Here is a 55893-nt window from a genome sequence, read left to right as displayed (position 1 = left end):
TCGGCTTCGGCGAGCAGCGCGGGGCCGTCGACGGTGTCGCCGGGGCGGAGGTCCTCGCGGCGGTGGAGAGGGGTGTCGTGGGGTGTGCCGCCGCTGTGCATCCGGACGGTGGCCCGGGGCGTGAGGGGGCCCGTCCGCTCGCCGGTGTCGACGAGGACGGGGCCGTGCGGGCCTGCGCTGCCGACGGCCTCCACGGAGACCGCCTCGACGACGAGCGGCTTGTCCATGGTGAACGCGTACCGAGTCCGGTGGAGGGCTGTGAACGCGGTTTTCATCGAAGCGGCGGGGGCGAGGTCGAGGGGGAGGCTCGCGTCCGTCCCCGCGTACCGCAGGAGCACGCGCGCATGGGTGGTGATCGCCGCGTCCGGCAGGCCGTCGGCGCGCAGGTCCTCACGGGTCCGCTCGGCGAGTTCGGCGCAGAGGGCCGTCACGCGCGCGTGGGTGTCGGGGGCGTCGAGCTCGGCCTCGACGGACCGCTCCCGCATGGCGGTGGCGTCGGCGAGCCCGATGCCGTACGCGGAGAGCACGCCGGCCAGTGGGGGTACGAGGACGGTGTCGATGCCCAGGGCGTCGGCGACGGCGCAGGCGTGCTGGCCGCCGGCGCCGCCGAAGCTGGTGAGGGCGTACCGGGTGACGTCGTGGCCGCGCTGGACGGAGATCTTCTTGACGGCGTTGGCCATGTTGAGGACGGCGATCTCCAGGAAGCCCGCGGCGACCTCCTCCGGGGTCCGGTCGCCGCCGGTCTCCGCGGCGAGGGCCGTGAACCGCTCGCGTACGACCTCGGCGTCCAGGGGCCGGTCGCCGGTCTCGCCGAACACGGCGGGGAAGTGGGCGGGCTGGACGCGGCCGAGCATGACGTTGGCGTCGGTGACGGTGAGCGGGCCGTCGCGGCGGTAGCAGGCGGGGCCGGGGACGGCGCCCGCAGAGTCGGGGCCCACGCGGTAGCGGCGGCCGTCGTAGTGGAGGACGGAGCCGCCGCCCGCCGCGACGGTGTGGATGCTCATCATGGGGGCCCGCATCCGCACCCCGGCGACCTGTGTACCGAGTTCACGCTCGAAGGCGCCCGCGTAGTGCGACACGTCCGTGGACGTGCCGCCCATGTCGAAGCCGATGACCCGCTCGTGTCCCGCCTGTGCCGAGGTGCGGGCCATGCCGACGACGCCGCCGGCCGGTCCGGACAGGACGGCGTCCTTGCCGCGGAAGTGGGCGGCCTCGCGCAGTCCGCCGTTGGACTGCATGAACATGAGGCGGATTCCGGCGAGTTCGCGGGCGACCTCGTCGACGTACCGGCGCAGGATCGGCGAGAGGTAGGCGTCGACGACGGTGGTGTCGCCGCGGGGGATCAGCTTGATGAGCGGGCTGACCTCGTGCGAGCAGCTGATCTGGGTGAAGCCGGCGGTCCTGGCGGCCTCGGCGATCCGGGTCTCGTGGGCAGGGTGGCGGTAGCCGTGCAGCAGGACGACGGCGACGGAGCGGAACCCGTCCTGGTAGGCGGCGGCGAGCGCCTCGGCGACGGCGGTGCCGTCCAGGGGGCGGACGACGTGGCCGTGGGCGTCGACGCGCTCCGGAACCTCGGCCACGCGCGCGTACACCGCCTCGGGCAGCACGATGTGCCGGTCGAAGAGCCGGGGCCTGTTCTGGTAGGCGATGCGGAGGGCGTCGCGGAACCCCTCGGTGACGAGGAGGAGGGTCGGTTCGCCGCGCCGCTCCAGGAGGGCGTTGGTGGCGACGGTGGTGCCCATCTTGACGACGGCGATCCGGTCGGCGGGGACGGGCTCGCCGGGGCCGAGGCCGAGGAGCGCGCGGATCCCGGCGACGGCGGCGTCCTGGTGGCGCGTGGGGTCGTGGTGACGTGTGGGGTCGTGGTCGTGGTCACGTGCGGGGTCGAGGTCACGTGCGGGGGCGTGGTCGCGTGTGGGGTCGTGGTCGCGTGTGGGGTCGTGCGAGAGCAGTTTGCGGGTGACGAGCCGCCCGTCGGGCCGCCGTCCGACGACGTCGGTGAAGGTGCCGCCCCGGTCGATCCAGAACTCCCAGCGCCCGTTCATCTCCCCATTGTGGCCGTGAGTGCGGCGGCGAGGGCGGCGTCCGCGCGCGCGTCCAGGGGTTCGGTGCCGGTGCCGTCGGCCCAGTGGCGGAGTTCGGCGCCGGCGAGCAGGAGCAGCTGTGGGAGCAGGTCGCGGCTGCGCCGCAGCACCCAGCCGGTTCCGGCGGTCGCGAGCCAGAGCAGGGCCTCCGCCCGGGTCGGCGGCGGCCCTGCGGGCTCCCGCGCGGGCGGTGCGCCGTGGGCGAGCCCCCGGGCGGCGAGGAGCCGGTGGAAGCCCGCGGCGACGGCCCGGTGGCCGCGTTCGCCCGGGTGGAGCCGGTCGGCGCTCCAGAGGGCGCGGTCCTCGGTCCAGGTGTCGTCGACGAGGTGCAGGTGGACCGTGTCGTACCGGTCGGACAGGGCGTGCACGACCGCGTTGACGGTGCGCTGGCGGCGCGCCAGCGGGCGGGCCAGGGGCGGCGGCAGGCCGAGCATCCGCCCGGGGTCGGGCAGGCACGCGGTGAGCAGGACGGCTCCGGCGGCGTCGAGGTCCGCGAGGACGCGGTCGAGGTGCTGGGCGAGGAGCGCGATGTCGAAGGTGCGGCGCAGCGTGTCGTTGACCCCGACCACCACGGAGGCGAGGTGCGGCCGGAAGGCGAGGGCCCGGCGCCGCTGGTCCTCGTCGACGTCCCGGCTGAGGGCGCCGCCGACGGCGAGATTCAGGAGCTGCGTCTTCCGTCCCTCGGCCGCGAGTCCGTCGGCGAGCAGGGGCGCCCAGCCGCGCCAGGCCCCGTCCACCCGGTCGCCGACGCCCTCGCTGAACGAGTCGCCGAGCACGGCGAAGCGGACGGGGCCGGCGGTGGCTCCGGACCCGGGAGGCACCGCCGTCCGGGACCCGAGGGACGACTCGACGGTCATCGGCGTGCCTCCTCGGTGCGGGACGGTACGGCCCGCGGCGGCAGCGAGGGCCAGGAGACGGCGGGCGGTGCGGGCGCCGGTACGGGAGACGGGGCGGACGCCGGTACGGAAGCCGGGGCGGACGCCGGTACGGAAGCCGGCGGCGCGTCGTGGGCGTGGAGGAACGCGGCCACCGACCGGTCCCAGGTGAATCGCTCCGCACGCGCGCGTGCGGCCGCGCGGCGGGCGGCCTCGGGAACGGCCAGCACCCCTCGTACCGCCTCCGCGAAGGCCTGCGGGGTGTCGGCGGCCACGGCCCCCGCGAGCCCGACGACCTCCGGGAGGGCGGAGGAGGCGCTGACGACGACCGGAGTACCGCAGGCGAGGGCCTCCAGGGCGGAGAGGCCGAACGTCTCCGCGGGCCCCGGGGCCAGGCACACGTCCGCCGCGGCCTGGAGATCCGCGAGGGCCTCCCGGTCGGCGACGTGCCCGAGGAACCGCACAGGAAGGCGTCGCTCGCGAGCCCGCCGCTCCAGGGCGCCCCGGAGGGGCCCGTCGCCCGCGACGACCAGCGCCGCCCGGAGCCCGGCGCCCCGGAGCTCCGCGAGGGCGTCCAGGGCCGTGCCGGGCCGCTTCTCGACGGAGAGCCGCGAGCACAGGGCCAGGAGCACCCGTTCCCCGTCCGCGTACCGGGCGCGCAGCACGGTGCTGCGGCGGCCGGGCCGGCAGCGTTCCAGGTCCACGCCGAGCGGAGCCCGTACGACGTTGCGCGCCCCGATCCGCAGGAACTCGCGCTCCGCCCACTCCGTGGTGCAGACGATCCGGGCGAAGGCCCAGGCCGTGCGGCGGTTGAGCCGGTCCGCCGCGCGGGCCGCGAGCGCCGGCGGAACGCCCCAGGTGCGCAGCACCCCGTCCGCCGTCTCGTGGGAGACCATCGCCGACGGCACCCGGGCGCGGCGCGCCCACTCCCCCGTCCACCGCAGGGTCGTACGGTCCGAGACCTCGATCCGGTCGGGGGAGAGTTCGTCGAGGAGGCGGCCGACCCGGCGCCGGTCGGCGAGGACCCGGTAGCCGCCGGTGCCGGGCAGGACGGGCCCCGGGAGGGTGATGACCCGGCCCTGCTCGGTGTGGTGGTCGCTCGCGACGTCGCCGGGGACGAGGAGGACGGGTTCGTGCCCGGCAGCGAGGTAGCCGCGGCCGAGCTGGTCGAGCGCGGTGCGCAGGCCGCCGGAGGTGGCGGTCACGAAGTTGGCGAGCCGCACGATCCGGAGCCCGCCGCCCGGCCCACTGCTCGGGCCGCCGCCCGGCCCTCCGCCCGGCCCTCCGCCCGGCGCGGTGCGCGCGCCGTTCATGCCGCCACCGCCGTCCGCTCGCGCAGGACCTCCTGATAGTGGCCGATCAGCTCGTCGCCGAGCGCCTCCCAGGTGCGGCCCTCGACGGCGGCCCGGCCGGCGAGGCCGTAGGCGGCGCGCACGTCCGGGGCGGCCGCGAGCGAGGTGACGGCCTCCCGCAGCGCGTCCGGGTCGCCCGGCGGTACGAGGAGCCCCGTACGCCCGTGGTCGACCAGGTCCAGGGGCCCGCCGGCGGCCGGGGCGATCACCGGGACGCCGCTCGCCATGGCCTCCTGGACGGTCTGGCAGAACGTCTCGTACGGGCCGGTGTGGACGAAGACGTCGAGCGAGGCGAAGATCCGGGCCAGGTCGTCGCCGGTACGGCGGCCCAGGAACCGGGCGTCCGGCAGGGCGCCGCGCAGCCCGGGCCCGCTGGGCCCGTCGCCGACGACGACGGTCCGCACGCCCGGTACGCCGCGGATCCCGGCGAGCAGGTCCACGCGCTTCTCCGGCGCGAGACGGCCGACGTAGCCGACGAGGACTTCGCCGCCGGGAGCGAGTTCGCGGCGCAGGCCGGCGTCGCGCAGGTCGGGGCGGAAGCGGACGGTGTCCACGCCGCGCCCCCACAGCCGGATGCGGCGGATGCCCTGGGCCTCCAGGTCGCGTACGGCGGCGGACGACGGGGCGAGGGTGCGGTCGGCGGCGCCGTGGACGGCGCGCAGCCGGCGCCAGGCGGCGCCCTCGCCGGTGCCCACGTACGTACGGGCGTATCCGGCGAGGTCGGTCTGGTAGACGGCGACGGCGGGGATGCCGAGCCGGGCGGCGGCCGTCATTCCGCGCACCCCGAGGACGAAGGGTCCCGCGAGGTGGACGAGGTCGGCGCCGTGCGCGGCGATGGCGGCGGCGACGCGGCGGCTGGGCAGCGCGACCCGGACCTGGGGATAGCCGGGCAGGGGCAGCGAGGGCACCCGGACGACGGCGCAGGGTGCGTCGGCGTCCGCCGCCGGGTCGGCGACGGCGGGGGCGATGACGAGCGGAACGTGGCCCCGTCGGACGAGGTGGCGCGCGGTCTGAAGGGCGCAGTGCGCCACACCGTTGACATCGGGAGGGAAGGATTCTGTGACGATGACGACACGCATACGGGTGTTGTCGTCCCGCTTGGCGTGTACCCGCCGACGTCGATCTGGACGGCGGGGGAACGTCCCATGAGCGTTTCGCCGTGAGCTCCGGCGGGCTCGCCGGGCGTCCGGTCACCGGACGCCCGGGGCGGGGCCACGATCGGCGGGATCTCCGCCGCAGGCCGCGCCGCCCCGGGGTCCGGGAGTCGGTCGGAACGGGCCTTCAGACCTGGGGAGGGGTCAGATCTGGGGCCGGGTCAGACCTGGAGATCCGGTCCTATCCGGTTGCGCACCGCGGTCTGGACCTCGGCTTCCTCGGCCGGGTCGGCGGCGAGGCGGCGGAGCCGCTCGGCGACCCGTACGTCGCCGGTCTCGGCGTGCTGGGCGGCCACCTCGCGGGTGGTCTCCTCGCAGTCCCAGAGGCACTCGACGGCGAAGCCGGTCGCGAAGGTGGGGTCGGTGGCGGCGAGCGAGCGGGCCACTCGTCCGCGCAGCTGGGAGGAGGACGTCTCGCGGTAGACGTGGCGGAGCACGGGTGCGGCGCAGGCGATGTCGAGGCGGCCCGCCCCGTCGACGAGGACGGCGAGTTCGGGAGCGTCGGGTCCGGCGGAGCGGATGGTCCCGCGCAGCGCCCCGAGGACGAGTCCGGCGTCCTGCGCGGTGCCGCGGCAGGCGAGGACCTCGGCGGCGGCGGTGCCGAGCTCGTCGGTGCGCCGGACCCACGCGCGGGCACGGGCGACCGCGTCCTCGCCGCACATGCGCCGGTAGGCGGCGACGGCCGCCTCGGCGACAGTGCGGGATCCGCCGTCGACGGCGGCCTCCACCAGGTCGAGGACGGCGGGGTCCCGCGATGCGGCGAGGTGGTGGAGCGCGGCTCCGCGCGCCCCCGTCGAGCCGTCGCGGGCGGCGGCGAGGATTTCGGGACGGTCCTCGGGACCGGCGACGGCGGCGAGGCAGCGGGCGGCGGGGCCGTAGAGCACGGCACCTCGCTCGTACCCCGCCTGCGCCCAGTCGAGGACGGCGCGCACGCTCCAGCCGGGGCGGGGACCCGCGGGGCGCATCTGGCGCTGCCAGCGGTCGAAGGACCCCTGTTCCTGCGCGGCCCTGACGCGGGCGCCCACGGCGTCCCGCTGGTCCTCGGCCCACAGCCGCCAGGGCCGGGGCTCGAAGGCGTCGCGCACGACGGTCGCCAGTTCGGCGTCGCCCGCCGGGTCGGCCGGGAAGCGGGCGAGCACGGGGAGGGCGAGCCCGCGGAGCCCGGCGTCGTCGTCGCGCAGGGCCAGCTCGTCCAGGGCCCAGGCCCAGTTCGAGCCGGTCGCCGCGTAGCTCCGGAGCAGGAGCAGGGCGTCCTGGCGTCCGTAGGAGGCGAGGTGCCCCAGGACGGCGAGCGCGAGCCCGGTCCTGGACTCCTCGGGGTCGAGGTGGTCCTCGGCACCGAAGAGGTGCGCCTCGATCTCGTCGAGACCGCCGTGGAGGTCCAGGTAGAGACGGGCGTAGTAAAGGGAGCGGTTCTCGACCTGCCAGTCGTGGCGGGGGTCGGCGAGAACGCAGTGGTTGAGGGCCGCGAGGGCCTCGGCCCGTGGCGCGGCGAGCGCGTGCAGGGTGCCGTCGCCGCGGCCCCTCTGCAGCAGGCCGAGCAGGGTGCCGCTCGGCGCTATGACTGGATCGAACATGGAAGACGCCTCACATCAAGCTGTCGACACGACCGGGGGAGACCGGGAAAACCCGGGTCAGGCGGTACATCTCTGTACACCTAGGCCGTGCGGCAACATGTCGGGCCGCTCGTCGTCCTTCGCTTGCCAGTGACCATCTTCCTCTACCTCTCGTCGGTGGCCCGGTCTGCCGGGCTCGACGTCATGATGACCCACCCATTTCGCCACCGCGACCACATTTACGACGCTGCTCTCACCTGGGGTTCAGTACCCGTTCACCGGGCTCCGAAGAGCTCCAGGAGGTCGGCCTTGCCGAACATGCGGGCGGTGTCGACGGCGGACGGAGTCCCGGACTCCGGATTTGCGCCGCCGGCGAGCAGGGCGCGGATGACGGCGTCCTCGCCCTTGAAGACGGCGCCCGCGAGCGGGGTCTGGCCGCGGTCGTTGGCGCGGTCCGCGTCGGCACCGCGCTCCAGGAGGGCCGAGACCGCGGCGGCGTGGCCGTGGTAGGCGGCGAGCATGACGAGGGAGTCGCCCTTGTCGTTGGTGAGGTTCGCCGGGACGCCCGCGTCGACGTAGGCGGCCAGGGCGGCGACGTCCCCCGTGCGCGCGAGGTCGAAGACCTTGGACGCCAGCTCGATGACCTCGGGGTCCGGAGTCTCGCTCATCGGGTGGAACCGCCTCTCTCCTGCAGTGTTGACCTGCGCACGGCAAGCGCGGCCGTACGAGTGAATCGACAGGGTACTGCCCGTCGGGCGACATGACCGCGCCCGACTGAGGCGAAGATCACCGCGATCCACCCTCGACTCGCCTCTAGCTCACCGCCGGGTTTTCGCCACCCGGCGAGGCATCCGCGTTGCGCCGGTCAAGTGAAATCAGGCGAATTTCACTCTCATGCACCTTTAGTCACATAGATACTTGCTGTGAACCTGGAAGGACTCATGGTGACTGTCCCCTCAACCAGGAGAACACCAAATGATCCTGTCCATCTCAGGCGTGGTCCTGCTCGGCATCATCTGCTTCCTGTTCTTCAAGAAGGACGGGATGAAGGCCTCCCACGCCCTCGTCAGCGCGCTGTTCGGCTTCTACCTCGCGGGCACCGCCATCGCCCCGAGCATCACGGCGGGCGGGCAGAGCCTCGCCGGTCTCCTGGGCGGAATCAAGTTCTGACGCCCCGAGGGGGCGCCCCGCCCCCGCCCCCTCAATCAGGGGGTGTCTTGTCGATCAGGCCGGGCTCGCGGTGTCCGGCACCGCGCCTCGCCGCGTTGTCGCCACTCGCCGTGGCTCCCTCCTCCGCCGTGCGACGCACGGCACCAGACACCGCTCCCTGATCCGGCCTGATCGACAAGACACCCCCTAGCCCCTTCCACGAAACCAGGAGTACGACGTGGCCCGGCGACCACTCCCCCGCATTCTGAGCAGCGGCAGCGCGCAGATCGCTCGTAGCCGAGAGATCGCGCGCACGGCCGCCGACAGCGCCACCGACGTGCTCCAGCCGCTGATCACGGTCTCCCGTGGTCTGCGGAAGCTGGCCGCGACCGCGCGCGCCAAGTGGGTCGCGACCCCCAAGGAACGGCGCGGTCCCACGCTGCTCCTGGTCGCGGCCTGCGTCCTGGTCGTCGCCCTCGTGCCGTACGGGCCGCTGCTCGCGCTCGTCACGCTCATGGGCGCCGCCGCGTGGAAGGGGCGCGAACGCCCGGTCGTCAAGACCGGGCCCGACGACGCGGAGATCGCCCGGCTCAAGGGCCTGTACGAGGCCCTCGTGCCGTACTTCTCCGTCCCCGACGACCCCTCCCCGCTCTTCGCCCACGGCGGCGACTGGAGCGGCGCCTTCGCGGAGTACGCCTTCGACGAGGACGGGCGGCCGACCCGGCTGAGGATCGCGTACCCCCCGTACTTCACCGACGGCGAGCCGGCCGCACGCGCCCGCGTCGAGCAGCTGCTGCACGCCAAGTCCGGCCGCGGCCGCGAGTACCACTTCGACTGGGACCAGGAGGGCAACCGGCTCGTCATGAGCGTGCTGCCCGCCCTGCCCACCACCATCGCCGCCCAGCGTTTCGTCACGGTGCCGGGCGAGACCGTGCTCGGCTTCACCGACGGGGACGCCGTCCAGCGGACCGTGCCCGTGGTCGCGGCGGACGGCACGGAGGACGCCCCGGCCGTGGTCTGGCGCACCGGCCCCCGCTCCACCGAGCCGCACCTGCTGGCCGTGGGCCAGCCCGGCAGCGGCACCACCTCCCTGCTGCGCTCGATCGCCCTCCAGGCCCTCCCGCACGGGGACGTGCTGATCGTCGAGGGCGGCGGCACCGGCGAGTACGCCTGCCTGACCGGCCGCGACGGGGTCCTCGCCGTCGAGTGCGGCCTCTCCGGCGCCCTGGCCAGCCTGGAATGGGCGGCGCACGAGACGGAGCGTCGGCTCATCGCCGCCAACCGCGCCCGCCAGGCGGGGCACCCCGCGCCGGAGGACACCCGGCGGCCGCTGTGGATCCTCCTCGACCGGCCGGGCGTCCTCGGTCACCTGGCCGCCGCCGACGGGCGCCCCGACCCGCAGGAGCTGCTCCAGGTGCCGCTGCGGCACGGGCGCGCGGCGCAGGTCACGGTGGTGGTGGCCGAGCAGTTCGACAGCACGGACACGCTGAGCGAGACGGTACGGAGCCACACCCGGGCGCGGATCGTGCTCGGCCCGGCCTCCCCCGAGCAGATCGAGTCCGTCCTCGGCGTCGCACCGCACACCACGCCGACGCCCCAGGTGCCGCCGGGCCGTGGCTACGCCCGGCTCGGTACGGGCCCGGTCCTGCGGCTCCAGGTGCCGGCGACGCCCGACCCGTACGACGACGCCACGAGCGAGGCGCACTGTCAGGCGGTCCTCGCGCTCCTTCCGGAACGCCGCGCGGCGGCGGACCCGGTGGCTGTCGCATCGGTGGGATACGAGACCGTGGCGGCGGAGACGGTGGCAGTCGGGACAGTGGCCCCCGAGACGGTGCCGGTCGCGGCGGTGACGGCGGTCGAGACGGTGCCGGTCGCGGCGGTGACGGCGGTCGAGACGGTCCCGGCCTCGGCCCCCGACCCGGCCCCCGCGCCCCGCCACGAGCCCGGCCCGGTCCCCGCCCTGCCGCTCCATCAGCCCGACGCCGCCCCGGTCGCCCCCGTCGCCCCCGTCGCCCCCGTCGCCCGCTACGAGGCCGAACCCGCCGCGCGCCTCGCGCCGGACCCGGGCCCGGCGCCCCGCCACGCTCCGGTCGCGGCCGAGGGCTGAGCACGCCCACGGACATGCCGAGAGGCCGGTACGGACCCGCGTCCGTACCGGCCTCTCGGCGCGCTCCCCACCTCGTACGCTCCCTACGCGTTACGCCACGAACGAGCGGGGCGGTTCCACTCCCCCGCCCGCGCCCGACTCCACCAGCCGCGCCGCGGCGGCCAGCCGGGCGGCGGCCTCGTCGGCGACCGGGCCACCGACCGTGAAGGGCAGCCGGATGAAGCCCTCGAAGGCGCCGTCCACGCCGAACCGCGGGCCCGAGGGGACCCGGACGCCGACGCGTTCGCCCGCCTCGGCGAGCCGGGAGCCGGAGAGCCCGCCGGTGCGGACCCAGAGGGTCAGCCCGCCGCGCGGCACCGAGAACTCCCACTCCGGCAGCTCCCTGCGGACCGCAGCGACGATCGCGTCCCGGTTCACGCGCGCCTGTGCGCGCCGGAGGCTCACGGCCTCCTCCCAGCCGCCGGTCCCCATCAGCCAGTTCACACCGAGCTGTTCCAGCACGGGGGTGCCGAGGTCCGCGTACGCGCGCGCGGCCACGAGGGAGCGGATGACGTCCGGGGCTGCCCGGACCCAGCCGATCCGCATGCCCGCCCAGAAGGCCTTGCTGGCCGAGCCGACCGTCAGGACCGTCGAGCCGGCCGGGTCGAAGGCGCAGACCGGCCGGGGCATCTCCAGGTCGTCGTCGAGGTGCAGCTCGGTCATCGTCTCGTCGACGACGAGGACCGTGCCGGCCGAGCGGGCCGCGTCCACGAGCTGGCGCCGCTGGTCCTCGTCGGCCAGCGCGCCGGTCGGGTTGTGGAAGTCGGCGACGACGTACGCGAGGCGGGGCGCCGCGTCCCGCAGCACCTGCCGCCAGCGGCCCATGTCCCAGCTGCCGAGCCCCTCGGACATGGCGACGGGGACGAGCCGGGCACCGGCCTCCCGCATGAGCTGGAGGATGTTGGCGTACGAGGGCGACTCGACGGCGATGCGCTCGCCGCGCCCCGCGAAGAGGTGGCAGATGGCGTCGATGGCGCCCATGGCCCCGGTCGTCACCATGATCTGCTCGGGCATGGTGGGGATGCCGCGCGCCGTGTAGCGGTCGGCGAGCGTCTGGCGCAGCGCGGGCAGCCCGGCCGGGTAGTCGCCGTGCGTGTGGGCGTAGGGCGGCAGCTCCTCCAGGGCGCCCTGGACGCCCCGGGTGAGCCAGGGCTCGGGTGCGGGCAGGGCCGCGCAGCCGAGGTCGATCAAGGAGCCGAGGGCCTCCGGGGGCAGCGGTTCGAGGCCGCGCGCGGGCAGCGGGTTCCCGGCCGGCACGGCCGTCCAGCTGCCGGCCCCGCGGCGCGACTCCAGGAAGCCCTCGGAGCGCAGCGCCTCGTAGGCGGCGGCCACCGTCGTCCGGCTGACGGTCAGGGCGACGGCGAGCTCCCGCTCGGCGGGCAGGCGGGCGGCGACGGGGACGCGGCCCTCCAGGACGAGGAGGCGGATGCCGTCGGCGAGGGCCCGGTAGGCGGGCGGCTTGCGGGCGCCGGGTCCCGCTGGCCGGGACTGCTGCGCCTGGAGCTGCCGGGCGAGCTGTGCCGGCCCCACCGCCGAAGTCCACTGAGCCATCGAAATCAGTCCACCTTCATCGAATTGGCCATGGTTGGCGCCCAATATCCCGCCACAGAGTGTCATGAGCCAGTCCACTACCACCACCCTAGGGGGAAGTCCCTTGTCCATCGCCTCCGGCCTCCACGGCCGGCACCTCACCCGTCGGCTCGCCCAGCTGTACGTCGGTCTGACGCTGTACGGGGTGAGCTCGGCGCTCCTGGTGCGCAGCGGGCTCGGCCTGGAGCCCTGGGGCGTCCTCCACCAGGGTCTCGCCGAGAAGACCGGGCTGACCATCGGCGTGGTGTCGATCATCGTCGGGGCGGCCGTGCTGCTCCTGTGGATCCCGATCCGGCAGAAGCCGGGCCTGGGCACCGTCTCCAACGTCTTCGCGATCGGCATCGCGATGGACGGCACGCTCGCGCTCGTCCCCGACGTCCACGGACTGGCCGGACAGGTGCCGCTCCTCGCGCTCGGCATCGTCCTGAACGGGGTCGCCACCGGCCTGTACATCGCGGCGCGGTTCGGCCCCGGCCCGCGCGACGGGCTGATGACCGGGCTGCACCGGCTCACCGGCCGGTCGATCCGGCTCGTGCGGACGGCGATCGAGGTGGCCGTCGTCGCGACCGGCTTCGCGCTCGGCGGTTCGGTCGGCGTCGGAACGGTCCTGTACGCCCTGGCGATCGGGCCGCTCGCCCAGTACTTCCTGCGCTGGTTCGCCGTCCCCGAGACGGAGTCCGTCGGGCCGGAAGCCTCATCGGAAGAGGAGTCCGGCCGCCCGGCGGTCGCCCCCGGGACACCGGGACACGCCATACTGCGCCCGTGACTCGCGTACGCCACCCCTATCTCGACCACCCCTCCCCCCTCGCGTTCGCCCACCGCGGCGGCACGGCGAACGGCCTGGAGAACACCGCGGCCGCCTTCCGCCGGGCCGCCGCGGCGGGCTACCGCTACTTCGAGACCGATGTGCACACCACGGCCGACGGGGCTCTCGTCGCCTTCCACGACGCGACCCTCGACCGGGTCACGGACGCCTCGGGCCGGATCCGCGACCTGCCGTGGGCGGCGGTCCGCGAGGCCCGCGTGGCGGGCGAGGAACCGCTGGCGCTCTTCGCCGACCTCCTGGAGGAGTTCCCGGAGGCCCGCTGGAACGTGGACCTCAAGACCGAGTCGGCGCTGCACCCGCTGGTGAACCTCATCCGCAGGAAGCGCGCCTGGGACCGGGTCTGCGTGGGCTCCTTCACCGAGGCGCGGGTGGCGCGGGCCCAGCAGATGGCCGGGCCCAGGCTGGCCACCTCGTACGGGGTGCGCGGGGTGATCGGGCTACGGATGCGCTCGTTCGGCATCCCGGCGGCGGTACGGGCCGGGGCGATCGCCGCACAGGTCCCGGAGCGCCAGGCCGGCATCCCCGTGGTCGACCGCCGTTTCGTACGGGAGGCGCACGCGCGCGGGCTCCAGGTCCACGTCTGGACGGTGAACGATCCGGACCGGATGAACTCTCTCCTCGACCTGGGCGTGGATGGCATCATGACCGATCATCTGGAGACGCTGCGCTCGGTCCTTACCGAGCGGGGGGTGTGGGTCTGAGCGCGCGTCGAGCCGACGCGGGAGCGGATCACGGGGACGAGCGAGGGGGCGCGGCGTTGACCGCAGACACCACGGAACCGGAGGAGTACGCCACCGGTCCCGCCGAACGGCGGCGCGAGCAGCACGGCTGGTACTTCTACGACTTCGCGTGCTCGGTGTACTCGACGAGCGTGCTGACCGTGTTCCTCGGCCCCTACCTGACCTCGGTGGCGCGGGCGGCGTCCGACGCCGAGGGCTTCGTGCACCCGCTCGGCATACCCGTGCGGGCCGGCTCGCTCTTCGCGTACGCCGTGTCCGCCTCGATCGTGGTCGCGGTCCTGGTGATGCCGCTGGTGGGCGCGGTGGCGGACCGTACGGGCCGGAAGAAGCCGCTGCTCGCGGCGGCGGCGTACCTGGGGGCCGCGGCCACGGCGGGGATGTTCTTCCTGGCCGGCGAGCGCTACCTCCTGGGCGCGTTCCTGCTGATCGTGGCGAACGCCTCGCTCGCGGTTTCGATGGTGCTCTACAACGCCTATCTGCCGCAGATCGCGGAGCCGGACGAGCGGGACAAGGTCTCGTCGCGCGGCTGGGCCTTCGGCTACACGTCCGGCGCGCTGGTCCTCGTGGGGAACCTGGTCCTGTACTCGGGCCACGACTCGTTCGGCCTCACCGAGGGCGAGGCGATCCGGATCTGTCTCGCCTCGGCCGGTGTGTGGTGGGGCGCCTTCACCCTCGTACCGCTGCGGCGGCTGCGCGACCGGCACGTCCGCGCGGACGGGGACGAGCGGGCGGGCGCGGTCGGCAGCGGCTGGCAGCAGCTGCGGGCGACCCTCAAGGACATGCGCCGGTACCCGCTGACGCTCTCCTTCCTGCTCGCCTATCTGGTCTACAACGACGGCGTGCAGACGGTGATCTCGCAGGCATCCGTGTACGGCTCGGAGGAGCTGGGCCTGGATCAGACGACCCTGATCACGGCGGTGCTGCTGGTCCAGGTGCTCGCGGTGGCGGGCGCCCTGGGGATGGGGCGACTCGCCCGGTCGTACGGTGCCAAGCGGACGATTCTCGGCTCGCTCGCGGTCTGGACGCTGATCCTGGCGGCGGGCTACTACCTGCCGGCCGACGCACCCGTGTTCTTCTACTGCCTGGCGGCCGCGATCGGCCTGGTCCTGGGCGGCAGCCAGGCCCTGTCGCGCTCGCTGTTCTCGCATCTGGTGCCGCGCGGCAAGGAGGCGGAGTACTTCTCGGCGTACGAGATGAGCGATCGTGGACTGAGCTGGCTGGGTCCACTTGTGTTCGGTCTCGCGTATCAGCTGACCGGAAGCTATCGGGATGCCATCATCTCTCTCGTGATCTTCTTCGCTGTCGGGTTCGCCCTGCTCGCCAGGGTCCCGGTGCGGCGAGCGGTGGAGGAGGCGGGCAACCCGCTGCCGGAGCGAATTTAGACAGCGAATTTAGACGCGGAAGTGAAAGCCCGATAGTGTACGCCTTTGGCCTGCCAGGCGGACCGTTACTGCGTGCTGCTTTGGTGAAGACAGTGAGTTACATCTGATGTCAGATGTGACAAAACGGGCACTGGTGGGTACAACAAGGGGCGGCACGACGGGCGACGCATGACCCGGCACGGGAATCTTTACCGCCGACCGGACGTTGACCGGATAACGACGACAGCGACACCTGTCCTGTGGGCGACAAGCCCGGGAGGCACGATTCATGAGTGAGCGAGCTCTTCGCGGCACGCGCCTCGTGGTGACGAGCTACGAGACCGACCGCGGCATCGATCTGGCCCCGCGCCAGGCCGTGGAGTACGCATGCGAGAAGGGCCATCGTTTTGAGATGCCCTTCTCGGTGGAAGCGGAAATTCCGCCGGAGTGGGAGTGCAAGGTCTGCGGAATCCAGGCACTCCTGGTGGACGGGGACGGACCTGAGGAGAAGAAGGGCAAGCCTGCGCGTACGCACTGGGACATGCTCATGGAGCGCCGCACCCGCGAGGAGCTGGAGGAGGTCCTTGCCGAAAGGCTGGCCGTCCTGCGCTCCGGCGCCATGAACATCGCCGTGCATCCGCGCGACAGCCGCAAGTCCGCGTAGCGGACAGAGCGGACGAACAACGCCGAGGGGCCCGGTACACGCAGTGTGTACCGGGCCCCTCGGCGTTTCCGCATGCCCGTGAACCGGACGAGTCCGGCGCGGCGGAACTCCGCGCACCCCGGAGGGATACGCGGAGCGAGTACGGCGTCGGTCAGGGCATCAGGGGCGAGCGGGGCTCATCGGGCCGACGGGGGCCCTGGTTCGCGTCCTCGCGGACGACCTCGCCCTGGACGACCTTTCCGTCCGGGCGACGCATGCGCGCCTGCTGGAAGGCGTCCTGGAGGCTGCCGGGAGGCGCGGCGGTCATACGGCGCTCGACGGCCTTCTCCGCGTACCGCCCGAGGAACGAGCGGACCTGCGGGATCAGCAGCAGGAGTCCGGCCGCGTCCGAGACGAGGCCGGGGATCATCAGGAGCAGGCCGCCGAGCATCAGGAAGCCGTTGCGGCCCTCCGCACCGGTCTTCCCGGCCACCGAGGGCACCTCGCCCGTCTGGGCGGCCGCCTGTGCCTGCTGGAAGGTCGTGGTGAGGTTCCGGAAGGCGCGCCGGCCCGCCCGCTTCATGACGGTGGCGCCGAGTACGGCGCCACCGACGAGCAGGGCGAGCACGGTCAGCGCGCCCGTCGCGTTCGCCACCACCGTGAGCAGCCAGATCTCCAGGACCAGCCAGACGGCGATGCCGAGCGGAAGGAACGTGCGCGCGCGAGAGCGCTTGGGGGCGAGAGGAGGCGTTGCGCCGGTCGTCATGGTCACCAGTGTGCCTGGCACTCCGCCGGAACGTCGTAAAGGAGGAATCAGTACGCGCGACGGGGAAAACCCCGCCTCGGAGGTGTCAGGAGGACTTGCGGCCGAGCTTCCGGCCGACCTTCTCCGCCCGCGCCGTCAGGCCCCAGCCGGTGACCCGCCACAGCGCTTCGACGACGATGTTCCGGCTCATCTTGGAGTCGCCGATCTCGCGCTCCACGAAGGTGATCGGGACCTCGACGACATGGAAGCCGGCGGCGACCGCGCGACGGGCCAGGTCGACCTGGAAGCAGTAGCCCGCGGAGGCAACGTCCTCCAGGCCCAGGCCCTCCAGGGTCTCCTTGCGGAAGGCCCGGTAGCCGCCGGTGACGTCCCGGATCGGCACGTCGAGCATCACGCGGGAGTAGAGGCTGCCGCCCCGGGAGATGAACTCACGGGACTTCGGCCAGTTCACGATCCGACCGCCGGGCACCCAGCGGGAGCCGAGGACCAGGTCCGCGCCCTTGAGCGCGGTGAGCAGCCGCGGCAGCTCCTCGGGCTGGTGCGAGCCGTCCGCGTCCATCTCGACGAGGACGCCGTATCCGTGCTCGATGCCCCAGCGGAAGCCGGCGAGGTAGGCGGCGCCGAGCCCCTCCTTGCCCTTCCGGTGCAGGACGTGGACGTGATCGTCCTCGGAGGCGATCTCGTCCGCGAACTTGCCCGTGCCGTCGGGGCTGTTGTCGTCGGCGACGAGAACGTGCGCCTCGGGTACGGCCTCCCGCACCCGCGCGACGATCGGCTTGATGTTCTCCGCCTCGTTGTAGGTCGGAATGATCACCAAGGCCTTGCCGAGCGGGCCGTAACGCCTCTGGCCACCGTCGTTCACTACTGCCCCTTCGGATACAAACGCAGGACCCCACCATAGCGAGGTCCCCGGAGTGCTCCGGCGCGGTGGTCGTGCGGTGACGGGACATATGGGGGCGGTTGCCGTGCGGTGCGGGGCCCGTCGTCCTTCGGTCCGACCTGGGATCCGCTGGCTGCGGGTCGACCGAGAGCCGTTGTCTACTGAACGTCCGGGCCCCACCCGGGTCGCACCTTCCGCCGGAGAAACCTTCCCTCGCGGCCGAGGCGCGGGCGGCGGTCGGCGACTGCGGGGCGGTTTCAAACGGTCGGACGTCCTGTGGTGGACGCGGAGAACCTACCCGCCCCCGACCGTCGACTGTCAATACCCGCTTGACCTGCGGAGACTCCCTGAAAGGCCAGGCCGGAGGGGAAGATCCGCAGGTCGGGGACAAGCGTGCGGAGCGGTGCTCCAGGGTCGGAAATATCCCTACATCACTCGTTCGGCCGTACGAACACCGTCTGTCCGTACACCACCGTACGCAGGCAGACGGGGAGCTCCGCGCCGGGCGACAGATCGGGCAGACCCGGCGTACCGGAGCGGGGGTCGGTGGACCAGCGGGCCACCCGGTCGTCGGGTGCCTGGACGAGAAGTTCGCCCGTGCGCCAGACCGCGTAGTCGGCGGGGGCGCCGGGGACGAGCGTCCCTGCGTCGTCCCGGCCCACGGCCCGCCAGCCGCCCCGGGTGTGGGCGGTGAAGGCGGCCCGGACGGAGATCCGGTGCTCGGGGGTGCGGTGGAAGGCGGCGGCCCGGACGGTGCCCCACGGGTCGAGCGGGGTGACCGGGCTGTCGGATCCGAAGGCCAGCGGCACACCGGCGCGGAGCAGTGCCGCGTACGGGTTGAGGGTCCTGGCCCGCTCGACGCCGAGCCGGTCGGCGTACATGCCGTCCTCGCCGCCCCAGAGCGCGTCGAAGGCGGGCTGGACCGAGGCGGTGAGGCCCAGCTCGGCGAAGGCGGCGACGGTCTCGGGGGTGAGCATCTCGGCGTGCTCGACGCGGTGCCGGGCGGCCCGGATCCGGGCGAGGCCGAGCTTCTCGGCGGCGGCGCGGACGCCCTCGACGACGGGGGTGACGGCGGCGTCCCCGATGGCGTGGAAGCCGGCCTGGAGCCCGGCCTCGGTGCAGGCCACGACATGGGCGGCGACGGCGGGCGCGTCCAGATGGGCGGCCCCCGTGTGGGTGCCGTCCGGGTGGTCCGCGTACGGCTCGTGGAGGCAGGCGGTGTGCGAGCCGAGGGAGCCGTCGGCGAACAGGTCGCCGGCCGCCCCGAGGGCGCCCAGCGCCCGCACCCGCTCGATGTCGAGGTCCGCCCAGTAGCCGACGACCCGGGGCCCGGCCTCGGCGCGGGCCAGGTCAAGGAGGCCGGTGAAGTCCTCCTCCGACGAGATCTGGGGGCCGCCGCACTCGTGCAGGGTGCCGATGCCGAGGGAGGCGGCGTGGCTCCGGGCGGCCCGCTGCGCTTCCGTGCGCTGCGCCGGCGAGACGGCGGCGAAGGCGGCGGCGCGTACGGCGTGATGCGCGTCACCGGTGAGCGGCCGCTGCCCGTCGTGGAAGCCGTCCAGGTCGCGGACGCCGGGGACGAGGTCGAGGAGGGCGGTCGTGACGACGGCCGAGTGCACGTCGATCCGGGTCAGGTAGAGCGGGCGGCCGCCGGTGAGCCCGTCGAGCTCGGCGCGGGTGAGCGGGCGGCGCTCGGGCCAGCGCGAGGCGTCCCAGCCGTGGCCGATGAGGATGCGGTCCGCGGGGCGGGCCGCGGCGTGGGCCCGGATCAGCTCCGCCGCCTCGGCGAGCGAGGCGGCGGAGGCCAGGTCGAGGCCGGTGAGGGCGAAGCCGGTGGCCGTGGTGTGCACGTGCGCGTCGACGAACGCCGGGGTGACGAGCGCGCCCTCCAGGTCGACCACCTCGTCCACGCCGGAGGCGAAGGCGTCGGCCGCGCCCTCCGAGCCCACCCACGCGACGTGCCCGCGCTCCACCACCATGGCGGTGGCGAAGGGATCGGCGGGGCTGTGGACTTCCCCGCCGCGCAGCAGCACGGTGCGGTGCTCGGCGGCGGAGGCGGCGGACGCCGTAGACATGGGCTCACTCATGTGACCAAGGCTATGACCTGCCGGGACCCGGTTTGTCCGGCAGGTCCCCGAAGGCCGTCGGACGCGCGGTCAGATGCGCGGCGGCCGGGCCTCGTACGGGGTGGACAGGACGACGGTCGTCCGGCTGGAGACCCCGGCCTGCGAGCGGATGCGGCTGAGCAGGTGTTCCAGCTCCAGCGGCGTGGCGACCCTGACCTTGAGGATGTAGTTCTCGTCGCCGGCGACGCTGTGGCAGGCCTCGATCTCCGGGATGTCGGCGAGCCGGTCGGGGGTGTCGTCGGGGGCGCTCGGGTCGAAGGGTTTGACCGAGATGAAGGCGGTGAGCGGCAGCCCCACGGCCTCCGGGTCGACGACGGCGGCATAGCCGCGGATGACTCCGCGCTGCTCGAGACGGCGGACGCGCTGATGCACTGCCGAGGTGGACAGGCCGGTGGCCTTGCCCAGGTCGGTGTAGCTCATGCGCCCGTCCTTGACGAGCAACTCGACGATCTGACGATCCAGCTCCTCCATGCGGTGACCCTAGTGCGCCGCGAGCGCCCCAGGACAACCGGGGGCGGCCCGTATAGGGCGCTATGGGCGGTCACGGGGCACCTGCGACAGGCATGTGACGAACGCCACAGGTTTGCACCCGGGCCGGGATCCCGGCTCACGGTTATGCGGAGTTCCGTATGGGAAGTGCTTGCTGTGGTCGAGGCCGTCACAGACCCGGCCGACGCACCCGAGGGGGAGATTCTCCATGCAGGATCCTGTTGAATCCGTCGACACGTTCGACGAGCTCGACGCGTACGACACCTTTGAGATGTTCCGGGTCATCTGCCCGGAGTGCGTGCAGCCGATCGCGCTGCTCGCCGACGAGGACGTGCTGCCCGAGCACGCCCTCTGCCCCACGCCGTGGAACCCCTTCGTCCTGACGGTCTGCCCGGGGACGGGACTCGCGGCGTCCGCGGCCCGCCCGGCGGACGACAGCCTGGAGGTCCAGGAGCAGGACACCGCGCTGCTCCTGACGCTCCCCCAGGGACTCGACTGGCGGACGCAGCCCTTCTCGCACGTCGGCGGTCCGGGCTCGCGTCCGCTGCGGGTGCCCCAGATGCGGCGCGCCGCCTAGGCCCTGTCCGGCGGTGCCCGGTCAGGGCACCGGTCTCACCAGTAGCTTCCCCGTACCATCGCCGCGAGCGTGGCGTGGTGCAGGATGAGGGCGTCCGGGTCGCCGGGCACCTCGACCTCTCCGAAGTACGCCTGCCGGTACGCGATCCTGAGCATCACGATCGCGTGCCGCAGCGCCGCGTAGAGGGTGTGGAACTCCATGTCGCGCGGGGTGTGCCCGGTCAGTTCCGCGTACCGCCGCTCGATCGCGTCGCGGCGCAGGAAGTCGGGCAGGCCGGGCTGGCCGAAGGAGACCGTCAGGTCCTGGAAGAAGCGGTGGAGGTAGACCGTCCAGCCGAGGTCGACCTCGCGCGGGACGCAGGACGCCATCTCCCAGTCGAGGACGGCGGCGGGCGTGAACCCGTCGTAGACGATGTTCCCGATCCGGGCGTCACCCCAGCCGAGCACGGCCGGCCCCTCGTCGGCCGGCCAGTGCGCCTCCAGCCAGTCGAAGGCGGACTCGATGAGCGGTGAGGGGGCCAGTCCCTCCACCACCCAGGCGTAGTAGGCGCGTTGGGCGTCGACGTGGCGGCGCAGGGGCGTACCCGCGCCGTCCGGCAGCAGGAACTCGGCGTCCTTCGCGGGGAACTGGTCGTGCAGCCGGGCCAGGACGGAGACGGACTCCTCCTCCAGGAGGGCCCGATCGGCGTCGGTGGCGGCGTGCAGCCAGTTCCCCTCGTACGTATAGGGCATGACGTCCGGTGGCACCCGGCCCTCGGCGCGGGCCATCACGAAGAAGGGGGCGCCGAGCGGCCCCGGGTCCTCCTCCAGCCAGAGCACGCGCGGTACGGGCACGTCGGTGTGCTCGCCGACCAGGCGCATCACGCGGTGCTGCCGCGCCATGTCGTAGACGGGGAACACGGTGTACGCGGCGGGGTCGGCGGCCAGCCGCAGGGCGCAGCCGCGCACGGGGGCGTCGGGGTGGTCCAGGTCGAAGAGCAGGGTCTCGCTGGACATGCCGTTGGAGCCGGGCACGGCGAGGCCGGTGACACGGGCTCCGGGCAGGTGCCGGTCCAGCCAGGCGGTGAGCCGCCGGCCGAGCTCCTCGGGGTCGCGCGTACTGGTACGGGGACGGGGTGCGGTGGCCATGCGAGCCTCCTCTTTCTTGGGGCTCGGTTCACCTCCGGGGCGCTCAGGCCGGGCTCACGGTTCCGTCCGTGCTCGGCCCTCGGCCGCCGCGCGCTCGGAACCGTTCCCCCGTCGCGCCCCGGTCGGCTCACTCGCCGGCCCCGGGGGTGGACGTACTCCAGGACTAGGCGGCGAAGCCGCTGGGGTCGTGGCGGCCGAAGGAGCCGTGTTCGAAGATGCCGTAGCCGGTGTGGCCGTCGAGGGTGAAGCGGGCGGCGTGGTCGGTGACGCCGTAGGCGGCCATGGGGTGCGCGGACGGGTCGGACAGGTCGTAGACGCGCCGGTCGGTCCAGCCGCGGCCCTGCCAGGTGCCGTGCTGCCAGTCGGTGGCGGGCGGGTATCCGGCGCCGACGGCCAGGGGCGAGGAGGCGAGGATCTCGACGCCGATCTCCAGCGGCTTCCCGGCCGGGTCGGCGAGGTGGACGACGGCCCGCTCGGGGTGGCGGGTGCCCGGGCGGTACGTGATGTCGGTGCGGGGCCAGCCGAGTTGGGTGTCACGGTGCCCGTTCCGGACGAGCAGGGCTTCGCTGAGGGTGCGGTAGCCGTCGGCGTCCTCCTGGGCGATGACCATGAGGAAGCGGTCCTCGAAGCGCATCGGGATCCAGAGCCAGTGGAAGCCCTCGGGGCGGAACTCGGCGGCGCGGCCGGGTTCTTCGCCGGGTATCGGGCGGACACCCCAGCTGCGGTCGCGGGTGCCGGTCCACTCCCCCGCGGTGACCGTGAACTCCTCGCCGCCCGCCCTGATCGTGCCCGCGCAGTGCCCGGCCTGGACGAAGCGACGGCCTTCGAGGGTGAGGCGGCCGCCGTGGCGCTGGGTGTGGTGGGGCTCCCAGACGGTGGGGAAGTCACCGGTCCAGGTGAGGTCGAAGGAAAGCCCGTCAGGGTCGTCGGGGGCGGCCTCGCAACGCAGGGAGAGCCGCTTGAGGGGTTCGTCGACCGTGATGGCGAGCGGTCCGACGGAGAGGTTCGTGCGGTCGTCGCCGAGGGCGTCGGAGGCGCGGACGGCGTGCAGTCGGTCGCCTGTGCGCAGGGTCGCGTAGGCGTCGATGACACCGGTGTTCGGGTAGACGCCGAGGCCGGCGATGAGCAGGGCCCGCCCCTGGTGGTCGAAGACGTGGAAGATGCAGCGGTCGTAGGCGTTGCGGTCGCTGCTGACGTGGTGCTTCATCGAGAGCGGGGCCTGGTGCACGGGGTATTCGTCGAGCGCGACGGGCCGGTCGTCGACGTGCCGCTTCACCGACATGGCTGACCTCCTGATCGGCGGGTGGTTCCGCGTCGGCGGGTGCTTCCGCGATGGAAGCTGACGGTACGTCAGGTAAATACCGGGGGGCCAGAGTCGCGCACCGGGTACCGGGCGAACTGCCGCTCGAATCCGTGCGGGGGTGACCCCGGCAGTCGGTGCGCGTTGGTTCGGGCATGACCACGCTGTACACGACTCCCAGCAGTTACGGTCGGCACCGGCAAGCCGAACCGCACGGTGAAGAATCGGTTCCTCGGAAGGCGCCGGTGCCGCCGCAGGCGCCCCCTCCGGTGCCCCTCCCCACCCCCGTTCCGGTCCAGATCGCCCCGGACCCGCCCATCTACCAGGACGTCCTCAACCTCTGGGCCAGCCAGGGCCGCACCCTCCCTGGCCACCGCGACCAGGAGTGGAACCGGCTCGCCGCGGGCCCCGTCTGGGCGGACCGCACCGTACGCGTCAGCGGGACTCTGGTCCGACAAGGTGACGCGCGATGACCACCCGCTGGATCTGATTGGTCCCCTCGACGATCTGCAGCATCTTCGCCTCGCGGAGATACCGCTCCACCGGGAAGTCCGCGGTGTAGCCGTACCCACCGAGCACCTGCACCGCGTCCGTCGTGACCCGCATGGCGGCGTCCGTGCAGAAGAGCTTCGCCATCGCCGCCGACCGCCCGAACTCCCGGCCCTCGTCCCGGAGCCGTGCCGCCTCCAGGTAGAGCGCCCGGCCCGCCTCCACCAGGGTCGCCATGTCGGCGAGCAGGAAGCGGAGCCCCTGGAAGTCGGCGATCGGCCGCCCGAACTGCCGGCGCTCGCGCGCGTACGCGACGGCCTCGTCCAGCGCCGCCCGGCCGAGCCCGACCGCGCAGGCCGCGATGCCGAGCCGGCCCGAGTCCAGGGCGGCGAGGGCGATAGGGAAGCCCTGCCCCTCGGCGCCGAGGCGCCGTGCGTCGGGGACCCGTACGCCGTCGAAGTGCAGCTGGGCGGTGGGCGAGCCCTTCATGCCCATCTTCCGCTCGGGCGGGGCCGCACTCAGCCCCCGGGCGTCCCCCGGCACCAGGAAGGCCGTGATGCCGCGCGCCCCCGGACCGCCGGTGCGGGCCATGACCGTGCAGAAGTCCGCGATCCCGCCGTGGGTGATCCAGGCCTTGGTGCCGTCGACGACCCAGTGGTCGCCGTCCCGGACCGCCCGGGTCCGCATCGCCGCCGCGTCCGAGCCGGCGGAGGGTTCGGAGAGGCAGTACGCGCCGAGGAGGCCGCCGCCCAGCATCGAGGGCAGGTGCTCGGCCCGCTGCTCCTCGGTGCCGAAGCCGGCGAGGGCGTGGCAGGAGAGCGTGTGGACGCTGACGCCGAGGCCCACGGTGAGCCGGGCCGCGGCGAGCTCCTCCAGGACCTGGAGGTAGACCTCGTACGGCTGCCCTCCCCCGCCGTACGCCGGGTCGTAGGGGAGCCCGAGCAGTCCCGACCGGGAGAGCAGCGCGAACAGCTCACGGGGGAACACCCCGGCCGCCTCCTCCTCCGCGGCGCGCGGGGCGATCTCCCGCCGGGCGATGTCGCCGACCAGGGCGAGCAGCTCCCGGGCCTCGTCGGTGGGCAGCCGGCGTTCCACGCCGTCCGCGGGGCTTTCGGACATGGCCGGGTGCTCCTCCCTGCGGGGCGGCGCGAGCGGGCGCGCACGGGGTCGCGGGGAGTATGCCCGTTCCGTCCGGTGGGATCACACGGCCGTCGTCACATGAGGCCCGCCCGGGTGACGAACACGGCGAGCACGACGACCAGGGTCCAGCCGAGCACGTGCTCCAGGATCTTGGGGCCGTCGCCGTCCCGGGGACCGCCCGTGCGGGCGCGGGAGAGGAGGCGGGTGTAGGTGGTTGCGGTCATGGCCACCACAGTGCGGCATGGGGGCGGCCCCGGGGTAGAGACGTCGGTCACGTCCCCGGGGCGGTCCGGCCTCTCGCCCTCCCGGCCCGGACCTCAGAGGAGGTGTGCCGCCCTGAGCCCTGCCTGCGCTTGAGCCAGGCGGCCGGCCAGGTGGGCATTCGGATTGATCGGCTCATCGATCTGCGTGCCACCCCGGTCCCCCGTATTGGGCCAGCGGAAGAGGTTGGCGGGCCAGTCGGCTATATTGCAGATCTTTTTCGTTTTCCGGCACGTCTTCAATCGCACCGAGAGTGGCGGAGATCTGATTCAACGCAGCGACGATCTGCTCTCGCGATCTAAAGCTCAACCCCTCCCTGATCCTGCGAACGATGGCAGCCGGCACCGTGCTGGTGCTGTTCTCGCGCCCCGGGGTGGCCTCCCTGACGGATCATGTGGACGACAGCCGCGTTCCCGGCGGTGCGCTGCAACGCCAGGAGTGCCTGGGGAGACACGCTCGCGGCAGCCACACCCGGTGGCGCCGGAATGCGGGCTGCTGTGCGGCTGGGCTCTTTCCTGTCGGCAGGTTGCAGGGTTTCGCGGGCGCGCATGGGAGCCTTTCCGGAGGTTGAACTCGGTTTCCTCCCTGGATACTTGGCGCATCAACCCTCCGTCCAGGTACGGAAGGACAGCGCTGTATGCCTGAAAAGCCCATGGACCGCCGTGGGTCCCCACACGCTCACTCCAGTCCGAGCGACCCCAGCGCACGGCGCTGGCCCGGTGTCGGCCTGGCGGGCCAGTAGAGGTAACAGACACCGCCCGTACCGCCTCTGACCTTGCCGCTCGCGTCGTAGCGCTTCGTACGCAGCCAGATGTTCTCCCACTCGCGCCGCCGGTAGATCCGGCGGACGGCCTCGTTGCTGGGCGAGGCGGGGTCGTTGGCGATGACGTCGCCGTCCGCGGTGAAGCCGATGACGGTCATGAGGTGGCCGGAGGTGCCGTACCCGGCGCCGGTCAGCTCCTCCTTGCGGAAGGACTGGGACGTTATGGCCGGGATGCCCGCCCGGACCAGGGTTTCGAGCTCCGTGAGCGAGCGGAGCCGGGTCACCACCGCGTTCATGTCGGGGTACGTGGCCGCGTAGGCGGCGTTGAAGGGCCAGTTGCCGCAGCCCTCGTACTGGTGGTCGTAGGTGAAGCGGGCCGCGTGGCAGACCTGGGGGTCCGCGAAGTCCGGGTTCACCCAGGCCAGCTCCTCGGCCGAGGGGCGGCGCCCCCAGTACTCGACGATCATCTGCGAGGAGGTCGGACTGCACCAGGCCTCGCCGCCGTTGTCGTACTCGGGGTACTGCCCGATGTGGGTGTTCTGGGAGTAGCGCGGCACGGTCAGCTCGTGGGCGGGGCCGGGCTCCGAGGCCGGGACGGTGAAGCGGTCCGGGACGTCCGAGGCCATCGCGCCGAGCCGCCAGACCGTCGGGGTGAGGCCGCTCCCCGGGGTGCGGTAGAGGGTCAGCCGGAGCCGGTACGAGCGCAGCCTGAGCCCGCTCGCCGCGTCGTCGATCGCGAAGGTGTCGGTCCAGACGGAGCTCTTGCCGTCGGTCTGGTCGTCGACCGAGGTGCGCCGGATGTCGGCGTCGCCGGAGGCCCAGCGCCCCAGCACGTACCAGGGGGTGGCGGTGGCGTCGGAGTACGTGCCGGAGAGCTCGACCTGGAGCCAGGTGCCGGGCGGCGTGTGGGCGTTCCAGGAGGCGATGACCTCGGTGGCGGGCACGGTCGGGGTGTGCACGGGCGAGGTCCAGCTCGCGTACTCCCAGGCCGAGGTCCGCCCCGTGTGCGGGTCGGCGTACTCGGTGCGGCCCGCGGGGGTGGCCAGGACCAGGCCGGGGCGGTGGCCGGCGACCGCCTTCGTGCCGGCCGCGCCGCCGCACCTCCAGTCGGTGTACGAGGTCCAGAAGCGGTTGTCGACGAGCTCGCGCGCCGGTGCGTGTCCCCGGGCGGCGGCGCAGTCGGCCGACGCGTCCGGGGCGCGACCGGGGATCGCGGCGGAGGCGGTGCGGTCGGGGGCCGCGGCGGCGGCCGGGGCGGCGGCCGCGGCAGTTCCCGCGGCGGCCGCGAGAGCCGCGGCGAGGACGGTTCTGCGCGGGGTGGAGCTGGTCATGGGCGGTGACCCCCAGTCGAGAACGGCGGGCGTACGGACAGGGCTGCGCGGGCCCACTATCCCGGCTCGCGCGGGGCCTCCGCCAGCACTTCGCCCCGCGTCGCCGCACCAATATTGGTCCCGACCACTGGCGATGGCACCTCCCTGACCTGCGGCGGTCCCCCACTCCCCTACCCTGGGCCCATGAACGACCTCGACCGCGCGGCACACGCCCTGCTCCGGCTCCCGCCCTCCTGCGGACCGGTCCGGCTGGTGGCGGTCGACGGCCACGCGGGCTCCGGGAAGTCCACCCTCGCGGCCCGCCTCTCCACCGCCCTCGGCGGCGCCCCCGTGCTCCACCTCGACGACCTCGCCACCCACGAGGAGCTCTTCGCGTGGACCGAGCGGCTGCGGCGGCAGGTCCTGGAGCCGCTCTCCCGGGGCGAGACCGCGCTCTACCGGCCGTACGACTGGCACCGCCGGCGCTTCGGCGAGGCCCGCGCGCTGCCGCCGGCCCCGGTCGTCCTCGTCGAGGGTGTCGGTGCGGGCCGGGCGATGGTGCGGCCGTTCCTCGCGTGGCTGCTGTGGATGGAGCGAGGGCCCGAGGAGTCCTGGGCCAGGGGGCGGCACCGGGACGGCCCGGAGCAGGCCGATTTCTGGGACGGATGGACACTGGCGGAGACTCGCCACTTCGCCGAGGATCCCTCCCGGCCCTTCGCTGAGACGCTGGTACGGGAGGGTCGGGAGAGGTACGACTGGCTTCCCGGGCCCTCTGTGACAGCGGGCCCGGACCAGATCATCACGTACCGTGACGGCTCTCTGTCCGTGAATTGAGGGGCCGAAAGTCCGCTTCCGCAAGTGCCTGAACACCGCTTGACCCAAGGGGCGTACAGGTCTTACGTTCTCAATGTGCGGCTTTTCGGAGCCGCCGCAGACACGAAGCCCCCGGTTGTTCCCCCGTGATCGGGGGCTTCGTTCTGCCCCTGATCACCCCCTCGGGGGCCCCGGCGCGACCTCTGATGCTCACCCAGGGTCACTGCTTCCGGATCATGCGCTTCTCCTTAATCGCGCACCCTCTGCGCAGGTACGATGCCCCCGGTGCGGTCAAATCCCGTCCATGCGAAGACGGTTGTGGGGGACCCGATGGACATCGGCACGCAGGGCTCACTGGCCCCCGCCGAGCTCGCCTGGCTGCGCGGAGTCGACGCCTACACGATGGGCGCCTATCCGCAGGCGGAGGACGAGTTCCGGACGGCGGTACGGATCGACCCCGGGATGGCGGACGCCTGGCTCGGGCTGCACGCGCTCCGGGTCGACACCACGACCGCGTTACTGCGCATGTACCGCAATCGGGATCGGTTCGGCGAGCAGCGCACCCGGCACCGCCGCACGCTGAACTCCTGGTACTGGCTGGGCTGGTGGGTCCAGCCCGTCCTGGAGAGCCCGCGCGACCTCCTGCTCGCCCACGCCTCCCACTGGCTCGACGGACGCCACGTACCGGAGCTGGACCGGGCCCTCGCCGGGCTCCCCCCGGTCGACACCGACCCGCAGGTCCGCTTCCTGCACGCCTGCCGCGCCTATCTCGTCAAGGACTGGGACCAGCTCGTCCGCCATACGGAGACCCTCGTCGACGACCCGCTGCTCGGCATCGAGGCGGGGCTCTTCGGCGGCATGGCCCGGGTCCGCCTGGAGATGTACGGCCAGGCCGAGCCGCTGCTCTCGGCCTCGCTGATGCGCTGCCGCAGCGAGCAGCCGCAGCGCAAGGAGCTGCGCTACTGGCTGGCCCGCGCCCACGAGGGCACCGGGCGCAGCGCCGCGGCCCTGCCCCTCTACCGGGCCGTGCACCGGATCGACCCGGCGTTCATGGACACGGCCGCCCGGCTGGCGGCCATCGCGGAGTACGACGGCTTCGAGGGGTACGACGGCGTGGACGACCCGTCCGGGCTCGCGACGGTCGCGCTCGGCACCGTCGGCGGCGGCCTCGGCCAGGAGACGGTGGAGACCGTCCCGGCCGCCGACCCCGACGCCGGGGCGCTGGGCGACGGGCTGCGGCTCGCGCCCGAACCCGTACCACCGATCGCTCCCGTCACCCCGCCCGAGACCGTACGGCAGAAGACGCCGCTGCCCTCGCAGCCGGGGCCGCCGCGCTTCCCCGCCGGGCCCACCGATCCCGTCCTGCTCGCGGAGGCGCTCGCCGAGCTGGAGGGCATGGTCGGGCTCGATCCGGTGAAACGCCAGGTCAAGGCGCTCTCCGCGCAGCTGGAAATGGCGCGGCTGCGCGCCGGCCAAGGGCTCCCGGTCCAGCCGCCCAAGCGCCACTTCGTCTTCTCCGGTCCCTCCGGCACCGGGAAGACCACGGTCGCCCGGATCCTGGGCCGGGTCTTCTACGCCCTCGGGCTCCTCGGCGGCGACCACCTCGTGGAGGCCCAGCGGGCCGACCTCGTCGGCGAGTTCCTCGGCCAGACGGCGGTCAAGGCCAATGAGCTCATCGACTCGGCGCTCGGCGGGGTGCTCTTCGTCGACGAGGCGTACGCGCTCTCCAACACGGGCTACAGCAAGGGCGACGCGTACGGCGACGAGGCCCTCCAGGTCCTCCTGAAGCGGGCCGAGGACAACCGCGATCACCTGGTGGTCATCCTGGCGGGCTATCCGGAGGGCATGGACCGGCTGCTCGGCACCAACCCCGGTCTGTCCTCGCGCTTCACCACGCGGGTCGACTTCCCCTCGTACCGACCGCTCGAACTCACCGCGATCGGCGAGGTCCTGGCGGCGGCCAACGGCGACGGCTGGGACGACGAGGCCCGGGAGGAGCTCCGCGCGATCAGCGGGCACGTGGTCGAGCAGGGCTGGATCGACGAGCTGGGCAACGGCCGCTTCCTGCGCACCCTGTACGAGAAGTCCTGCGCCTACCGGGACCTGCGGCTCTCCGGCTACCCCGGCACCCTGACCCGGGACGACCTCGCCACCCTCCGGCTCGCCGACCTGATGCAGGCGTACGGCGAGGTCCTGTCGGGCCGCGGTCCGATCGACCGCGGCCCCCAGCAGGATCCCCCGACGTACTAGACGGAGGCGGGCGCCGGCGCGGGGGCCGGTATGCCACGGTGGGCGGGGTCCCGGACCTCTCCCACCAGCATCTCCAGGACGTCCTCCAGTGTGACCAGGCCGAGGACCCGGCCCGAGCCGTCAGTGACCTGCGCCAGATGGGTGGCGGCGCGGCGCATCACGGTGAGGGCGTCGTCGAGCGGCAGCTCGGCGCGGAGCATCGCCATCGGCCGCCACAGCTGGTGCGGCACGGCCCGCTCCCGCTCCTCCAGGTCGAGGACGTCCTTCACGTGCACGAAGCCCATGAAGGTGCCGCGCGCCTCGGCGCGGACCGGGAAGCGCGAGTAGCCGGTCCGTACGGTCAGCTCCTCGATCTCGCGAGGGGTGACGGACGGCGGGACCGTCACCAGGGAGGCCGGGGTGATGAGGACGTCCGTCACCGGGCGGCTGCCCAGTTCGAGGGCGTCCTCCAGACGTTCCTGCTCGGCCGGGTCGAGCAGCCCGGCCTGTCCCGCGTCCTCGACGAGCCGGCCGAGCTGCGTCCGGGTGAAGACCGCCTCCACCTCGTCCTTCGGCTCGACCTTGAAGGCCCGCAGGACGAGCCGGGCGCAGGCGCCCAGCGCGACGGTCACCGGCCGGCAGAGCCGGGCGAAGCCGACCAGCGCCGGGGCGAGCCAGAGCGCGGTCCGCTCGGGCGCGGCCATCGCCAGGTTCTTCGGGACCATCTCGCCGATGACGAGGTGGAGGAAGACGACCGCGGCGAGGGCGATGACGTAACCGAGCGGGTGGATCAGGCCCTCCGGGACCCCGACCGTGTGGAAGACCGGTTCGAGGAGACGGGCCACGGTCGGTTCGGCGACGGCTCCGAGGGTCAGCGAGCAGACGGTGATGCCGAACTGCGCGGCCGCCATCATCTGCGGCAGGTTCTCCAGACCGTGCAGGACCTTCTGGGCGCGGACGCCGGCGAGCGGTTCGATCTGGCTGCGGCGGACGGAGACGAGCGCGAACTCGGCACCGACGAAGAAGCCGTTGGCCAGCACCAGGACGACGGCGAACAGCAGCTGGAGCGTGCTCATCGGACGCCCTCCGCGACGAGCGGGGCGGCGGAGTCCACCGCGACCGGATCGGCGTACGGCTCCGAGCCCGGGTGGCCCGGTTCCAGGCCCGAGCTCCCTACGAGGCCCGAGCCCGAGCCGGGGTCCGGGTCCGGGCAGGTCCGCACGAGCCGGACGCGGCCGGCCCGGTAGCGGTCGACCTGGCGCACCGAGAGCCGCCAGCCGGGGAGCTCGGCGCGGTCGCCGGGCGCGGGGATGCGCCCGAGGAGGTCGGCGACGAGCCCGGCCACGGTCTCGTACGGCCCGTCGGGCACGTCGAGGCCTATCCGGCGCAGGGTGTGGACCCGGCAGGAGCCGTCGGCCTCCCAGGCGGGCCGACCGTCCTCGGCGGGCGCGGCGGCCAGCTCGGGGCGTCCGTCGGCGACGGTGTCGTGCTCGTCGCGCACCTCGCCGACGAGCTCCTCGACGATGTCCTCCAGGGTGACGACGCCGGCCGTACCGCCGTACTCGTCGACGACGACCGCGATCGGCTGCTCCCTGCGCAGCCGCTCCAGGAGGGCCTGGGCGGGCAGCGTCTCGGGGACGAGGAGCGGCGGGACCGCGATCCGGCCGACACGGGTGCGAAGCCGGGCGTGCGGCGCGACGGCGAGCGCGTCCTTGAGGTGGACCATGCCGACGATCTCATCGATGCGGTCGCGGTAGACGGGGAAGCGCGAGAGGCCGGTGGCCCGGGTGAGGTTGAGGACGTCGGCCGCGGTGGCATCCCACTGGAGGGCGCTCACCTTCACCCGCGGGGTCATGACCTGCTCGGCGGTGAGGCCGCCGAGGGAGAGAGTGCGGACGAAGAGGTCGGCGGTGTCCTGTTCGAGCGCGCCGGCCAGGGCCGAGTGCCGGGCGAGTGAGACGAGCTCGCCGGGGGTGCGGACGGAGTCCAGCTCCTCGGTGGGCTCGACGCCCAGGAGCCGGACCAGCCGGTTGGCGACCCGGTTGAGCAGGGCGATCACCGGCCGGAAGAGCGCGGAGAAGCGGCGCTGCGGGGTGGCGACGAAGCGGGCCACCTGGAGCGGCCGGGAGACCGCCCAGTTCTTCGGTACGAGCTCGCCGACCACCATCTGGACGGCGGAGGCGAGCAGCATCCCGATCACCACCGCGACCCCGGAGACGGCCCCCTCGGGCAGGCCGGTCGCGGTGAGTGGCCCGCTCAGCAGCCCGGCGAGCGCGGGCTGCGCGAGCATGCCGACGACAAGCGAGGTGATCGTGATGCCGAGCTGGGTGCCGGAGAGCTGGAAGGACAGCTCGCGCAGCGCGGTGACGACGGTGCGGGCGCGCCGGTCGCCGGCGGCCGCGGCCCGCTCGGCCTCGGCGCGCTCGACGGTCACGAGACCGAACTCGGCGGCCACGAAGAAGCCGTTGGCGAGAATCAGGAGAAAGGCCGCGGCGAGCAGCAGGAGGGAGACGATCATGCCGCCACCTCCTGGGAGGGGGCGGCGCAAGTACTACCGGACGATCCGTCCATTGCTGGAGGGAGTCACTCCTCGGGTCGAAGGGTGGCCCCGCGGGCCGCGGCTGCGGCCCTGCACACGCGAGGCGGTGGTGCCGCTCGGCACCACCGCCTCCAGAGTAGTCACGCGAACGCCCCCCAGGGCAGGGGGTCGGCCCCGGATGGGGGACGGATCCGGGTTCTCCCGCCCGGGATCCGTTCGCCGACCGTTCGGCCGTACGATCGACCGTCCGTTCGCCGGGGGCCGGGGCTCAGACCCGCTCCGCGACCGTCCCGCGGCTCTCGGCCAGGGCCCGCAGGGCGCGGGCGTCCCGGATCGCCGCTTCCTTGGCGATGCCCGGCTGGATGCCGAGCGCGGGCAGGCTGGTGCCGTCGCTCAGGTCCAGGAACACCCACGGGTCGCCGGGGCGGAGGTTGACCTTGAGGATCTCCGCCCAGGCGAGCCGCCGGGTCCGGGTGATGTTGACGACCGTGACGCCCTCGTCGTCGGCGACGACCTTCGGGCGGCTCAGCATGATCAGGACCCCGAAGAGCAGCGCGGCGGTGAAGACGAAGCTGACGCGCTCCCCCGGTCCCAGCCGCTCCAGCATCAGGGCGACGACCGTGATGACCACGAACATCACGGTTCCCACGGTCAGCAGGACGGCCCGGGTGCGCCCCGGCCGGAAGGTGACCGGGAGGGCGGGCAGCGGTGACTGGGACATCGGGGTTCCTCCGTGCCTCGGGGGACGTACGGGCCGGGCCGCGGTCAGAGGCGGCAGGCGTGGATGGCGGTGGTGAGGATGGCGCGCGCGCCGATCTCGTACAGGTCGTCCATGATCCGCTGCGCCTCCTTGGCGGGGACCATCGCGCGGACGGCGACCCAGCCTTCGTTGTGCAGCGGGGAGACGGTCGGCGACTCGAGGCCCGGGGTGAGGGCGACGGCCTGCTCCAGGTGCTCGGCGCGGCAGTCGTAGTCCATCATCACGTACGAGCGGGCGACGAGGACGCCCTGGAGGCGGCGCAGGAACTGCTGCACCTGCGGGTGGTCGTCCGTGGCGCCGTGGCGGCGGACGACGACGGCCTCGGAGGTGAGGATCGGCTCGCCGATGACCTCGAGTCCGGCGTTGCGCAGGCTGGTGCCGGTCTCCACGACGTCCGCGATGACCTGGGCGACGCCCAGCTGGATCGCGGTCTCGACCGCGCCGTCCAGGTGGACGACGGAGGCGTCGATCCCCTGGTCGGCGAGGTGCTTGGCGACGATGCCCTCGTAGGAGGTCGCGATGGTCATGCCACCGAAGTCCTCCGGGCCGTTCGCGGTGCCGGGCCGGGTGGCGTAGCGGAAGGTGGAGCGGCCGAAGTTCAGCGCGAGGATCTCCTCGGCGCTGGCTCCGGAGTCCAGGAGCAGGTCACGGCCGGTGATGCCGATGTCCAGCTTCCCGGAGGCGACGTAGATCGCGATGTCCTTCGGCCGCAGGTAGAAGAACTCGACCTCGTTGTCGGGGTCGATGACGACGAGCTCCTTGGACTCCTTGCGCTGCCGGTAGCCGGCCTCATGGAGCATTGCCGACGCAGGTCCGGAGAGGGAACCCTTGTTGGGAACGGCGATGCGCAGCATGGGGTGAGCTTCCTTTGCCTGGGAGTGGTGGGGAGACCGAACTGACCGAGCTGATCGTGCTCAGAGGTCGTGCTCAGGGGTCGTACTCAGGGGTCGTGCTCAGAGGTGGGCGTAGACGTCGTCGAGCGAGATCCCGCGGGCGACCATCATCACCTGGACGTGGTACAGCAGCTGCGAGATCTCCTCGGCGGCCGCTTCCTTGCCCTCGTACTCGGCGGCCATCCACACCTCGGCGGCCTCCTCGACGACCTTCTTGCCGATGGCATGGACGCCCTTGTCCACCAGTTCCGCGGTGCGGGAGGTGGCCGGGTCGCCGGTCTCGGCCTTGAGCTTGAGCTCGGCGAAGAGCTCTTCGAAGGTTTTGTTCGCCATGATGGTCCTAAGGGTACGGGGTGCGGATGCGCCACTCAGCGCCAGGGTTCGCTGACCGTGCGCAGCGTGGTGGCGGTGGCGACGGCGGCGGTGACCGCTTCGTGGCCCTTGTCCTCGGAGGAGCCTTCGAGGCCGGCCCGGTCGAGGGCCTGCTCTTCGTTGTCGACGGTGAGGACGCCGAATCCGACGGGTACGCCGGTGTCGATCGAGACCTGGGTGAGGCCGTGGGTCACGCCCTGGCACACGTACTCGAAGTGCGGGGTTCCGCCGCGGATGACGACTCCGAGCGCGACGATGGCATCGTAGCCGCGCCCGGCGAGGACCTTCGCCACGACCGGGAGCTCGAAGCTGCCGGGGACGCGCAGCAGCGTCGGCTCGTCGATGCCGAGCTCGCTCAGGGCGCGCAGGGCGCCGTCGACGAGGCCGTCCATGATCTTCTCGTGCCACTGGGCCGCGATGACCGCGACCCGCAGGTCGCCGCAGTTCTTCACGCTGAGGACGGGTGCGCCCTTGCCGCTCATGTCTCTCCTTGAACCTTGAACCTTGAACCTTGAACGTACGAAAGGTGGGGATTACTGGTTGCCGCAGGTGGAGGCCGGGGAGCCGTCCAGCCAGGGCAGGTCGTGGCCCATCCGGTCCCGCTTGGTGCGCAGGTAGCGGAGGTTGTGCTCGCCCGCCTGGACCGGCATGGGCTCGCGGCCCTCGACCCTGAGGCCGTACCGGGTGAGGGCCTCGATCTTGTCGGGGTTGTTGGTCATCAGACGCAGGCCGCGGACGCCGAGGTCGACGAGGATCTGGGCGCCGGCCGCGTAGTCGCGGGCGTCGGCGGGCAGCCCGAGCTCCAGGTTGGCGTCGAGGGTGTCGCGGCCCTGCTCCTGGAGCTCATACGCGCGGAGCTTGGAGAGCAGGCCGATTCCGCGGCCCTCGTGGCCCCGCAGGTAGACGACGACGCCGCGGCCGGCCTCCTGGATGCGGTCCATGGAGGCCTGGAGCTGGGGGCCGCAGTCGCAGCGCAGCGAGTGGAAGATGTCGCCGGTCAGGCACTCGGAGTGGACCCGGACGAGCAGGTCCTCGCCGTCGCCGATCTCGCCGTGGACCAGGGCGACGTGCTCGACGCCGTCGACGGTGGAGCGGTAGCCGTACGCGGTGAAGTCGCCGTGCGCGGTGGGGAGCCGGACCTCGGCCTCGCGGCGGACGGTCGGCTCGGCGGAGCGCCGGTAGGCGATCAGGTCCTCGATGGAGATGATCGTGAGGCCGTGCTTGCGGGCGAAGGGGACCAGCTCCGGCAGGCGCAGCATGACGCCGTCCTCGCCGGCGATCTCGACGATCGCGCCGGCCGGGCGGAGGCCCGCGAGGCGGGCGAGGTCGACGGCGGCCTCGGTGTGGCCGTTGCGGGCGAGGACGCCGCCGGCCTTGGCGCGCAGCGGGAAGACGTGCCCGGGGCGGACGAAGTCGGACGGCTCGTGGTTGCCGCTCGCCAGCATCCGCAGCGTGGTGGCGCGGTCGGCGGCGGAGATGCCGGTGGTGACGCCGTGCGCGGGGGACGCGTCGACGGAGACGGTGAAGGCCGTCCGCATCGACTCGGTGTTGTGCTCGACCATCTGGGGGAGCTGGAGGCGCTCCAGCTCCTCGTCCTCCATGGGCGCGCAGATCAGGCCGCGGCACTCGCTCATCATGAAGGCGACGATCTCGGGGGTCGCCTTCTCGGCGGCGATGACGAGGTCACCCTCGTTCTCGCGGTCCTCGTCGTCGACGACGACGACGGGGCGCCCGGCGGCGATGTCGCGGATGGCCTGCTCGACGGGGTCGAGGGCCAGTTCGGTGGCGTCCCAGAGGGGAAGGGCGGCGCTCATGCGTGGGCTCCTTCCAGAGCGGCGGAGGTCGTGCGCGTCCGGAGCCACCAGTCGCGCATGCCCCAGATGACGAGGGCGAAGTAGATGACGTAGACCAGGCCGGAGAAGGCGAGGCCGCTGTTGAAGGCGAGGGGGACGCCGACGAGGTCGACGAGGAGCCAGGCGAACCAGAACTCGACGAGGCCGCGGGCCTGGGCGATCATCGCGACGAGCGTGCCGACGAAGATGTACGCGTCGGCCCACGGGCTCCAGGAGAGCGACGGGTAGAGGGTGAAGAGCCCGCCGACGGCGAGGGTGCCGACGACCGCGCCCGCGAGGAGCAGGCCGCGCTCCTTCCAGGTGGCGAAGCGGACGGCGATGGAGCCGTCCTGGGCCCGCTGCCTGCCACGGTTCCACTGCCACCAGCCCCAGGCGGCGACGCCGATGACCAGGAGCTGCTTGCCGACGCCGCCGGAGAGGTGGGCGGAGGCGTAGGCGCCGACGAGGATCAGGCCGGAGAGCAGCTGGGCGGGCCAGGTGAGTATGGAACGCCGCCAGCCGAGGGCGAGGGCGATCAGACCGATCGTGTTGCCGATCATGTCGGACCACATGATGTGCTGGTCGAGGACGGTGAACGCCTCGGAGTTGAGCCAGTTCACTTGCCGTTCTCCAGGGCGTTAGGGCCGAGCAGTCGCTCGACGTACTTGGCGATGACGTCCACTTCCAGGTTGACCGGGTCGCCGCTCTTCTTGATGCCGAGCGTGGTCAGGGCGAGGGTGGTGGGGATGAGGCTGATGGTGAACCAGTCGTCGGCGACCTCGACCACGGTGAGGCTGACGCCGTCGACCGTGATCGAGCCCTTCTCGACGACGTAGCGCGAGAGGTGGGCGGGCAGGCCGACCTTGACGAGCTCCCAGTGCTCGGACGGGGTCCGGTCGAGGATCGTGCCGGTGCCGTCGACGTGTCCCTGGACGATGTGGCCGCCGAGGCGGTCGCCCACGGCCATCGGCCGCTCCAGGTTGACCCGGGAGCCGGCTTCGAGGGCGCCGAGACTGGACCGCTTGAGGGTCTCGGCCATGACGTCGGCGGTGAACTCGCCGTCGCCGAACTCGACGACCGTGAGACAGACACCGTTGACGGCGATGGAGTCGCCGTGCTGGGCGCCTTCCGTGACCAGGGGGCCGCGCAGTCGGAAGCGGGAGGCGTCCTCCAGCTGCTCGACGGCGACGACCTCGCCCAGTTCTTCGACGATTCCGGTGAACACGGTCAGCGCTCCTTGGGGGTGGCGGTGATACGGAGGTCGGGGCCGATGCGCACGGTCTCGGTGACGTCGAGCCGCAACGCTTCGGTGAGGGTGCCGATTCCCGCGTCGGCGAGGGCGTGCGGGCCCGCGCCGAGGAGGACCGGGGCGAGGTAGCCGACGACCTGGTCGACGGCGCCCGCGGCGACGAAGGCGCCCGCGAGGGTGGGGCCGCCTTCGAGGAGGACGGAGCGGACGCCGCGCTCGTGCAGGGCGTCCAGGAGGGCGGGTACGGACAGGCCGCGCCCGGCCCTGGGGAGGCGTACGACGTCGGGCAGGCCGGTCTCGGCGTCCTCGGCGATCGCGATCAGGGTGGGGGCCGCGTCATCGAGGACCCGGGCGCCGGGCTTCACGGCGGTCGCCTCGGTGTCGACGACGACCCGCAGCGGCTGCACGGCGTCCTCGATGCCGCGTACGGCCAGATGGGGGTCGTCGGCGCGGGCGGTGCCGGAGCCGACGACGACGGCGTCGGACTCGGCGCGCAGCCGGTGGACGTCGGCGCGGGACTCGGCGGAGGTGATCCAGCGGGAGGTGCCGTCGGCGGCGGCGATCCGGCCGTCGAGGGTGGCGGCGTACTTCCACCGGACGAAGGGCCTCTGGCGGCGTACGGAGGTGAGCCAGGCGATGTTGACCGTCTCGGCTTCGTCCTCCAGGAGGCCGCCCGTGACCTCGACGCCCGCGGCGCGCAGGGTGTCGGCGCCGCCTGTGGCCTGCGGGTTCGGGTCGCCGACCGCGTACACGACCCGGCTGACCCCGGCCTCGATCAGGGCCTGGGCGCAGGGGCCGGTGCGTCCGGTGTGGTTGCAGGGTTCGAGGGTGACGTACGCGGTGCCGCCGCGGGCCAGGACGCCGGCCTCGCGCAGGGCGTGGACCTCGGCGTGCGGGCCGCCGGCGCGCTGGTGCCAGCCCTCGCCGACCGGGTGTCCGGAGGCGTCGGTGACGACGCAGCCGACGACGGGATTGGGGCTGGTGGCGCCGAGTCCGCGTGCGGCGAGCTCGACGGCGCGTCGCATGGCGGTGATGTCGGCCTGCTGGGCCACCGGGTCCTCCTGCCTCTTCGGGCACGGACTCCGGGGCCTGTCGATGACGACAGAGAGCGGGAAGGACGCCTCGCGCAGGGTGCGCCGAGGCCGCGGTCCTCCGGGTACGCCGAATCGGTTGCGACACGGCGACCAGCGGACGTACGGCTGACACACCCCTGGAAAGGGGTCGCCCGCCGCGCACTGCCTCCCATCCGGACTTTCACCGTCGGTCCAGGAGTTTCACCTGGTCAACCGGCCGCTGGCTGCGGACGGGTCGCGGACTATACCGCCGGTTCGGAATTACACCGACCCCGGAGTGCGCTGCTGCTGATACAGGGCCAGTGTGCCACGGCCGGTGACCGGCCATACCGGCGAGGACGTGTGGCCTGGCTCACACGAACCCAATCCTGCCTTCTATGGTCCAGACCTATTGACGCACTGGTCTAGTCCTCTTAATCTCCGTGTCACCTCCGAGGTACCGGTCCGACGGTGTGCGCACTCCCCGGGCCCAACACGACCCACCCCCTTGTTCGTTGTGTTTTTCACTCCCCCTACGCCCCGAGGGCGTGGGGGGACCCCCACCCCAGGAGGACCGACCGTGTTGTCCCCCATCACGAAGAGAGCCTCGCTGCTCGCTTCCGGCGCGGCCGTCGCCGGTCTGCTGCTCAGCTCGCTTTCCGGCGGCGTCTCGTACGCGGCCGACAACGAGAGCTGTCGCCCCGACGGGCTCTACAAGACCCCGGGCGTCGACGTCCCGTACTGCTCGGTCTACGACGCCGAGGGCCGCGAGAAGATGGGCGCGGACCACCAGCGCCGGGTCATCGGCTACTTCACCGGCTGGCGCACCGGCAAGAACGGCGAGCCCGCGTACCTCGCCAAGGACATCCCGTGGGAGAAGATCACCCACATCAACTACGCCTTCGGGCACATCGGGAGCGACAACAAGCTCTCCGTGGGCACGGACGGCCCGAACAACGCGGCCACCGGGATGACCTGGCCCGGTGTCGCGGGCGCCGAGATGGACCCGGCGTACAAGTACAAGGGGCACTTCAACCTGCTCAACAAGTTCAAGAAGCAGCACCCGAACGTCAAGACGCTGATCTCGGTCGGCGGCTGGGCGGAGACCGGCGGCTACTTCGCGGACAACGGCGACCGGGTGAACTCCGGCGGCTTCTACTCGATGGCCACCAACGCCGACGGTTCGGTCAACCAGGCCGGGATCGACACCTTCGCGGCCTCGTCCGTCGACTTCATCCGCACGTACGGGTTCAACGGCGTCGACATCGACTACGAGTACCCGACGACGATGAAGGACGCCGGCAACCCGCTCGACTGGCAGCTCGCGAACGCGCGCCGCGCCGGGCTCGTGCAGGGCTACGCGGCCCTCATGAAGTCCCTGCGCGAGAAGCTGGACGCGGCCGGCGCCGCCGACGGCAAGCACTACATGCTGACCGTCGCCGCCCCCTCCTCCGGCTACCTGCTGCGCGGCATGGAGACCTTCCAGATGCAGAAGTATCTGGACTACGTCAACATCATGTCCTACGACCTGCACGGCGCCTGGAACGAGTACGTCGGCCCCAACGCCTCGCTCTTCGACGACGGCAAGGACGGCGAGCTCGCCGCCGCCAACGTCTACGGCTCGGCGCAGTACGGCAACATCGGGTACCTCAACACCGACTGGGCCTACCACTACTTCCGCGGCTCGATGCCGGCCGGCCGCATCAACATCGGCCTGCCCTACTACACCCGCGGCCACAAGAACGTCCAGGGCGGCACCGACGGCCTGTGGGGCAAGGCCTCCGCGTCCACCTGCCCGGCCGGCGCCGGTCTGACCAAGTGCGGTGACGGTGCCGTCGGCATCGACAACCTGTGGCACGACAAGGACACCGCGGGCAAGGAGTCGCCCGCCGGCTCCAACCCGATGTGGCACGCCAAGAACCTCGAGAAGGGGATCGTCGGCGACTACGTCACCCAGTACGGCTTCCCGGCGAACACCACCCTGACCGGCACCTACGCCCGCAAGTACGACTCGACCCTGGTCGCGCCGTGGCTGTGGAACGCCGAGAAGAAGGTCTTCCTCTCCACCGAGGACGAGCAGTCCGTGGCCGCCAAGGCCGACTACGTGGTCGACCGCGGCATCGGCGGCACCATGGTCTGGGAGATGGCCGGCGACTACGCCTGGAACGCCGCCAAGGGCCAGTACGAGATGGGCTCCACGCTCACCTCGCTGATGTACGACAAGTTCAAGGCGGCCACTCCGTACGGCGCGAAGAAGTCCAACAAGGCGCTGCCGACCCAGGCCGTGAACATCGACACCCGGTTCACCGAGTTCAAGCTGGGCGACTCGAACTACCCGATCACCCCGAAGATCAAGATCACCAACAACACGGCGACGGCGCTGCCGGGCGGTACCGAGTTCCAGTTCGACTACGGCACCTCGGCGCCGAGCAACGCCTCGGACCAGTCGGGCTTCGGCACGAAGGTCATCAGCAGCGACCACACGGGCGGCAACGTGGGCGGTCTGAAGGGCGACTTCCACCGCGTCTCCCTGAAGCTCCCGGCCTGGCAGTCGCTGGCCCCGGGCGCCTCGGTCGACCTGTCGTTCAACTACTACCTGCCGGTGTCCACCCCCTCCAACTGGACGGTGAACATCAACGGCACGACGTACGCCCTCGCCGGTGACCTGGCGCGCGGCACGACGGTCGTGGAGCCCGGCTCCACCACGCCGCCGACCACGCCTCCCACCACCCCGCCGACCACGCCCCCGACGACGCCTCCGACCACTCCCCCGACCACGCCTCCGACGACGCCGCCCACGGGCTGCGGCACGGTCCCGGCGTACGTGGCCGGCACGGTCTACAACGCGGGCAACGAGGTCTCCCACAACGGCCGCAAGTACAAGGCCCAGTGGTGGACCCAGAACGAGACGCCGGGCACGACCGGCGACTGGGGCGTCTGGAAGGACCTCGGCGCCTGCTGAAGCGCCGACTGACGCACCCCTCCGAAAGACCCCCGGCGGCGGACTCTCACGGCCCTTGGCCGCCGCCGGGCTCCCACCGCGCCGCGCCCCCCTGTCCGGGGCGCGGCGCCGGCGCGTTCCGGGGCGCCTGCGCCTGCTACGGGAACAGCTCGTCCTGGGCCGCGTCCCTGGCGAGGAGGAGGGCGCCGCGGAGGACGGCCGTGTCCCCGAGGAGCGTGGGTCGGACCTCCGTACGGAGCGGGGAGAGCCGCGCGGCCTCGGCCTCCACCCGGGCCGCGAGCCCCGCGCCGCCCTGGTGGCCGGTCTCGCCCCCGAGGACCACGCAGCCGGGGTCCAGGACGGCGGCGACCGCCGCCGTGCCGACGGCCAGACGGTGGGCGAGGGCGTCGAGGAAGGGGCCGTGTCCCGAGCCGAGCGCGGTCCGCGGGTCGAGGCCGTGCTCGACGGCCAGGGCCTCGACCGCTGCGGTGCAGGCCAGCTCGTGGAAGCCGCCGTCACAGCCGGTGGCCGAAGGGAGCCCGGAGGTGCCCGGCACGGGCAGGAAGCCGATCTCGCCGGCGCCGCCCGAGGCCCCGCGGCGCAGCCGTCCGTCCAGGACGACGGCGGCGCCGACGCCCTGGCCGAGCCAGAGCAGCACGAAGTCGTCGCGGGTGCGGGCGGCGCCCTCGCGGAGCTCGGCGACGGCGGCGAGGTTGGTCTCGTTCTCGACGAGGACGCGGGCGGGCAGCCGTTCCTGGAGGACGGCGACCAGGCGGCGGTGCCAGGCGGGCAGTTTCGCGGAGTCGCGCAGCTCGCCGGTGGCCGGGTCGATGAGCCCGGGGGCGCCGACGGCCACGGTGTGCAGCCGGTCGACGCCGGCCTCCTTCGCGGTGCGCTCCAGGAGCGTGACCGCCTTCTCCACGGCCGGGCCCGTGCCGCCGTCGTCGCCGACGGGCGCGGAGGCCTCGGCCAGGGTGACGCCGAGGAGGTCGGAGACGGTCACGGAGACGGAGCGGGTCCGCACGTCGAGCGCGGCGAGGTACGCGCGGTCGGCCACGATGCCGTACAGCTTGGCGTTGGGACCGCGACGCTCCGCCCCGGACTCACCGACGACATGGACGAGCCCGGACTCCTGGAGTCGCTCGACGAGGTCGGCGACGGTCGGGCGGGAGAGTCCGGTGAGCGTCTTGAGCTGAGTGGCCGTCAACGGGCCCTCGTCCTGGAGCAGTCGCAGGGCGAGCCGGTCGTTGATGGCTCGTGCGGTGCTCGGGGATGCGGCCATGCGGCGATCCTCTCAGACTCGAATCCGTGCGGACTCCCCTGCGGACTATTTATCAGGCAGGGTCCCTGATAGTTTACCGCCACACCACGACTCAGGGAGGGCACATGGCGGCGGAGACCGTCTTCAGCACCGAGCGACTGCGGCGGGCACGCTTCGCCGTCGCCGCGGTCTTCTGCGTCCACGGCGCGGTGACCGGCAGCTTCGCGACCCGCATTCCGTGGATCCAGGAGCACGCGGGCGTCAGCGCCGGACAGCTCGGGCTCGCACTCGCCTTCCCCGCGCTCGGCGCCTCCCTCGCGATGCCACTGGCCGGTGCCATCAGCCACCGCTTCGGCGCCCGCACGGCCCTGCGCGGCCTCCTCGCCCTGTGGACGCTGTCCCTGACGCTGCCCTCGCTGGCGCCGAACGTCTGGGGGCTGTGCGGCGTGCTGTTCGTGTACGGCGCGACGGCGGGCATGTCCGACGTCGCGATGAACGCGCTGGGCGTCGAGACCGAGAACCGGCTCGGCAAGTCCATCATGTCGAGCCTGCACGGCATGTGGAGCGTGGGCGCGCTGCTCGGCTCGGCCGCCGGCACGGTCGCCGCCCACCTCGGCGGCGACGCCCGGATCCACCACCTGATCGCTGCCCTGACCCTCACCGCGCTCGGCCTGGTCTTCTGCCAGGGCGTCCTGGACGTGGTCGGCACCGCGGACGAGGAGGCTCCGCCGCGGTTCTCCCTGCCGCCGAAGTCCGCGCTGGTCATCGGCGCGATCGGCTTCTGCGGAGTGTTCGCGGAGGGCGCCAGCCTCGACTGGTCGGCTGTCTACCTCCGGGACGAGCTGGGCAGCTCGGCCGGGCTCGCGGCCGCCTCGACGACCGCCTTCGCGCTGACGATGGCCGTGGCCCGGCTGGTCGGCGACCGCGTCGTGGACCGCTTCGGCGCGGTCCGTACGGTACGGGTCGGGGGCGCCGTCGCCACCGTCGGCGGGCTCATGGTCGTCCTCGCCCCGCACGCCGCCGTCGCGTTGGCCGGTTTCGGGCTCATCGGCCTCGGCGTCGCGGTCGTCGTCCCGCTCGCCTTCGCCGCCGCGGCCCGCAGCGGCCCGAACCCGAGCCAGGCCATCGCGGGCGTCGCCACCATCACGTACACCTCGGGCCTCATCGCCCCCTCGGCCATCGGCGGCATCGCCGACGCGACCTCGCTCGTCTTCTCCTTCGGCCTGGTCACCCTGCTGGCTCTGGGTCTTGTGCTCGGCGCGGGCGTGCTCAGGCCCGGTGCGCGCGCGACGGCGGCGTCGGCCAGGGCGGACGGTGCCCCGGCGAAGAGCTCCGGCCCGGTCGCGTAACGGCGGTCGCACGGCGGGGAACGGTTCCGGCAGGCCGTGGCGCATACCATGTGGCTGATCTTTTGCGGTCACGACACGGCCGCCGGAACCTCGGAACGGGAGCGACCTCATGAACCTCGGCGTGCGCTGGACCCTGCACGGCGACGGGAGAACACCCGCTCCCGGGGCCGTCGTCCGGCCGGACGAGCGGCTCTCCTGGCCCCGCACCGTCGGCCTCGGCGCCCAGCACGTCGTCGCCATGTTCGGGGCGTCCTTCGTCGCCCCGGTATTGATGGGTCTGGACCCGAACCTCGCGATCATGATGTCCGGTGTCGCGACCGCGATCTTCCTCCTCGCGACCCGCGGCACCGTCCCGTCCTACCTGGGATGTTCGCTCTCCTTCGTCGGTGTCGCCGCCGCCATCCGTGCCTCGGGCGGCACCAGCGCCACCGTGACCGGCGCGGTCCTCGTCGTCGGCGCGGTGCTCTTCCTCGCGGGTCTCGCGGTACGGAAGTTCGGCGCGCGGATCATCCACGCGGCGATGCCCCCGATCGTGACCGGCGCCGTCGTCATGCTGATCGGCTTCAACCTGGCCCCGGTCACCGCGTCGACGTACTGGCCGCAGGACCAGTGGACGGCGCTCCTCGTGATGCTGTTCACCGGTCTGGCCGTGGTCTGTCTGCGCGGCTTCTGGTCCCGGATCGCGATCTTCCTCGGTCTGATCTTCGGCTACGGCATCTCCTGGGTCTTCGACCTCGTCTTCGGCAAGATCCACTCGATGTCCCCGAGCGGTCAGGTCACCGACCACTGGCGGCTCGACCTCTCCGGCGTCTCGCAGGCCGACTGGATCGGCCTGCCCTCCTTCCACGGGCCGAGCTTCGAGTGGTCCGCGATCCTGGTCGCCCTGCCCGTGGTCATCGCGCTGATCGCCGAGAACGCCGGGCACGTCAAGGCCGTCGGCGAGATGACCGGCGACAACCTGGACGACCGGCTCGGTACCGCGATCGCCGCCGACGGCGCCGCCTCGATGCTGTCGACCGCCGTGGGCGGCCCGCCGAACACCACGTACTCCGAGAACATCGGCGTCATGGCCGCCACCCGGGTCTACTCGACCGCCGCCTACTGGGCCGCGGCCGGCTTCGCGCTCCTCTTCGGCCTCTGCCCGAAGTTCGGCGCGGTCGTCGCCGCCATCCCCGGCGGGGTCCTCGGCGGCATCACCGTGATCCTCTACGGCATGATCGGCCTGCTCGGCGCCCAGATCTGGATCAATGCCAAGGTCGACCTGCGCAACCCGCTCAACCTGGTCCCGGCCGCCGCCGGCATCATCATCGGCGTCGGCGGCGTGAAGCTCACCTTCACCGACACCTTCGAGCTGGGCGGCATCGCGCTCGGCACCATCGTCGTGATCACGGGCTACCACGTGCTGCGGGCCTTCGCCCCGGCCCACCTCAAGGAGCAGGAGCCCCTCCTGGACTCCGGAACCAGCTCGTACGAGAGCACCTCCGCCGAGGATCCGCTGTCGAAGAACTGAGTGATTCGCCCGTTCTGGGTAAGCCGGGCCCAGGGAGTTCCCTCCCGGCCCGGCGACTGGAAACCTGCCCCTATGGCGCAGACCCAGCAGATCGGGCAACCCCTCGCTCACCACCTCGGGCCGTTCCAGGCGGTCGACCCCGTGGTGGACCGGATGCGGACACTCCGTTCCACCTGGCATCCGGCCGACGGGGTCGCCGTCTTCAACCGGGTGTACCTGACGGTCACCGAGGAGATCGGTCACGCCATCGACGCGGGCACCTTCGCCGACCGCACGGCGGCCGCCACCCTCGACGTGCGTTTCGCCGAGCGCTACCTCACGGCGGTCGACACCGTCGCCACCGGCGGCCCGGCGCCCGCCTGCTGGCGGCCGCTCTTCCACTACCGGCGCCATCCCGGCGTACGTCCGCTGCAGTTCGCGCTCGCCGGAATCAACGCACACGTGGGCCACGACCTGGCGCTCGCGGTGGTCGACACGTGCCGTCTCCTGGAGTGCGCGCCCGCCGACCTGGAGGACGAGTTCGACCGGGTCGGCGACATCCTCCTCCTCCTGGAGGAGCGCATCAGGGAGGAACTGATGCCGGGCCCGGACCTCCTGGAGATCGCGGACCCGCTGACGCATCTGCTCGGCTGCTGGAGCCTGGACCGGGCCCGCGAAGGGGCCTGGCTCGCGGCGCGCTCGCTGTGGCAGCTGCGCGGGCTGCCGGAGCTGGCCGGGGAGTTCACCGAACGCCTCGACCGGTCGGTGGGCCTGGTGGGGCGGATGCTGCTCACGCCGCTCACCAGGCCGTGACCCGTACGGGGACTCAGTCCTCCGGCAGCTCGACCGGGGCGATCTCCTCGTAGACGTCGCCCGGTCCCGGGTTGGTGGCGTCGGTGCCGCCGCCGAAGTGGTGCATCACGCCCCACACCGCGTTGAGCGCCGTCTGCACCGCGCCCTCGGCCCAGCCGGCCGTCCACGAGATGTCGTCGCCCGCGAGGAAGATGCCCCGCTTGTCCTCGGGCAGCCGCTCCTGCATGAAGTGCGTGAACAGGCGGCGCTGGTAGCGGTAGTGGCCCGGCAGGTTCGCCTTGAAGGCGCCCATGAAGTAGGGCTCGTTCTCCCAGGAGACCGTCACCGGGTTGCCGATGATGTGCTTCCGGATGTCGACGTTCGGGTAGATCTCGCCGAGCGACTTGAGCATGACCTCCATCCGCTCGTTGGCGGAGAGCGGCAGCCACTTCAGGCTGTCGTCGCACCAGGTGTACGAGAGGCAGATGGTGGCCGGCTTGTCCGGGCCATCGTCCAGGAGGTACGTGCCGCGGGTCATCCGGTCGGTGAGCGTCATCGACATGACGTCCCGGCCCGTCGGATTGCCCCTGTCGTCGACGGCCTTGTCCAGCCAGAACGGCCGGTCCACGGGCACGAAGAGCTTCGAGCTCTCCATGTAGTGGGTGCGCTCGATCGCCGTCCAGTGGTCGATCGGGAAGAGCGAGTCGTCGCAGGCGATCTTGGAGAGCAGCATCCAGGACTGGGCGGTGAAGATCGCCGCCTGGTACGTACGGATGTCGCCGGAGGCGTCGGTGACGGTGATCCGGTTGCCGGCGGTCCGGTTCAGCCGGGTCACGGCCGGCTTCGGGGTGCCCTCGTGCAGGGAGCTGAGCGAGGTGCCCTGCGCCCAGTGGACGATCTTCTCCGGCTCGCGCTCCCACAGGCGCAGCGGCAGCTGCTGCGAGCCGCCCACGATGCCGCGGTGGTGGTCGTCCGCCTCGGTGTAGACGACGCGGAGGATCTCCAGGATGGAGTTGGGGAAGTCGGTGTCCCAGCCGCCGGTGCCGAAGCCGACCTGGCCGAAGATCTCGCGGTGCCGGAAGGACTTGAAGGACTCCGACTCGCAGAGGAAGCCGTAGAAGGTCTGGTTGTCGAGCTTCTCGACGAGCTTCGACCAGATCTCGCGGATGCGCGGGACGTCGCGCTCGCGCATGGCCTGGTTCATGTCGGAGAAGTCGGCGCCCTCGTCCAGGCAGGCGTTCCACGCGTTCATCACGTCGCGGTAGACCTGCGGGAGGTCGTCGACGGTGGTGGCGTAGTGCGACTCGCCCTTGAGGTCGACGACGGTCGAGGGGGTCGACTCGGCGAGCGGGTTCGGGAAGGGCTTGGTCTCCAGGCCGACGAGGTCGATGTAGTGCTGGAGCGCGGTCGAGGAGGGCGGGAAGCGCATCGCGCCCATCTCCGCGGTGAGGCCCTCGGTGGCGGTGCCCTCGAAGCCGACGGTCCGCAGCCGGCCGCCGATCTGGTCGGCCTCGTAGACGACGGGCTTGAGGCCCATCTTCATGAGTTCGTACGCGGCGATGATGCCGGAGAGACCGCCGCCGATGACGGCGACCTCGGTGCCGTGCTCGGTGGCCGGTATCTGGCCGAGACCGGCCGGGTGGGCCAGGAAGTCGTCGTACGCGTACGGGAAGTCCGGACCGAACATGGTGATCGGCGGCTGGCCGTCGCTGTGGGGGACGGCGGTCGTGGGCACCGTGGACGTCATGGGGTACGGACTCCTTGCACGGAAAAGAAAGACGAGGCAGGTCGGGGGTGGGGGCTGCTCAGACGAGGGAGCCGTAGAGCCCGGGGCGGCGGTCGGCGAGGTACGGGTTGTTCTCGCGGGAGGCCGCCAGGAAGTCGGGGTCGACCTCGCCGAAGACGAGGTCCTCGCCGCGGCCGGCGCGGGCGCGGGCGGTGCCGTCGGGGCCGGCGAGGGTGGAGAGGCCGACGAACTCGAACTCGCCCTCGGGGCCGGTCCGGTTCACGTACGCCACGTACATCTGGCTCTCGAAGGCGCGGACGGGGACGACGGACTCGGCGACGAACTGGAAGGGGTGCATCTGCGCGGTCGGGACCACGAGGAAGTCGGTGCCGGCGAGGGCGTGGGCGCGGACGTTCTCCGGGAACTCGACGTCGTAGCAGATCAGCATGCCGACGCGGACGCCGTCGACCTCGGCCTGCACGACGGTCCGCTCGCCGGGGGTGAACCACTTCTGCTCGAAGCAGCCGAAGAGGTGGGTCTTGCGGTAGTTCGCCATGAGGGTGCCGTCGGCGCCGATGAGCTGCGAGGAGTTGTACAGCACGCCGTGCTGCTCGGTGTCGCGCTCCGGGTAGCCGTAGACGATCGCGAGGCCGTGGCGGACGGCGATCGCGGCGATCGCGCGCGCGGAGGGGCCGTCGGCGGGCTCGGCGAGCTTCGGGACGTCGTCACCGATCGCGTACCCGGTGAGGAAGAGCTCCGGGGCGATCAGGAGACCGGCGCCGGTGGCCGCGGCACGGCCGGCGGCCTCCTCGAGGACGGCGAGATTGGCGGCCACGTCACCGGGCTGTCCGGAACTCTGGAGCAGGGCGGTGCGCAGCGCGGGCATCGGCGATCCTCAAGGGTCTGATGGGGGGGAGGGAGACGTCAAAAACGGTACGGTTTCGGACTCTCCCGGGACAAGACGGCAGCGTTGCGGACCGACCGTCGAACCGTTGCGCGATCGGAGGGTGCGGCGGTGATTCGTTGCGTACGGCTCCGACCACGGTCGCAGGGCTCCCCCGCCGTGCGGCGGAGACGGGAACCGTCCTGCGGCGCGACGCCCGGGCGCGGTCCGCGCGGAAGAGTGGTGGTCGTCCGGAAGACCTGCCGGACGACCTGCCGAAAGGACCGGGAAACCATGAACCGTCGCACGAAGACCGTCGCCGTCGCCGCCGCCGTTCTGCTCACCTTGGGGGCCGGGGGCATCGCCGCGGCGGACGACGCTCCCGCCCCGGCCGCTGCCACGGCCGCCGTCAAGGAGGCCGCCGCGCTGACCGGCACCGCGAAGCTGTACCGGCCGGCCGGTGACGACATCACGTTCTCCTTCGACGCGCATCTGGCGGCGAAGGACAACAAGGATCCGCAGGCCGCGACCGGCACCTTCCGGTTCAGCCACTACAAGGACGGGAAGGGCGGCTACGCGGTGGCGAAGGTCGACTGCCTCACCACGGGCGGCAAGGTGGCCGTGGTGACGGGCGTCGTGACCGAGACCGACGTGGACGCCTTCCGGAACAAGCGCGTCGGGATCTCGGTGCACGACGACGGCAAGCGCGACCGTCTGGGCTACAGCTGGGTCGGGCGCGACACGAACCTGGAGGTTCCGCCGTGCCTGAGCTCCGCCCCCTTCGAGAAGGTGCAGCGGGGCACCGGTGACTTCAAGGTGCTGCCCTGGCAGCTCGACTACCCGACCGAGTAGACCGCCCCACGGGGGTGGGCGGGCGAAGGGCGGTGCGGGAACCACGGCCCGCACCGCCCCGACCGCCCATGCCCCGCCGGGCTACGCGGGCGAGCCCGAGGAGAAGCGCCGCAGCAGCGGCGAGAGCACCAGGACGGACTTGGTGCGCTCCACGAAGGGCTCGCCCGCGATGCGTTCCAGGACGCGCTCGAAGTGGCGCATGTCCGAGGCGAAGACCTGGACGACGGCGTCCGCGTCACCGGTGACGGTCGACGCGGACACCACCTCGGGGTACCGCTCCAGACCTCGCCTGATGTCGTTCGGCGAGGTGTTGTGGCGGCAGTAGATCTCGACGAAGCCCTCGGTCTCCCAGCCGAGCGCCGCCGGGTCCACCCGTACGGTGAATCCGGTGATGGCGCCCTCGGCCCTGAGCCGGTCCACGCGCCGCTTCACGGCGGGCGCGGAGAGACCGACGAGCGAGCCGATGTCGGCGTAGCTGCGGCGGGCGTCTTCCGCGAGGGCGTGGACGATGCGTTCGTCGAGGTCGTTCAGTCGCACTGCGGGTGGATCACTTCTCTGATGCGGCCAGTCGGGAGCGGCGGATGCCGTACTGGAAGTAGAACACGAGGCCGGCCACCATCCAGCCACCGAAGACGATCCACGTGGCCATGTCCAGACTGAACATCATGTAGCCGCAGGCGAGCAGGCCGAGGATCGGCGTGATCGGGAAGAGCGCGACCTTGAACGTGCGCGGCAGGTCGGGGCGGGTCCTGCGCAGGATGACGACGGCGACATTGACGAGGCCGAAGGCGAAGAGCGTGCCGATGCTGGTGGCGTCGGCGAGCTTGCCGAGCGGGATGAAGGCCGCGAGGGTGCCACAGAAGAGGGAGACGATCACCACGTTGGCGCGGGGGGCGCCGGACTTCGCGTCGACCCTGGCGAAGACCCTGGGGACGAGCCCGTCGCGCGACATGGCGAAGAGGATGCGGGTCTGGCCGTAGAGGACGGCGAAGACGACGGAGGCGATGGCGACGACGGCGCCCGCGGCGAGGACGACGCCCCAGAAGGTGTGCCCCGAGACGTCGGTCATGATCTGGGCGAGCGCGGCCTCGGTGTCCTCGAAGTCCTGCCACGGCATGGCGCCGACGGCGACGAAGGCGACGAGGACGTAGAGCACGGTGACGATCAGCAGCGAGAGCATGATCGCGCGGGGCAGGTCGCGCTTGGGGTTCTTGGCCTCTTCACCGGCGGTGGAGGCCGCGTCGAAGCCGATGTACGAGAAGAAGAGGGTGGCGGCACCGGCGCTGATGCCCATGATGCCGAGCGGGGCGAGGGGGGTGTAGTTGCCACCCTTGATGCCCAGGAAGCCGATGCCGATGAAGAGCAGCAGCGTGACGATCTTCACCGCGACCATGATCGAGTTGATCCGGGCGCTCTCCTTGGCGCCGCGCATCAGGAACACCATGGCGAGCAGGACGACGACCAGCGCGGGCAGGTTGATGAAGCCGCCCTCGCCCATCGGGGAGGAGACCTGTTCGGGGATGGTGACCCCCAGGGTGCCGTCGAGGAGTTCGTTGAGGTACTCGCCCCAGCCGACGGCGACCGCCGCGACGGAGACGCCGTACTCCAGGACCAGGCACCAGCCGCAGACCCAGGCGACGAGCTCGCCCATCGTTGCGTACGCATACGAGTACGAGGATCCGGAGACGGGCACCGACCCGGCCAGCTCCGCGTAGGACAGGGCGGAGAAGAGGGCGGTCAGGCCCGCGATCACGAAGGAGATCGTCACGGCGGGGCCGGCCTTGGGGGCGGCGTCACCGAGAACGACGAAGATGCCGGTGCCGAGCGTGGCACCGATGCTGATCATGGTCAGCTGCCACATGGAGAGCGAGCGGCGGAGGCTGCCGCCCTCACCCTGCCCACCCTCCATGACCAGGCGTTCCACCGGCTTACGCCGGGTGAGTGCGCCGAGCGCGGAGGTCTTGGGGGTGGTCGAGTCGACGACCGGTGGGGCTGCGCCGTGGTCCAGCACTGCGGAGGCTCCTTATCGCTGCCTGTAGGCGGTGGGACGACCCACGGCGGCACGTGGGCGTGCCGAAACAAGCCCACGGGGAGGGGAACCGCCGAGCAGGCGGTCGCCGCCACTCCTGGTACGGGGCACGAGCCTAAGGGGCTGAGGTTCGCAGTCGTAATGCAGGGTTGTTGCGCACTACCGGATGATCATTGCGTGCTCGCGGCGCAGACGGGGAAACATTGCGCGCCCCTGCATGAATCGGCACATTGGGGTCCTGAGGGCCCACCCGGCGCGCGTGCCGGGGGCCCAGGCCGGGGCGCTCCCCGCGCGCGTGCGCCGGCCCGGTCGACTCCTCACGCGCGCGGGCACGTGTCTTGACTCCGCGTGCCCCATGACCCACGCTGCGAGCCCCCGGACACCCACGATCGGAGGCCTCGGTGGGCTGGCTCGCCCCGGCGCCCTTCCTGCGCGGCACGGCCTGGCTCGACGGGGACCGGCCCGTACGGGCGGATCCGGCCGACCTGGAGCGGCTCCCGTGGGACATCGCCGAGAGGGCCGCGCTGCCCATCGGCGTACGCATCGAGTTCACGGCGGAGCCCGGGACGCGGGCGGTGGAGCTGCGCTACCGCGCGGCCGTCCCGGCACCGGAAGACCCGCTCGCCGCGCTGCGCCACTGCTTCGCGCTCTGGCAGGGTCGGCGGCTCGTCGGCGAGACCTGCGCCGTCCCGGCATCGGAGGGCACGGTGAGCCTCCCCCTGCCCCCGTACGGCGGCGTCTTCACCGTCCACCTCCCCGAGGGCCAGTCCCCGGTCCCGCTGGCCCTGCGTGCCGTCGGCGGCCGCCTCTCCCCCGCCCCGGTCCTGCCCCGCTGGCTCGTCCACGGCGACTCGATCACCGAGGGCTGGTGGGCGACCCGTCCCGCGCACTCCTGGCCCGCCACGGCGGGACGGCTGCTCGGGCTCGACCCGGTCAATCTGGGGTACGCGGGCGGGGCGCGCGGCGAGCTCCCCCTCGCCGAACACCTCGCGCGGCTCCCGGGCGAGATGGTCACCCTCGCCTTCGGCACCAACTGCTGGTCCCGGGTGCCCGCTACGGCGGACTGGCTGTACGCGACCGTCCGGGCGTTCGTCGGTCTGGTCCGCCGGGGCCATCCGGACACCCCGCTGCTGATCGTCTCGCCCGTCCTGCGCCCGGAGGCCGAGCACACCCGCAACGTCCTCGGTGCCACCCTCACGGAGCTGCGCAGGGCCATGGAGCGCGCCGGCCGGGACCTGGCGGCCGAGGGTGACGGCCGGCTCCTGGTCCTCCCTGGGCGCTCCCTGCTCGGCCCCGAGCACCTGGCGGACGGCCTGCACCCGAACGACGGAGGTCACGCCAGGATCGCGGCGGCGGTGGCGGAGGTCTTACGCCCCCATGTGCCGGTCAGCCGCCCGGTACCGCCAGCGGCCTGACCAGGAAGGTGCACGCGTCCGCGCACGCGTGCGCGCGGCCCGCCGCGTCCGTCCGGCCGTAGCGGTCGGTGTAGGTGACGACGGGCTCGTAGCCGAGCCGCGCGTACAGCGCCGCCGCCCGCGGGTTGTCGTGGGCCACGCCGAGCCCCAGAGCGGCCCCGCCGCGCTCCCGTACGAGCCCCTCCGCCGCGCGGACCAGCGCCGTCCCGATGCCCTGCCCGCGGAGCTCCTCGGGCCACACGTCCAGGCCGTTGAACTCGGGGCAGTCGCCGACCACGGCCCGCACCTCGGGAGCGGCGCAGCCGTCCCAGCGCACCTGCCCATGACCGACGGGCACGCCGTCGCGCCACGCGAGGAGGTACGTCCCGGCCCCGGCCTCCTGGCGCGCGAACCGGTCCGCGTGGCGGCTCGGCGCCCCGGGGGCGGGGATGTGGCGGTCGAGGACGGGCACGTCCTCGGCGCGGCAGGGCCTGATGTCCATGCGCCGACGGTACGGGAACGCCGTGGGCCCCCGGGAGGGTTTTCCCGGGGGCCCACGGCGTACGGCGGTGAGGTACTAGCTCCAGCTGGCGTGCAGCGGCTTGCCCTCGGCGTAGCCGGCGGCGGACTGGATGCCGACCACGGACTTCTCCTCGAACTCGGCGAGCGAGCCGGCACCGGCGTAGGTGCAGGAGGAGCGGACGCCCGCGATGATCGAGTCGATCAGGTCCTCGACGCCCGGACGGGTCGGGTCGAGGAACATGCGGGAGGTGGAGATGCCCTCCTCGAACAGCGCCTTGCGGGCGCGGTCGTAGGCGGACTCCTCGCTCGTGCGGTTCTTGACGGCGCGCGCGGAGGCCATGCCGAAGGACTCCTTGTAGAGCCGCCCGTTGGCGTCCTGCTGGAGGTCGCCCGGGGACTCGTACGTCCCGGCGAACCAGGAGCCGATCATCACGTTCGACGCGCCGGCGGCGAGCGCCATGGCGACGTCGCGCGGGTGCCGGACGCCACCGTCGGCCCAGACGTGCTTGCCGTACTTCTTCGCCTCGGCCGCGCACTCCAGGACGGCCGAGAACTGCGGCCGGCCGACGCCGGTCATCATGCGGGTGGTGCACATGGCGCCGGGGCCGACGCCGACCTTGATGATGTCGGCGCCCGCCTCGATGAGGTCCTTGACGCCCTCGGCGGCGACGATGTTGCCCGCGACGATCGGGACCTGCGGGTCGAGCGCCCGCACGGCCTTGATCGCGGCGATCATCGACTCCTGGTGGCCGTGCGCCGTGTCGATGACGAGCGTGTCCACGCCCGCGTCGAGGAGCTGCTTGGCCTTGCCCACGAAGTCGCCGTTGATGCCGACGGCGGCGGCGATGCGCAGCTTGCCCCCGGCGTCGGTGGCCGGGGTGTACAGGGTCGCGCGGAGGGCGCCCTTACGGGTCAGGATGCCGACCAGGCGCCCGTCCTCGTCGACGGCCGGGGCGTAGCGGCGGTTGGCGTGGTCCAGCGTGTTGAACGCCTCGCGCGGCTCGATGTCGGCGTCGATGAGGAGCAGGTCCTTCGACATGACCTCGGACAGCTGGGTGAAGCGGTCCACGCCGGACAGGTCGGCGTCGGTGACGACACCGATCGGGCGGCGGTTCTCGTCGACGACGACACCGGCGCCGTGGGCCCGCTTCGGCAGCAGGGAGAGCGCGTCGGCGACGGTCTGGTGGGGCTCCAGGACGATCGGGGTGTCGAGCACGTGGTGGCGGCTCTTGACCCACGAGATGACGTCGGTGACGACCTCGATCGGGATGTCCTGGGGGATGACGACCAGGCCGCCGCGGCGGGCGACGGTCTCGGCCATGCGACGGCCGGCGATGGCGGTCATGTTGGCGACGACCAGCGGGATCGTCGTACCGGTTCCGTCCGGCGAGGAGAGGTCCACCGCCTGGCGGGAACCGACGGCCGAGCGGCTCGGCACCATGAACACATCGTCGTACGTCAGGTCGTAGGGCGGCTTGACGTCATTGAGGAAACGCACGTGCTGACATCCCAGTCGTTCGGATCGGCCCCTAGGCATTTCAGCCAGGGGAAAAAGCACGTAGTTCATTGTCCCACGCCTGTACGAATACCAGCCCCGGGCGAATCATCCGAGGCTTGCGGCAGGCGCTTCGTCGGATCCTACGAAGCCCTCCCCCAGGGAGAGGAGGACCGAGAGGTGGTCGGGGCGCTCGTCGACGGCCGTGGCGAAGACCTCCTGCGCGGTCTGCCACTCGCGGGGACGCGTCCTTGCGTATCCCTGCCAGCCGGTGACGACGAGGACGACGGGCTCGGGGAGATCGGTCAGGCAGTCGGCCAGGGCGTCCCAGTTCCGGCCGAACCACGCGGGCAGCGCGAGGGCCACGGCGCACCGGTCCATGAGGGCGGCCTTGTCCGTGACTCCGGCCAGATCGAGGACGACGGGGTCGTCGAGTCTCATCCGAGTACCTCCCGGAAGGTCTCGTAGTGGTCGTCGGTCCAGTAGATCTCGCCGTCCCGCCCGGTGACGATCCGACGCGCCCCGCGGTCGCGTTCGCCGGGGGTCTTCACGGTGTACTCGCGGTAGTGACCGCGTTCCCTCCGCGGCAGGATCCGCTCGAAGTTCGAGAAGACGGCGCCGTCCTTGGCGTACGGGTAGGGGCCGCCGCGTGCGATGAGGTCGAGGGTCCGCCGCGCCTCGGGCGGCAGGTCAGCCGCCCGCACGGTGGGCAGTCCCGAG

The 55893-nt window shown here is 72.6% G+C and carries 51 protein-coding genes and 1 riboswitch (2 of these 52 running past the window's edge); of the genes, 16 read left to right on the top strand and 35 right to left on the bottom strand.

The features are described from left to right. The 6 genes from ACFWWU_RS31275 to ACFWWU_RS31250 form a co-directional block, all read right to left on the bottom strand. On the bottom strand, positions 1–2045 hold the 5' portion of the coding sequence (locus ACFWWU_RS31275) for a hydantoinase B/oxoprolinase family protein (RefSeq protein ID WP_384150470.1). Its footprint begins 1651 nt before the window's first position; only the first 2045 of its 3696 coding nucleotides appear in the window; it begins with the start codon at positions 2043–2045; its stop codon lies beyond the left edge, outside the window. Next, on the bottom strand, positions 2042–2941 hold the full coding sequence (locus ACFWWU_RS31270; RefSeq protein WP_384150467.1) for an SGNH/GDSL hydrolase family protein: 900 nt from the start codon (positions 2939–2941) through the stop codon (positions 2042–2044). The genes ACFWWU_RS31275 and ACFWWU_RS31270 overlap by 4 nt, the downstream gene beginning before the upstream one ends. After that, positions 2938–4272 carry a glycosyltransferase gene (locus tag ACFWWU_RS31265; protein ID WP_384150464.1) on the bottom strand — a complete coding sequence of 445 codons (1335 nt, stop codon included), beginning with the start codon at positions 4270–4272 and terminating at the stop codon, positions 2938–2940. Before ACFWWU_RS31265 ends, ACFWWU_RS31270 begins: the two co-directional genes overlap by 4 nt. Next, positions 4269–5390 (bottom strand): glycosyltransferase family 4 protein, encoded by a 1122-nt coding sequence (locus tag ACFWWU_RS31260; protein WP_384150461.1) that lies wholly within the window; start codon positions 5388–5390, stop codon positions 4269–4271. The genes ACFWWU_RS31265 and ACFWWU_RS31260 overlap by 4 nt, the downstream gene beginning before the upstream one ends. Before the next feature lie 236 nt (positions 5391–5626). Continuing rightward, a complete protein-coding gene (locus tag ACFWWU_RS31255; protein ID WP_384150458.1) occupies positions 5627–7042 on the bottom strand; it encodes a HEAT repeat domain-containing protein in 1416 nt (471 codons plus the stop codon). A 254-nt stretch (positions 7043–7296) separates the two neighbouring features. Continuing rightward, positions 7297–7689 (bottom strand): ankyrin repeat domain-containing protein, encoded by a 393-nt coding sequence (locus ACFWWU_RS31250; protein WP_384150456.1) that lies wholly within the window; start codon positions 7687–7689, stop codon positions 7297–7299. A gap of 307 nt (positions 7690–7996) precedes the next feature. On the opposite strand from ACFWWU_RS31250, the gene ACFWWU_RS31245 reads away from it, so the two are divergent. Together ACFWWU_RS31245 and ACFWWU_RS31240 are read left to right on the top strand one after the other, a co-directional pair. Next, entirely contained in the window at positions 7997–8191 is a 195-nt protein-coding gene (locus tag ACFWWU_RS31245) for a hypothetical protein (RefSeq protein WP_015032212.1), read from the top strand. Positions 8192–8408: 217 nt separating this feature from the next. Next, entirely contained in the window at positions 8409–10277 is a 1869-nt protein-coding gene (locus tag ACFWWU_RS31240; protein ID WP_384150453.1) for a hypothetical protein, read from the top strand. Positions 10278–10367: 90 nt separating this feature from the next. Here the strand turns inward: ACFWWU_RS31240 and ACFWWU_RS31235 are convergent, their stop codons facing one another. Further along, a complete protein-coding gene (locus ACFWWU_RS31235; RefSeq protein ID WP_384150450.1) occupies positions 10368–11867 on the bottom strand; it encodes a PLP-dependent aminotransferase family protein in 1500 nt (499 codons plus the stop codon). Between the two features lie 64 nt (positions 11868–11931). Between ACFWWU_RS31235 and ACFWWU_RS31230 the strand changes: the two genes are divergently transcribed. The 4 genes from ACFWWU_RS31230 to ACFWWU_RS31215 all read left to right on the top strand — a co-directional run bounded on the left by ACFWWU_RS31230 (position 11932) and on the right by ACFWWU_RS31215 (position 15497). Continuing rightward, the gene (locus tag ACFWWU_RS31230; protein ID WP_384150447.1) at positions 11932–12672 is read left to right on the top strand and encodes a YitT family protein; all 741 of its coding nucleotides are present in this window, start codon (positions 11932–11934) and stop codon (positions 12670–12672) included. Beyond that, positions 12669–13433 (top strand): glycerophosphodiester phosphodiesterase family protein, encoded by a 765-nt coding sequence (locus ACFWWU_RS31225; RefSeq protein WP_384150444.1) that lies wholly within the window; start codon positions 12669–12671, stop codon positions 13431–13433. The genes ACFWWU_RS31230 and ACFWWU_RS31225 overlap by 4 nt, the downstream gene beginning before the upstream one ends. Before the next feature lie 56 nt (positions 13434–13489). Beyond that, positions 13490–14854, top strand: a complete 1365-nt coding sequence (locus tag ACFWWU_RS31220) for an MFS transporter (RefSeq protein WP_384150442.1) — start codon at positions 13490–13492, stop codon at positions 14852–14854. 268 nt (positions 14855–15122) lie between these two features. Beyond that, positions 15123–15497, top strand: a complete 375-nt coding sequence (locus ACFWWU_RS31215) for an RNA polymerase-binding protein RbpA (protein WP_015032218.1) — start codon at positions 15123–15125, stop codon at positions 15495–15497. 151 nt (positions 15498–15648) lie between these two features. Here ACFWWU_RS31215 and fxsA read toward each other — a convergent pair whose 3' ends face one another. The 4 genes from fxsA to ACFWWU_RS31195 form a co-directional block, all read right to left on the bottom strand. Next, entirely contained in the window at positions 15649–16242 is a 594-nt protein-coding gene (gene fxsA / locus ACFWWU_RS31210; RefSeq protein WP_384150439.1) for an FxsA family membrane protein, read from the bottom strand. Positions 16243–16327: 85 nt separating this feature from the next. Continuing rightward, the gene (locus tag ACFWWU_RS31205; RefSeq protein WP_384150436.1) at positions 16328–17104 is read right to left on the bottom strand and encodes a polyprenol monophosphomannose synthase; all 777 of its coding nucleotides are present in this window, start codon (positions 17102–17104) and stop codon (positions 16328–16330) included. Between the two features lie 449 nt (positions 17105–17553). After that, positions 17554–19206 carry an amidohydrolase gene (locus tag ACFWWU_RS31200; protein ID WP_384150433.1) on the bottom strand — a complete coding sequence of 551 codons (1653 nt, stop codon included), beginning with the start codon at positions 19204–19206 and terminating at the stop codon, positions 17554–17556. Positions 19207–19275: 69 nt separating this feature from the next. Further along, positions 19276–19716, bottom strand: a complete 441-nt coding sequence (locus tag ACFWWU_RS31195) for an Lrp/AsnC family transcriptional regulator (protein ID WP_017242178.1) — start codon at positions 19714–19716, stop codon at positions 19276–19278. 226 nt (positions 19717–19942) lie between these two features. On the opposite strand from ACFWWU_RS31195, the gene ACFWWU_RS31190 reads away from it, so the two are divergent. Then, positions 19943–20311, top strand: a complete 369-nt coding sequence (locus ACFWWU_RS31190) for a hypothetical protein (protein WP_384150430.1) — start codon at positions 19943–19945, stop codon at positions 20309–20311. A 35-nt stretch (positions 20312–20346) separates the two neighbouring features. On the opposite strand, the gene ACFWWU_RS31185 is transcribed toward ACFWWU_RS31190, so the two are convergent. Together ACFWWU_RS31185 and ACFWWU_RS31180 are read right to left on the bottom strand one after the other, a co-directional pair. After that, positions 20347–21438, bottom strand: coding sequence for a phosphotransferase family protein (locus tag ACFWWU_RS31185; protein ID WP_384150427.1), 1092 nt, complete (start codon positions 21436–21438; stop codon positions 20347–20349). A 163-nt stretch (positions 21439–21601) separates the two neighbouring features. Continuing rightward, positions 21602–22720: a hypothetical protein gene (locus ACFWWU_RS31180; protein ID WP_384150425.1), complete on the bottom strand. Its 1119-nt coding sequence runs from the start codon at positions 22718–22720 to the stop codon at positions 21602–21604. A 287-nt stretch (positions 22721–23007) separates the two neighbouring features. On the opposite strand from ACFWWU_RS31180, the gene ACFWWU_RS31175 reads away from it, so the two are divergent. Continuing rightward, positions 23008–23211 carry a hypothetical protein gene (locus tag ACFWWU_RS31175; protein ID WP_384150422.1) on the top strand — a complete coding sequence of 68 codons (204 nt, stop codon included), beginning with the start codon at positions 23008–23010 and terminating at the stop codon, positions 23209–23211. Here ACFWWU_RS31175 and ACFWWU_RS31170 read toward each other — a convergent pair. The 3 genes from ACFWWU_RS31170 to ACFWWU_RS31160 form a co-directional block, all read right to left on the bottom strand. Next, entirely contained in the window at positions 23174–24346 is a 1173-nt protein-coding gene (locus ACFWWU_RS31170) for an acyl-CoA dehydrogenase family protein (protein WP_384150419.1), read from the bottom strand. The two genes, ACFWWU_RS31175 and ACFWWU_RS31170, sit on opposite strands and share 38 nt — an antisense overlap. A gap of 95 nt (positions 24347–24441) precedes the next feature. Continuing rightward, positions 24442–24591, bottom strand: coding sequence for an SCO1431 family membrane protein (locus ACFWWU_RS31165; RefSeq protein WP_317593739.1), 150 nt, complete (start codon positions 24589–24591; stop codon positions 24442–24444). A 715-nt stretch (positions 24592–25306) separates the two neighbouring features. Further along, complete coding sequence (locus ACFWWU_RS31160) at positions 25307–26722, bottom strand: peptidase C39 family protein (protein ID WP_384150415.1); 1416 nt, start codon at positions 26720–26722, stop codon at positions 25307–25309. A gap of 183 nt (positions 26723–26905) precedes the next feature. On the opposite strand from ACFWWU_RS31160, the gene ACFWWU_RS31155 reads away from it, so the two are divergent. Then, positions 26906–27535 (top strand): uridine kinase, encoded by a 630-nt coding sequence (locus tag ACFWWU_RS31155; protein ID WP_384150412.1) that lies wholly within the window; start codon positions 26906–26908, stop codon positions 27533–27535. 309 nt (positions 27536–27844) lie between these two features. Next, positions 27845–29764 (top strand): AAA family ATPase, encoded by a 1920-nt coding sequence (locus ACFWWU_RS31150; RefSeq protein ID WP_384150409.1) that lies wholly within the window; start codon positions 27845–27847, stop codon positions 29762–29764. On the opposite strand, the gene ACFWWU_RS31145 is transcribed toward ACFWWU_RS31150, so the two are convergent. The 10 genes from ACFWWU_RS31145 to ribD all read right to left on the bottom strand — a co-directional run bounded on the left by ACFWWU_RS31145 (position 29761) and on the right by ribD (position 38440). Next, entirely contained in the window at positions 29761–30819 is a 1059-nt protein-coding gene (locus tag ACFWWU_RS31145; protein WP_384150406.1) for a hemolysin family protein, read from the bottom strand. The two genes, ACFWWU_RS31150 and ACFWWU_RS31145, sit on opposite strands and share 4 nt — an antisense overlap. Beyond that, positions 30816–32261 (bottom strand): hemolysin family protein, encoded by a 1446-nt coding sequence (locus ACFWWU_RS31140; protein WP_384150403.1) that lies wholly within the window; start codon positions 32259–32261, stop codon positions 30816–30818. The genes ACFWWU_RS31145 and ACFWWU_RS31140 overlap by 4 nt, the downstream gene beginning before the upstream one ends. Positions 32262–32550: 289 nt before the next feature. Further along, on the bottom strand, positions 32551–33003 hold the full coding sequence (locus ACFWWU_RS31135; RefSeq protein ID WP_384150400.1) for a PH domain-containing protein: 453 nt from the start codon (positions 33001–33003) through the stop codon (positions 32551–32553). Positions 33004–33047: 44 nt separating this feature from the next. After that, the gene (gene hisG, locus ACFWWU_RS31130; RefSeq protein WP_189804354.1) at positions 33048–33896 is read right to left on the bottom strand and encodes an ATP phosphoribosyltransferase; all 849 of its coding nucleotides are present in this window, start codon (positions 33894–33896) and stop codon (positions 33048–33050) included. A gap of 99 nt (positions 33897–33995) precedes the next feature. Beyond that, positions 33996–34268, bottom strand: a complete 273-nt coding sequence (locus tag ACFWWU_RS31125; protein ID WP_030551960.1) for a phosphoribosyl-ATP diphosphatase — start codon at positions 34266–34268, stop codon at positions 33996–33998. Positions 34269–34303: 35 nt separating this feature from the next. Beyond that, complete coding sequence (ribH, locus tag ACFWWU_RS31120) at positions 34304–34789, bottom strand: 6,7-dimethyl-8-ribityllumazine synthase (RefSeq protein WP_024760819.1); 486 nt, start codon at positions 34787–34789, stop codon at positions 34304–34306. A gap of 51 nt (positions 34790–34840) precedes the next feature. Next, positions 34841–36121 carry a bifunctional 3,4-dihydroxy-2-butanone-4-phosphate synthase/GTP cyclohydrolase II gene (locus tag ACFWWU_RS31115; RefSeq protein ID WP_384150395.1) on the bottom strand — a complete coding sequence of 427 codons (1281 nt, stop codon included), beginning with the start codon at positions 36119–36121 and terminating at the stop codon, positions 34841–34843. Continuing rightward, a complete protein-coding gene (locus ACFWWU_RS31110; protein ID WP_384150545.1) occupies positions 36118–36711 on the bottom strand; it encodes a nicotinamide riboside transporter PnuC in 594 nt (197 codons plus the stop codon). The genes ACFWWU_RS31115 and ACFWWU_RS31110 overlap by 4 nt, the downstream gene beginning before the upstream one ends. A 44-nt stretch (positions 36712–36755) precedes the next feature. Further along, positions 36756–37364: a riboflavin synthase gene (locus ACFWWU_RS31105; protein WP_317593747.1), complete on the bottom strand. Its 609-nt coding sequence runs from the start codon at positions 37362–37364 to the stop codon at positions 36756–36758. Positions 37365–37366: 2 nt separating this feature from the next. After that, positions 37367–38440, bottom strand: a complete 1074-nt coding sequence (gene ribD / locus ACFWWU_RS31100; protein WP_384150392.1) for a bifunctional diaminohydroxyphosphoribosylaminopyrimidine deaminase/5-amino-6-(5-phosphoribosylamino)uracil reductase RibD — start codon at positions 38438–38440, stop codon at positions 37367–37369. A 176-nt stretch (positions 38441–38616) separates the two neighbouring features. Next, positions 38617–38746, bottom strand: a riboswitch (FMN riboswitch). Positions 38747–39020: 274 nt separating this feature from the next. On the opposite strand from ribD, the gene ACFWWU_RS31095 reads away from it, so the two are divergent. Continuing rightward, positions 39021–41402 (top strand): chitinase C-terminal domain-containing protein, encoded by a 2382-nt coding sequence (locus ACFWWU_RS31095; RefSeq protein WP_384150389.1) that lies wholly within the window; start codon positions 39021–39023, stop codon positions 41400–41402. A gap of 136 nt (positions 41403–41538) precedes the next feature. On the opposite strand, the gene ACFWWU_RS31090 is transcribed toward ACFWWU_RS31095, so the two are convergent. Continuing rightward, positions 41539–42663, bottom strand: coding sequence for an ROK family transcriptional regulator (locus ACFWWU_RS31090; RefSeq protein WP_384150386.1), 1125 nt, complete (start codon positions 42661–42663; stop codon positions 41539–41541). A 104-nt stretch (positions 42664–42767) separates the two neighbouring features. On the opposite strand from ACFWWU_RS31090, the gene ACFWWU_RS31085 reads away from it, so the two are divergent. The 3 genes from ACFWWU_RS31085 to ACFWWU_RS31075 all read left to right on the top strand — a co-directional run bounded on the left by ACFWWU_RS31085 (position 42768) and on the right by ACFWWU_RS31075 (position 46293). Next, positions 42768–43991, top strand: coding sequence for an MFS transporter (locus ACFWWU_RS31085; RefSeq protein WP_384150383.1), 1224 nt, complete (start codon positions 42768–42770; stop codon positions 43989–43991). Between the two features lie 109 nt (positions 43992–44100). Continuing rightward, positions 44101–45501 carry a uracil-xanthine permease family protein gene (locus ACFWWU_RS31080; RefSeq protein WP_384150380.1) on the top strand — a complete coding sequence of 467 codons (1401 nt, stop codon included), beginning with the start codon at positions 44101–44103 and terminating at the stop codon, positions 45499–45501. A gap of 72 nt (positions 45502–45573) precedes the next feature. Beyond that, complete coding sequence (locus tag ACFWWU_RS31075; RefSeq protein WP_384150378.1) at positions 45574–46293, top strand: DUF5995 family protein; 720 nt, start codon at positions 45574–45576, stop codon at positions 46291–46293. Between the two features lie 13 nt (positions 46294–46306). On the opposite strand, the gene ACFWWU_RS31070 is transcribed toward ACFWWU_RS31075, so the two are convergent. Both ACFWWU_RS31070 and ACFWWU_RS31065 read right to left on the bottom strand, forming a co-directional pair. Beyond that, positions 46307–48019: a flavin monoamine oxidase family protein gene (locus tag ACFWWU_RS31070; protein ID WP_384150375.1), complete on the bottom strand. Its 1713-nt coding sequence runs from the start codon at positions 48017–48019 to the stop codon at positions 46307–46309. A gap of 58 nt (positions 48020–48077) precedes the next feature. Then, a complete protein-coding gene (locus tag ACFWWU_RS31065; RefSeq protein WP_384150372.1) occupies positions 48078–48884 on the bottom strand; it encodes a carbon-nitrogen hydrolase family protein in 807 nt (268 codons plus the stop codon). Positions 48885–49175: 291 nt separating this feature from the next. Here ACFWWU_RS31065 and ACFWWU_RS31060 point away from each other — a divergent pair, with 291 nt between their 5' ends. Continuing rightward, a complete protein-coding gene (locus ACFWWU_RS31060; RefSeq protein WP_384150369.1) occupies positions 49176–49733 on the top strand; it encodes a Repetin in 558 nt (185 codons plus the stop codon). 81 nt (positions 49734–49814) lie between these two features. On the opposite strand, the gene ACFWWU_RS31055 is transcribed toward ACFWWU_RS31060, so the two are convergent. Beyond that, a complete protein-coding gene (locus tag ACFWWU_RS31055; RefSeq protein WP_030204433.1) occupies positions 49815–50270 on the bottom strand; it encodes an Lrp/AsnC family transcriptional regulator in 456 nt (151 codons plus the stop codon). 10 nt (positions 50271–50280) lie between these two features. Beyond that, positions 50281–51744 (bottom strand): amino acid permease, encoded by a 1464-nt coding sequence (locus ACFWWU_RS31050; protein ID WP_384150366.1) that lies wholly within the window; start codon positions 51742–51744, stop codon positions 50281–50283. A 419-nt stretch (positions 51745–52163) separates the two neighbouring features. On the opposite strand from ACFWWU_RS31050, the gene ACFWWU_RS31045 reads away from it, so the two are divergent. Next, the gene (locus tag ACFWWU_RS31045) at positions 52164–53177 is read left to right on the top strand and encodes a GDSL-type esterase/lipase family protein (protein WP_384150363.1); all 1014 of its coding nucleotides are present in this window, start codon (positions 52164–52166) and stop codon (positions 53175–53177) included. On the opposite strand, the gene ACFWWU_RS31040 is transcribed toward ACFWWU_RS31045, so the two are convergent. From ACFWWU_RS31040 to ACFWWU_RS31025, 4 genes are all read right to left on the bottom strand, one after another. Then, positions 53149–53658, bottom strand: a complete 510-nt coding sequence (locus ACFWWU_RS31040) for a GNAT family N-acetyltransferase (RefSeq protein ID WP_384150360.1) — start codon at positions 53656–53658, stop codon at positions 53149–53151. The genes ACFWWU_RS31045 and ACFWWU_RS31040 overlap by 29 nt on opposite strands. A 75-nt stretch (positions 53659–53733) precedes the next feature. Further along, a complete protein-coding gene (locus ACFWWU_RS31035) occupies positions 53734–55176 on the bottom strand; it encodes a GuaB1 family IMP dehydrogenase-related protein (RefSeq protein WP_384150357.1) in 1443 nt (480 codons plus the stop codon). 105 nt (positions 55177–55281) lie between these two features. Next, positions 55282–55614, bottom strand: a complete 333-nt coding sequence (locus ACFWWU_RS31030) for a barstar family protein (RefSeq protein WP_384150354.1) — start codon at positions 55612–55614, stop codon at positions 55282–55284. Then, a protein-coding gene (locus ACFWWU_RS31025; RefSeq protein WP_384150351.1) for a ribonuclease domain-containing protein crosses the window boundary here: on the bottom strand, positions 55611–55893 show its 3' portion. The gene runs 134 nt beyond the window's last position; only the last 283 of its 417 coding nucleotides appear in the window; its start codon lies beyond the right edge, outside the window; its stop codon occupies positions 55611–55613. The genes ACFWWU_RS31030 and ACFWWU_RS31025 overlap by 4 nt, the downstream gene beginning before the upstream one ends.

Origin of the sequence: Streptomyces sp. NPDC058650 (genome assembly GCF_042717315.1) — a bacterium.
Classification (GTDB): Bacteria; Actinomycetota; Actinomycetes; order Streptomycetales; family Streptomycetaceae; genus Streptomyces.
The sequence above is the reverse complement of the archived record's forward strand: the minus strand, read 5'-3'. Positions and strand labels throughout refer to the sequence as shown.

Bases quoted from the DNA above. Each gene is read 5' to 3' on its own strand.
- ACFWWU_RS31270 (WP_384150467.1), bottom strand. From the start codon at position 2,941: ATGACCGTCGAGTCGTCCCTCGGGTCCCGGACGGCGGTGCCTCCCGGG.
- ACFWWU_RS31150 (WP_384150409.1), top strand. From the start codon at position 27,845: ATGGACATCGGCACGCAGGGCTCACTGGCCCCCGCCGAGCTCGCCTGG.
- ACFWWU_RS31255 (WP_384150458.1), bottom strand. From the start codon at position 7,042: ATGTTCGATCCAGTCATAGCGCCGAGCGGCACCCTGCTCGGCCTGCTG.
- ACFWWU_RS31085 (WP_384150383.1), top strand. From the start codon at position 42,768: ATGGCGGCGGAGACCGTCTTCAGCACCGAGCGACTGCGGCGGGCACGC.
- ACFWWU_RS31200 (WP_384150433.1), bottom strand. From the start codon at position 19,206: ATGAGTGAGCCCATGTCTACGGCGTCCGCCGCCTCCGCCGCCGAGCAC.
- ACFWWU_RS31190 (WP_384150430.1), top strand. From the start codon at position 19,943: ATGCAGGATCCTGTTGAATCCGTCGACACGTTCGACGAGCTCGACGCG.
- ACFWWU_RS31180 (WP_384150425.1), bottom strand. From the start codon at position 22,720: ATGTCGGTGAAGCGGCACGTCGACGACCGGCCCGTCGCGCTCGACGAA.
- ACFWWU_RS31195 (WP_017242178.1), bottom strand. From the start codon at position 19,716: ATGGAGGAGCTGGATCGTCAGATCGTCGAGTTGCTCGTCAAGGACGGG.
- ACFWWU_RS31080 (WP_384150380.1), top strand. From the start codon at position 44,101: ATGAACCTCGGCGTGCGCTGGACCCTGCACGGCGACGGGAGAACACCC.
- ACFWWU_RS31030 (WP_384150354.1), bottom strand. From the start codon at position 55,614: ATGAGACTCGACGACCCCGTCGTCCTCGATCTGGCCGGAGTCACGGAC.
- ACFWWU_RS31245 (WP_015032212.1), top strand. From the start codon at position 7,997: ATGATCCTGTCCATCTCAGGCGTGGTCCTGCTCGGCATCATCTGCTTC.
- ACFWWU_RS31140 (WP_384150403.1), bottom strand. From the start codon at position 32,261: ATGATCGTCTCCCTCCTGCTGCTCGCCGCGGCCTTTCTCCTGATTCTC.
- ACFWWU_RS31170 (WP_384150419.1), bottom strand. From the start codon at position 24,346: ATGTCCGAAAGCCCCGCGGACGGCGTGGAACGCCGGCTGCCCACCGAC.
- ACFWWU_RS31115 (WP_384150395.1), bottom strand. From the start codon at position 36,121: ATGAGCGCCGCCCTTCCCCTCTGGGACGCCACCGAACTGGCCCTCGAC.
- ACFWWU_RS31260 (WP_384150461.1), bottom strand. From the start codon at position 5,390: ATGCGTGTCGTCATCGTCACAGAATCCTTCCCTCCCGATGTCAACGGT.
- ribH (WP_024760819.1), bottom strand. From the start codon at position 34,789: ATGAGCGGCAAGGGCGCACCCGTCCTCAGCGTGAAGAACTGCGGCGAC.
- ACFWWU_RS31185 (WP_384150427.1), bottom strand. From the start codon at position 21,438: ATGGCCACCGCACCCCGTCCCCGTACCAGTACGCGCGACCCCGAGGAG.
- ACFWWU_RS31165 (WP_317593739.1), bottom strand. From the start codon at position 24,591: ATGACCGCAACCACCTACACCCGCCTCCTCTCCCGCGCCCGCACGGGC.
- ACFWWU_RS31075 (WP_384150378.1), top strand. From the start codon at position 45,574: ATGGCGCAGACCCAGCAGATCGGGCAACCCCTCGCTCACCACCTCGGG.
- ACFWWU_RS31110 (WP_384150545.1), bottom strand. From the start codon at position 36,711: ATGTGGTCCGACATGATCGGCAACACGATCGGTCTGATCGCCCTCGCC.
- ACFWWU_RS31065 (WP_384150372.1), bottom strand. From the start codon at position 48,884: ATGCCCGCGCTGCGCACCGCCCTGCTCCAGAGTTCCGGACAGCCCGGT.
- ACFWWU_RS31040 (WP_384150360.1), bottom strand. From the start codon at position 53,658: ATGGACATCAGGCCCTGCCGCGCCGAGGACGTGCCCGTCCTCGACCGC.
- hisG (WP_189804354.1), bottom strand. From the start codon at position 33,896: ATGCTGCGCATCGCCGTTCCCAACAAGGGTTCCCTCTCCGGACCTGCG.
- ACFWWU_RS31235 (WP_384150450.1), bottom strand. From the start codon at position 11,867: ATGGCTCAGTGGACTTCGGCGGTGGGGCCGGCACAGCTCGCCCGGCAG.
- ACFWWU_RS31160 (WP_384150415.1), bottom strand. From the start codon at position 26,722: ATGACCAGCTCCACCCCGCGCAGAACCGTCCTCGCCGCGGCTCTCGCG.
- ACFWWU_RS31135 (WP_384150400.1), bottom strand. From the start codon at position 33,003: ATGTCCCAGTCACCGCTGCCCGCCCTCCCGGTCACCTTCCGGCCGGGG.
- ACFWWU_RS31215 (WP_015032218.1), top strand. From the start codon at position 15,123: ATGAGTGAGCGAGCTCTTCGCGGCACGCGCCTCGTGGTGACGAGCTAC.
- ACFWWU_RS31250 (WP_384150456.1), bottom strand. From the start codon at position 7,689: ATGAGCGAGACTCCGGACCCCGAGGTCATCGAGCTGGCGTCCAAGGTC.
- fxsA (WP_384150439.1), bottom strand. From the start codon at position 16,242: ATGACGACCGGCGCAACGCCTCCTCTCGCCCCCAAGCGCTCTCGCGCG.
- ACFWWU_RS31265 (WP_384150464.1), bottom strand. From the start codon at position 4,272: ATGAACGGCGCGCGCACCGCGCCGGGCGGAGGGCCGGGCGGAGGGCCG.
- ACFWWU_RS31230 (WP_384150447.1), top strand. From the start codon at position 11,932: ATGAGCCAGTCCACTACCACCACCCTAGGGGGAAGTCCCTTGTCCATC.
- ACFWWU_RS31155 (WP_384150412.1), top strand. From the start codon at position 26,906: ATGAACGACCTCGACCGCGCGGCACACGCCCTGCTCCGGCTCCCGCCC.
- ACFWWU_RS31145 (WP_384150406.1), bottom strand. From the start codon at position 30,819: ATGAGCACGCTCCAGCTGCTGTTCGCCGTCGTCCTGGTGCTGGCCAAC.
- ACFWWU_RS31070 (WP_384150375.1), bottom strand. From the start codon at position 48,019: ATGACGTCCACGGTGCCCACGACCGCCGTCCCCCACAGCGACGGCCAG.
- ACFWWU_RS31125 (WP_030551960.1), bottom strand. From the start codon at position 34,268: ATGGCGAACAAAACCTTCGAAGAGCTCTTCGCCGAGCTCAAGCTCAAG.
- ACFWWU_RS31060 (WP_384150369.1), top strand. From the start codon at position 49,176: ATGAACCGTCGCACGAAGACCGTCGCCGTCGCCGCCGCCGTTCTGCTC.
- ACFWWU_RS31090 (WP_384150386.1), bottom strand. From the start codon at position 42,663: ATGGCCGCATCCCCGAGCACCGCACGAGCCATCAACGACCGGCTCGCC.